Annotated in this window: 60 protein-coding genes (1 of these 60 cut by a window edge); 28 read left to right on the top strand and 32 right to left on the bottom strand. The window is 62.6% G+C overall.

Annotated features, from left to right (window positions below; genetic code table 11):
* Positions 1–142 precede the first annotated feature (142 nt).
* The 3 genes from AC1Q67_RS06905 to AC1Q67_RS06895 all read left to right on the top strand — a co-directional run bounded on the left by AC1Q67_RS06905 (position 143) and on the right by AC1Q67_RS06895 (position 2,292).
* Complete coding sequence (locus tag AC1Q67_RS06905) at positions 143–895, top strand: ribonuclease T2 family protein (protein ID WP_492234715.1); 753 nt, start codon at positions 143–145, stop codon at positions 893–895.
* 41 nt (positions 896–936) lie between these two features.
* Positions 937–1,797, top strand: coding sequence for a 23S rRNA (adenine(2030)-N(6))-methyltransferase RlmJ (locus AC1Q67_RS06900; protein ID WP_492234716.1), 861 nt, complete (start codon positions 937–939; stop codon positions 1,795–1,797).
* 279 nt (positions 1,798–2,076) lie between these two features.
* Positions 2,077–2,292 carry a cold-shock protein gene (locus tag AC1Q67_RS06895; RefSeq protein WP_024577715.1) on the top strand — a complete coding sequence of 72 codons (216 nt, stop codon included), beginning with the start codon at positions 2,077–2,079 and terminating at the stop codon, positions 2,290–2,292.
* A gap of 78 nt (positions 2,293–2,370) precedes the next feature.
* Here the strand turns inward: AC1Q67_RS06895 and AC1Q67_RS06890 are convergent, their stop codons facing one another.
* Entirely contained in the window at positions 2,371–3,000 is a 630-nt protein-coding gene (locus AC1Q67_RS06890; RefSeq protein WP_024577716.1) for an outer membrane protein, read from the bottom strand.
* Positions 3,001–3,271: 271 nt separating this feature from the next.
* On the opposite strand from AC1Q67_RS06890, the gene uvrC reads away from it, so the two are divergent.
* From uvrC to AC1Q67_RS06860, 6 genes are all read left to right on the top strand, one after another.
* On the top strand, positions 3,272–5,338 hold the full coding sequence (gene uvrC, locus AC1Q67_RS06885) for an excinuclease ABC subunit UvrC (RefSeq protein ID WP_492234717.1): 2,067 nt from the start codon (positions 3,272–3,274) through the stop codon (positions 5,336–5,338).
* 86 nt (positions 5,339–5,424) lie between these two features.
* Positions 5,425–6,039: a CDP-diacylglycerol--glycerol-3-phosphate 3-phosphatidyltransferase gene (gene pgsA / locus AC1Q67_RS06880; RefSeq protein WP_024577718.1), complete on the top strand. Its 615-nt coding sequence runs from the start codon at positions 5,425–5,427 to the stop codon at positions 6,037–6,039.
* Complete coding sequence (moaD, locus tag AC1Q67_RS06875) at positions 6,036–6,287, top strand: molybdopterin converting factor subunit 1 (RefSeq protein WP_492234718.1); 252 nt, start codon at positions 6,036–6,038, stop codon at positions 6,285–6,287. The genes pgsA and moaD overlap by 4 nt, the downstream gene beginning before the upstream one ends.
* 7 nt (positions 6,288–6,294) lie before the next feature.
* Complete coding sequence (locus AC1Q67_RS06870; protein WP_492234719.1) at positions 6,295–6,762, top strand: molybdenum cofactor biosynthesis protein MoaE; 468 nt, start codon at positions 6,295–6,297, stop codon at positions 6,760–6,762.
* A complete protein-coding gene (prmB, locus tag AC1Q67_RS06865) occupies positions 6,762–7,772 on the top strand; it encodes a 50S ribosomal protein L3 N(5)-glutamine methyltransferase (protein ID WP_492234720.1) in 1,011 nt (336 codons plus the stop codon). Before AC1Q67_RS06870 ends, prmB begins: the two co-directional genes overlap by 1 nt.
* 12 nt (positions 7,773–7,784) lie before the next feature.
* On the top strand, positions 7,785–8,249 hold the full coding sequence (locus AC1Q67_RS06860) for a nucleoside deaminase (RefSeq protein ID WP_492234721.1): 465 nt from the start codon (positions 7,785–7,787) through the stop codon (positions 8,247–8,249).
* 34 nt (positions 8,250–8,283) lie between these two features.
* Here AC1Q67_RS06860 and AC1Q67_RS06855 read toward each other — a convergent pair whose 3' ends face one another.
* A complete protein-coding gene (locus AC1Q67_RS06855; RefSeq protein ID WP_492234722.1) occupies positions 8,284–8,937 on the bottom strand; it encodes a hydrolase in 654 nt (217 codons plus the stop codon).
* Positions 8,938–9,086: 149 nt separating this feature from the next.
* Positions 9,087–9,956 carry a pirin family protein gene (locus AC1Q67_RS06850; RefSeq protein WP_492234723.1) on the bottom strand — a complete coding sequence of 290 codons (870 nt, stop codon included), beginning with the start codon at positions 9,954–9,956 and terminating at the stop codon, positions 9,087–9,089.
* Between the two features lie 114 nt (positions 9,957–10,070).
* Between AC1Q67_RS06850 and AC1Q67_RS06845 the strand changes: the two genes are divergently transcribed.
* On the top strand, positions 10,071–10,988 hold the full coding sequence (locus AC1Q67_RS06845; RefSeq protein WP_492234724.1) for a LysR family transcriptional regulator: 918 nt from the start codon (positions 10,071–10,073) through the stop codon (positions 10,986–10,988).
* Between the two features lie 14 nt (positions 10,989–11,002).
* Here AC1Q67_RS06845 and AC1Q67_RS06840 read toward each other — a convergent pair whose 3' ends face one another.
* On the bottom strand, positions 11,003–12,124 hold the full coding sequence (locus tag AC1Q67_RS06840) for a branched-chain amino acid aminotransferase (RefSeq protein ID WP_492234725.1): 1,122 nt from the start codon (positions 12,122–12,124) through the stop codon (positions 11,003–11,005).
* Between the two features lie 311 nt (positions 12,125–12,435).
* Between AC1Q67_RS06840 and AC1Q67_RS06835 the strand changes: the two genes are divergently transcribed.
* The 3 genes from AC1Q67_RS06835 to AC1Q67_RS06825 are packed head-to-tail and all read left to right on the top strand — an operon-like array spanning position 12,436 to position 15,102.
* Positions 12,436–12,972 carry a MarR family winged helix-turn-helix transcriptional regulator gene (locus AC1Q67_RS06835; RefSeq protein ID WP_051358583.1) on the top strand — a complete coding sequence of 179 codons (537 nt, stop codon included), beginning with the start codon at positions 12,436–12,438 and terminating at the stop codon, positions 12,970–12,972.
* Positions 12,969–13,694 carry a response regulator gene (locus AC1Q67_RS06830; protein ID WP_024577729.1) on the top strand — a complete coding sequence of 242 codons (726 nt, stop codon included), beginning with the start codon at positions 12,969–12,971 and terminating at the stop codon, positions 13,692–13,694. The genes AC1Q67_RS06835 and AC1Q67_RS06830 overlap by 4 nt, the downstream gene beginning before the upstream one ends.
* 19 nt (positions 13,695–13,713) lie before the next feature.
* Complete coding sequence (locus tag AC1Q67_RS06825; protein ID WP_492234726.1) at positions 13,714–15,102, top strand: ATP-binding protein; 1,389 nt, start codon at positions 13,714–13,716, stop codon at positions 15,100–15,102.
* A gap of 120 nt (positions 15,103–15,222) precedes the next feature.
* On the opposite strand, the gene proC is transcribed toward AC1Q67_RS06825, so the two are convergent.
* The 8 genes from proC to lgt form a co-directional block, all read right to left on the bottom strand.
* Positions 15,223–16,059, bottom strand: a complete 837-nt coding sequence (proC, locus tag AC1Q67_RS06820) for a pyrroline-5-carboxylate reductase (RefSeq protein WP_492234728.1) — start codon at positions 16,057–16,059, stop codon at positions 15,223–15,225.
* A gap of 170 nt (positions 16,060–16,229) precedes the next feature.
* The gene (locus tag AC1Q67_RS06815) at positions 16,230–16,730 is read right to left on the bottom strand and encodes a type III secretion system chaperone family protein (protein ID WP_492234730.1); all 501 of its coding nucleotides are present in this window, start codon (positions 16,728–16,730) and stop codon (positions 16,230–16,232) included.
* Between the two features lie 416 nt (positions 16,731–17,146).
* Positions 17,147–18,100 (bottom strand): ribose-phosphate pyrophosphokinase, encoded by a 954-nt coding sequence (locus tag AC1Q67_RS06810; protein ID WP_024577733.1) that lies wholly within the window; start codon positions 18,098–18,100, stop codon positions 17,147–17,149.
* Positions 18,101–18,273: 173 nt separating this feature from the next.
* The gene (locus tag AC1Q67_RS06805; protein WP_492234732.1) at positions 18,274–18,891 is read right to left on the bottom strand and encodes a hypothetical protein; all 618 of its coding nucleotides are present in this window, start codon (positions 18,889–18,891) and stop codon (positions 18,274–18,276) included.
* A 164-nt stretch (positions 18,892–19,055) separates the two neighbouring features.
* Positions 19,056–19,985, bottom strand: coding sequence for a MerR family transcriptional regulator (locus AC1Q67_RS06800; protein ID WP_492234733.1), 930 nt, complete (start codon positions 19,983–19,985; stop codon positions 19,056–19,058).
* A gap of 95 nt (positions 19,986–20,080) precedes the next feature.
* On the bottom strand, positions 20,081–20,848 hold the full coding sequence (pgeF, locus tag AC1Q67_RS06795; protein WP_492234734.1) for a peptidoglycan editing factor PgeF: 768 nt from the start codon (positions 20,846–20,848) through the stop codon (positions 20,081–20,083).
* Entirely contained in the window at positions 20,845–21,954 is a 1,110-nt protein-coding gene (locus tag AC1Q67_RS06790) for a class I SAM-dependent methyltransferase (protein ID WP_492234735.1), read from the bottom strand. Before AC1Q67_RS06790 ends, pgeF begins: the two co-directional genes overlap by 4 nt.
* Before the next feature lie 51 nt (positions 21,955–22,005).
* Positions 22,006–22,854, bottom strand: a complete 849-nt coding sequence (lgt, locus tag AC1Q67_RS06785) for a prolipoprotein diacylglyceryl transferase (protein WP_492234736.1) — start codon at positions 22,852–22,854, stop codon at positions 22,006–22,008.
* 181 nt (positions 22,855–23,035) lie between these two features.
* Between lgt and AC1Q67_RS06780 the strand changes: the two genes are divergently transcribed.
* A complete protein-coding gene (locus tag AC1Q67_RS06780; protein WP_024577739.1) occupies positions 23,036–23,299 on the top strand; it encodes an accessory factor UbiK family protein in 264 nt (87 codons plus the stop codon).
* 11 nt (positions 23,300–23,310) lie between these two features.
* Here AC1Q67_RS06780 and AC1Q67_RS06775 read toward each other — a convergent pair whose 3' ends face one another.
* Complete coding sequence (locus AC1Q67_RS06775) at positions 23,311–23,691, bottom strand: tautomerase family protein (RefSeq protein WP_492234737.1); 381 nt, start codon at positions 23,689–23,691, stop codon at positions 23,311–23,313.
* A gap of 49 nt (positions 23,692–23,740) precedes the next feature.
* On the bottom strand, positions 23,741–24,220 hold the full coding sequence (locus AC1Q67_RS06770; RefSeq protein ID WP_492234738.1) for a MarR family winged helix-turn-helix transcriptional regulator: 480 nt from the start codon (positions 24,218–24,220) through the stop codon (positions 23,741–23,743).
* 114 nt (positions 24,221–24,334) lie between these two features.
* On the opposite strand from AC1Q67_RS06770, the gene AC1Q67_RS06765 reads away from it, so the two are divergent.
* Both AC1Q67_RS06765 and AC1Q67_RS06760 read left to right on the top strand, forming a co-directional pair.
* Positions 24,335–24,784, top strand: a complete 450-nt coding sequence (locus tag AC1Q67_RS06765) for a tautomerase family protein (protein ID WP_492234739.1) — start codon at positions 24,335–24,337, stop codon at positions 24,782–24,784.
* A gap of 98 nt (positions 24,785–24,882) precedes the next feature.
* The gene (locus tag AC1Q67_RS06760; RefSeq protein ID WP_024577743.1) at positions 24,883–25,464 is read left to right on the top strand and encodes a TetR-like C-terminal domain-containing protein; all 582 of its coding nucleotides are present in this window, start codon (positions 24,883–24,885) and stop codon (positions 25,462–25,464) included.
* On the opposite strand, the gene AC1Q67_RS06755 is transcribed toward AC1Q67_RS06760, so the two are convergent.
* Together AC1Q67_RS06755 and AC1Q67_RS06750 are read right to left on the bottom strand one after the other, a co-directional pair.
* Positions 25,451–26,458, bottom strand: a complete 1,008-nt coding sequence (locus tag AC1Q67_RS06755) for a Bug family tripartite tricarboxylate transporter substrate binding protein (protein ID WP_492234740.1) — start codon at positions 26,456–26,458, stop codon at positions 25,451–25,453. The two genes, AC1Q67_RS06760 and AC1Q67_RS06755, sit on opposite strands and share 14 nt — an antisense overlap.
* A gap of 159 nt (positions 26,459–26,617) precedes the next feature.
* On the bottom strand, positions 26,618–27,712 hold the full coding sequence (locus tag AC1Q67_RS06750) for an HD-GYP domain-containing protein (protein ID WP_492234741.1): 1,095 nt from the start codon (positions 27,710–27,712) through the stop codon (positions 26,618–26,620).
* A gap of 194 nt (positions 27,713–27,906) precedes the next feature.
* Between AC1Q67_RS06750 and AC1Q67_RS06745 the strand changes: the two genes are divergently transcribed.
* Positions 27,907–28,962, top strand: a complete 1,056-nt coding sequence (locus tag AC1Q67_RS06745) for an acyltransferase family protein (protein ID WP_492234743.1) — start codon at positions 27,907–27,909, stop codon at positions 28,960–28,962.
* 6 nt (positions 28,963–28,968) lie between these two features.
* On the opposite strand, the gene zigA is transcribed toward AC1Q67_RS06745, so the two are convergent.
* Together zigA and AC1Q67_RS06735 are read right to left on the bottom strand one after the other, a co-directional pair.
* Positions 28,969–30,183 (bottom strand): zinc metallochaperone GTPase ZigA, encoded by a 1,215-nt coding sequence (zigA, locus tag AC1Q67_RS06740; RefSeq protein WP_492234744.1) that lies wholly within the window; start codon positions 30,181–30,183, stop codon positions 28,969–28,971.
* Between the two features lie 195 nt (positions 30,184–30,378).
* Entirely contained in the window at positions 30,379–30,624 is a 246-nt protein-coding gene (locus AC1Q67_RS06735; protein ID WP_024577748.1) for a hypothetical protein, read from the bottom strand.
* 218 nt (positions 30,625–30,842) lie between these two features.
* Between AC1Q67_RS06735 and AC1Q67_RS06730 the strand changes: the two genes are divergently transcribed.
* From AC1Q67_RS06730 to ychF, 4 genes are all read left to right on the top strand, one after another.
* On the top strand, positions 30,843–31,034 hold the full coding sequence (locus AC1Q67_RS06730) for a hypothetical protein (protein WP_024577749.1): 192 nt from the start codon (positions 30,843–30,845) through the stop codon (positions 31,032–31,034).
* Positions 31,035–31,219: 185 nt separating this feature from the next.
* Entirely contained in the window at positions 31,220–31,951 is a 732-nt protein-coding gene (locus AC1Q67_RS06725) for a 50S ribosomal protein L25/general stress protein Ctc (protein WP_024577750.1), read from the top strand.
* Between the two features lie 21 nt (positions 31,952–31,972).
* Complete coding sequence (pth, locus tag AC1Q67_RS06720; RefSeq protein WP_024577751.1) at positions 31,973–32,587, top strand: aminoacyl-tRNA hydrolase; 615 nt, start codon at positions 31,973–31,975, stop codon at positions 32,585–32,587.
* Between the two features lie 122 nt (positions 32,588–32,709).
* Positions 32,710–33,807, top strand: a complete 1,098-nt coding sequence (ychF, locus tag AC1Q67_RS06715; protein WP_492234745.1) for a redox-regulated ATPase YchF — start codon at positions 32,710–32,712, stop codon at positions 33,805–33,807.
* A 131-nt stretch (positions 33,808–33,938) separates the two neighbouring features.
* On the opposite strand, the gene AC1Q67_RS06710 is transcribed toward ychF, so the two are convergent.
* Positions 33,939–34,238: a DUF4282 domain-containing protein gene (locus AC1Q67_RS06710; protein ID WP_492234746.1), complete on the bottom strand. Its 300-nt coding sequence runs from the start codon at positions 34,236–34,238 to the stop codon at positions 33,939–33,941.
* 186 nt (positions 34,239–34,424) lie between these two features.
* Between AC1Q67_RS06710 and AC1Q67_RS06705 the strand changes: the two genes are divergently transcribed.
* Positions 34,425–34,883, top strand: a complete 459-nt coding sequence (locus tag AC1Q67_RS06705) for a MaoC family dehydratase (RefSeq protein WP_492234747.1) — start codon at positions 34,425–34,427, stop codon at positions 34,881–34,883.
* Positions 34,884–34,892: 9 nt separating this feature from the next.
* The gene (locus tag AC1Q67_RS06700) at positions 34,893–35,372 is read left to right on the top strand and encodes a MaoC family dehydratase (RefSeq protein WP_024577755.1); all 480 of its coding nucleotides are present in this window, start codon (positions 34,893–34,895) and stop codon (positions 35,370–35,372) included.
* 88 nt (positions 35,373–35,460) lie between these two features.
* On the opposite strand, the gene AC1Q67_RS06695 is transcribed toward AC1Q67_RS06700, so the two are convergent.
* The 4 genes from AC1Q67_RS06695 to AC1Q67_RS06680 all read right to left on the bottom strand — a co-directional run bounded on the left by AC1Q67_RS06695 (position 35,461) and on the right by AC1Q67_RS06680 (position 38,090).
* Positions 35,461–35,877 (bottom strand): hypothetical protein, encoded by a 417-nt coding sequence (locus tag AC1Q67_RS06695; protein WP_492234748.1) that lies wholly within the window; start codon positions 35,875–35,877, stop codon positions 35,461–35,463.
* Positions 35,878–36,050: 173 nt separating this feature from the next.
* On the bottom strand, positions 36,051–36,941 hold the full coding sequence (locus AC1Q67_RS06690; protein WP_492234749.1) for a hypothetical protein: 891 nt from the start codon (positions 36,939–36,941) through the stop codon (positions 36,051–36,053).
* Positions 36,942–37,171: 230 nt separating this feature from the next.
* Entirely contained in the window at positions 37,172–37,603 is a 432-nt protein-coding gene (locus AC1Q67_RS06685) for a nuclear transport factor 2 family protein (protein ID WP_024577758.1), read from the bottom strand.
* A 241-nt stretch (positions 37,604–37,844) separates the two neighbouring features.
* Positions 37,845–38,090, bottom strand: coding sequence for a hypothetical protein (locus AC1Q67_RS06680; protein WP_492235694.1), 246 nt, complete (start codon positions 38,088–38,090; stop codon positions 37,845–37,847).
* Positions 38,091–38,255: 165 nt separating this feature from the next.
* Here AC1Q67_RS06680 and AC1Q67_RS06675 point away from each other — a divergent pair, with 165 nt between their 5' ends.
* On the top strand, positions 38,256–39,527 hold the full coding sequence (locus AC1Q67_RS06675; RefSeq protein ID WP_492234750.1) for a serine hydrolase domain-containing protein: 1,272 nt from the start codon (positions 38,256–38,258) through the stop codon (positions 39,525–39,527).
* A 17-nt stretch (positions 39,528–39,544) separates the two neighbouring features.
* Here the strand turns inward: AC1Q67_RS06675 and AC1Q67_RS06670 are convergent, their stop codons facing one another.
* On the bottom strand, positions 39,545–40,000 hold the full coding sequence (locus tag AC1Q67_RS06670) for a nuclear transport factor 2 family protein (RefSeq protein WP_024577761.1): 456 nt from the start codon (positions 39,998–40,000) through the stop codon (positions 39,545–39,547).
* A 153-nt stretch (positions 40,001–40,153) separates the two neighbouring features.
* Positions 40,154–40,825 (bottom strand): hypothetical protein, encoded by a 672-nt coding sequence (locus AC1Q67_RS06665; protein WP_492234751.1) that lies wholly within the window; start codon positions 40,823–40,825, stop codon positions 40,154–40,156.
* A 295-nt stretch (positions 40,826–41,120) separates the two neighbouring features.
* Here AC1Q67_RS06665 and AC1Q67_RS06660 point away from each other — a divergent pair, with 295 nt between their 5' ends.
* Positions 41,121–42,092 (top strand): ATP-dependent 6-phosphofructokinase, encoded by a 972-nt coding sequence (locus AC1Q67_RS06660; RefSeq protein ID WP_024577763.1) that lies wholly within the window; start codon positions 41,121–41,123, stop codon positions 42,090–42,092.
* A 14-nt stretch (positions 42,093–42,106) separates the two neighbouring features.
* Here AC1Q67_RS06660 and AC1Q67_RS06655 read toward each other — a convergent pair whose 3' ends face one another.
* The 4 genes from AC1Q67_RS06655 to uvrB all read right to left on the bottom strand — a co-directional run bounded on the left by AC1Q67_RS06655 (position 42,107) and on the right by uvrB (position 47,309).
* Positions 42,107–42,466 carry a tRNA-binding protein gene (locus AC1Q67_RS06655; protein ID WP_024577764.1) on the bottom strand — a complete coding sequence of 120 codons (360 nt, stop codon included), beginning with the start codon at positions 42,464–42,466 and terminating at the stop codon, positions 42,107–42,109.
* 401 nt (positions 42,467–42,867) lie between these two features.
* Positions 42,868–43,224 (bottom strand): hypothetical protein, encoded by a 357-nt coding sequence (locus tag AC1Q67_RS06650; RefSeq protein WP_492234752.1) that lies wholly within the window; start codon positions 43,222–43,224, stop codon positions 42,868–42,870.
* 105 nt (positions 43,225–43,329) lie between these two features.
* The gene (locus AC1Q67_RS06645; RefSeq protein ID WP_492234753.1) at positions 43,330–44,310 is read right to left on the bottom strand and encodes an LLM class flavin-dependent oxidoreductase; all 981 of its coding nucleotides are present in this window, start codon (positions 44,308–44,310) and stop codon (positions 43,330–43,332) included.
* Positions 44,311–44,447: 137 nt separating this feature from the next.
* Entirely contained in the window at positions 44,448–47,309 is a 2,862-nt protein-coding gene (uvrB, locus tag AC1Q67_RS06640) for an excinuclease ABC subunit UvrB (RefSeq protein ID WP_492234754.1), read from the bottom strand.
* A 152-nt stretch (positions 47,310–47,461) separates the two neighbouring features.
* Here uvrB and AC1Q67_RS06635 point away from each other — a divergent pair, with 152 nt between their 5' ends.
* On the top strand, positions 47,462–49,444 hold the full coding sequence (locus AC1Q67_RS06635) for an alkyl/aryl-sulfatase (RefSeq protein WP_492234755.1): 1,983 nt from the start codon (positions 47,462–47,464) through the stop codon (positions 49,442–49,444).
* A gap of 92 nt (positions 49,445–49,536) precedes the next feature.
* Here AC1Q67_RS06635 and AC1Q67_RS06630 read toward each other — a convergent pair whose 3' ends face one another.
* The 3 genes from AC1Q67_RS06630 to AC1Q67_RS06620 form a co-directional block, all read right to left on the bottom strand.
* Positions 49,537–49,764 carry a hypothetical protein gene (locus AC1Q67_RS06630; protein ID WP_492234756.1) on the bottom strand — a complete coding sequence of 76 codons (228 nt, stop codon included), beginning with the start codon at positions 49,762–49,764 and terminating at the stop codon, positions 49,537–49,539.
* Between the two features lie 95 nt (positions 49,765–49,859).
* Positions 49,860–50,462, bottom strand: a complete 603-nt coding sequence (locus tag AC1Q67_RS06625; RefSeq protein WP_492235695.1) for an SCO family protein — start codon at positions 50,460–50,462, stop codon at positions 49,860–49,862.
* Positions 50,463–50,509: 47 nt separating this feature from the next.
* A complete protein-coding gene (locus tag AC1Q67_RS06620) occupies positions 50,510–51,622 on the bottom strand; it encodes an MBL fold metallo-hydrolase (protein WP_492234757.1) in 1,113 nt (370 codons plus the stop codon).
* Positions 51,623–51,863: 241 nt separating this feature from the next.
* Here AC1Q67_RS06620 and AC1Q67_RS06615 point away from each other — a divergent pair, with 241 nt between their 5' ends.
* Together AC1Q67_RS06615 and AC1Q67_RS06610 are read left to right on the top strand one after the other, a co-directional pair.
* On the top strand, positions 51,864–52,568 hold the full coding sequence (locus tag AC1Q67_RS06615; protein WP_492234758.1) for a glutathione binding-like protein: 705 nt from the start codon (positions 51,864–51,866) through the stop codon (positions 52,566–52,568).
* 4 nt (positions 52,569–52,572) lie between these two features.
* A protein-coding gene (locus tag AC1Q67_RS06610; RefSeq protein ID WP_492234759.1) for a glutathione S-transferase family protein crosses the window boundary here: on the top strand, positions 52,573–53,034 show its 5' portion. Its footprint extends 240 nt past the window's final position; only the first 462 of its 702 coding nucleotides appear in the window; the start codon lies at positions 52,573–52,575; the stop codon falls past the right edge of the window.

Here is a 53,034-nt window from a genome sequence, read left to right as displayed (position 1 = left end):
GAGCGCCTCGTCCGCGTCGCGGTGGACGAGGCGATTTTGTTCTTGAAATGTTCCTGTGGCCTGACTAGGCTTTGAGCAGGGTCATCCGCACGTAAAAATCCGGTGCTGGCCGGAGGATGCGGTGAGAGTAGGGGGCGTTGCCATGTCCGGTTTCAGGTCCGTTTCGTCGGCCACGGGTGTTTCATTAGGTTTTTTCCGCGCTGATTTCTTTCCTTCACTCCGCCGCCTGATCGCTCCGCTGCTCGGCCTTGCGATCGCCGGCGTGATCGCGGGCTCGGCGGCGGCGCAGGACAAGCGCCAGAACGCCCCCGGTGAATTCGATTTCTATGTGCTCTCGCTATCGTGGTCGCCGTCGTTCTGTCAGGCCGCGCATGAGCGCGGCAATTCCGGACGTGGCATCCAGGCCCAGTGCGCCGGACGGCCGTTTTCCTTTGTCGTGCACGGGCTGTGGCCGCAATATGATCGCGGCTTTCCGAATTACTGCCAGCGGCCGTCGCCGAGGCTCGATCGCAATGTCATGACCTCGATGCTCGATCTGATGCCGGCGCCGGGACTGATCTACAACGAATGGGACAAGCACGGCACCTGTTCGGGGCTGGGGGCGCGCGCCTATTTCGAGACCATCCGCAAGGCCCGCGCGGCGGTGAAGATTCCCGCCGACTATCTCGAATTGTCCGACACCAAACTGGTCAGCCCCGGCGACGTCGAAGACGCCTTCATCAAGGCCAATCCCGGCCTGTCGAGTTCGGCGATTGCCGTGCAATGCGACAGCAAGCGCCTCAACGAAGTGCGCATCTGCATGAGCAAGGATTTGCAGTTCCGCGCCTGCGAGGAAATCGACCGCCGGTCCTGCCGTCGCGACAAGGTGGTGATGCCGCCGGTGCGCGGGGGATAAGCACAGGTTACTTTCATCGCGCGATGTCGTAACTGTCGCGCATGAACTACCGTCACGCATTCCACGCCGGAAATTTCGCCGATGTCATCAAGCACATCGTGCTGGCGCGCATCCTCACCTATCTGCATGAAAAGCCCGCCGCATTTCGCGTGATCGACACCCATGCCGGCGCGGGGCTTTACGATCTGACAAGCACTGAGGCCGAGCGCGGCGGCGAGTGGCGCACCGGCATTGCGCGGCTGATGCAGGCGCGTCTGTCCGAACCGGTGATGACGCTGGTCGCGCCGTATCTCGACATCGTCCGCGCGTTCAATCCGCAGCGCGATCTCACCGCCTATCCGGGATCGCCGCTGATCGCGCGCGCGTTGCTGCGGCCGCAGGACAGTCTGGTCGCCTGCGAACTGGAGCCGAATGCACGCAAGCAATTGATCTCCGCATTGCGCCGCGACGAGCAGGCGCGCGTGGTCGATCTCGACGGCTGGACCGGATTGCCCGCGTTCGTGCCGCCGAAGGAGCGGCGCGGGTTGGTGCTGATCGATCCGCCGTTCGAGAGCCGCGACGAGTTCAAGCGGCTGGCGGACGGCTTCAGTGCGGCGTATGCCAAATGGCCGACCGGCATCTACATGCTCTGGTATCCGGTGAAAGAGCGCCGCGCGACCGACTCACTGGCGGAACATGTGGCGCGCGTGGCGAACACTGGCAGCAGCGACGCGCGATGTCTTCGTGTCGAATTCAGCGTCGCACCGCAGACGCCGGACTCGGGACTTGTGTCCGCCGGCCTGCTGATCGTCAATCCGCCATGGACTCTCGCCGCGGAGTTGAGGTCGATCCTGCACGAACTCGAGAAGCCGCTGGGCCTCGGCGGTGCGGGCCGCTTTCGGATCGAGACGATACGCGCCTGATGCACTGCACGCGCAGCGACTGTCAGATGCCGTGATTTCGTTCGCACGATTAACCCAAATGCGGCATGGCCAATTTGCCGGGAACCGTATTATGCTACGGGCGTGAAGGTCGGCTTTTACGTTCCGCGCCCGCGAATGGCCGCGGCGGAATGACGAGAGGCCCCGGGCGTTTCCGGTTTTTGGGAGGCGCTCTTCAAGGCCGCCGCTTTCCGGCAGTGAATGCCGGGCCTGACCGACGCGCGTTGCGCGCCGGAGGTGCAATGCGGGGAGGGGTTCCCGATGGCCATGATAGGTGTCGTCAAGTTCTTCAATGCTGAACGTGGATACGGTTTCATCAAACCGGACGACGGCGGACGCGATGTGTTCGTGCACATCACTGCGGTCGAGCGCGCGGGCTTGAAGGATCTGATCGAAGGACAGCGTATTACGTTTGAAGTCGAGCCCGACAAGAAGGGCAAGGGACCGAAGGCGGTCAATCTCGTGATTTCGCCCTGATATTGCAGGACGTCATGGCCGAAACAAAAATCCCGGGCGCAAGGCCCGGGATGATGGATCGCGGATACGCGGTTTCGATCAGAAGCGGTAGTTGACGCCGACACGGACCGTGCTGAACTGGTAACCGTTCGACACACCGGTCATCAGGAAGTTCTTCTCGCTCAGATCGACATAGAGATACTCGACCTTGGCGGACCAGTTCTGATTGATCGCGAATTCAGCGCCAGCGCCGACCGTCCAGCCCGCTGACGTGTTGGTTTCCGACAGGCCGCCCGGCAACTGTGCCTTCAGCGAGCCGAATGCGAGACCGCCTGTGCCGTAAAGCAGGATGCTGTTGAACGCGTAACCCACGCGGCCGCGCACGGTGCCGAACCAGGGGTTGGAGAATTTCCAGGCGGCGAATGTATCGTCCGACGAATTGAGCTGAATGTCGGCCTCGATGCCGGCCACCCACGCGCCGTTCTGCCAGTTGTAACCGGCCTGAAGTCCACCGAGCACGCCAGATGGCTTCGCGCCGCTGTTGGACACGTCGCCCCAGCCATAGCCGAGATTGCCGCCGATATAGGGGCCGATCCAGCTGTTGGCGAGCGGCTGCGCGACCGTATAGGGCTGTGCATACGGGCGGCGGCCGTACATGTCTGCTGCCTGCGCGGACGCACTCACGCATGTTGCGGCGGCGATGATCGCGCCAAAAATCTTCTTGCTCATCTTAACTCTCCTCACGCGCACGTCGGCGTGGCCGTTGTTAGTCCTTCGAGGCGCAGCGGCTCCGCGTGGTTACGGAAATCCGTCTTTTCTGCATAAAATTTATCGAGAGTTTTATGTTAAGCGGTCGTTAAGGTGGCCCGCCGCCCCATTCACATCCTTAAGAAAGTGTTACAAATCGGGCCGCGGCGCCCGCGTGCCGGAAGCCGGACCGGGTTCCTCCGCGCGGGGGCCCCTGCTGGATGAATGACCTCGCAGCCCTTAAGTTCTGGCCATGATTCACGACACCTCCGACCCGACGCAGCCACCGGATCAGCCGGTGCCGGACGCGCTTCCGCAGGAACCTTCCGCACGGAGCCTGCGCGGACAGGATCTCGACCCGGCCTCGATCCCGGCCGAGGAAGATGAGGAAGCACGTCTTCCGGAACCGGTCGATGATTCCGCCGAATTCACCGGGGAAGGCACGCTCGCCATCGGACGCGCGGCGATCGAGCGCGCGGTGAAACTCGCGCCGACCTCGCCCGGCGTCTATCGCATGCTCAACGCGGCCAACGACGTGCTCTATGTCGGCAAGGCCAAGAGCGTGAAGAAGCGGCTCGCGTCCTATGCGCGCCCGACAGGTCAGGTGGCGCGCATTGCGCGCATGATCGCGATGACCGCCAATGTGGAAATGGTCTCCACCGCGACCGAGACCGAAGCGCTGCTGCTGGAAGCCAACCTCATCAAGCAGCTTCGTCCGCGCTTCAACGTGCAGCTGCGCGACGACAAGTCGTTCCCCTACATTCTCATTACCGGCGATCACTGGGCGCCGCAGATCGTCAAGCATCGCGGCGCACAGACCCGGCCTGGCCGTTACTTCGGCCCGTTCGCGTCGGTCGGCGCCGTCAACCGCACCATCACGGCGCTGCAGCGCGCGTTTCTGGTGCGCTCGTGCACCGATTCATTCTTCGAGAGCCGTACGCGGCCGTGTCTGCTGTATCAGATCAAGCGCTGCTCCGGCCCCTGCACGGGCGAGATCGATTTTCCCGGCTACACCGAACTGGTGCGCGAGGCGAATGAGTTTCTTTCCGGCCGCTCGCGGCTGGTGAAACAGCAACTTGCGGGCGAGATGGAGAAGGCGTCGCACGAACTCGAATTCGAGCGCGCCGCGCTGTATCGCGACCGTCTTGCCGCACTCTCCGCGATCCAGTCGCAGCAGGGCATCAACCCGCGCACCGTGGAAGAAGCGGATGTGTTCGCGATCCATCAGGAAGGCGGCTATTCCTGCGTCGAGGTGTTCTTCTTCCGCACCGGCCAGAACTGGGGCAACCGCGCCTACTTCCCGCGCGCCGACAAATCGATCGATGCCGGCGAGGTGCTCGGCTCGTTCCTCGCGCAGTTCTACGACGACAAGCCGCCGCCGAAGTTAATCCTGCTGTCGCATCGTGTCGAGGATCAGGAACTGCTGGCAGAGGCGCTCAGCGTCAAGGCGGGGTCCAGGGTGGAGGTTTCAACGCCGCAGCGTGGCGAGAAAAAAGAACTTGTCGGGCACGCGCTGACCAATGCGCGCGAAGCGCTCGGCCGCAAGCTCGCCGATACTGCGACGCAGACGCGGCTGCTGGAAGGGCTGTCGACGGCGCTTGGTCTTCCGCGCGTGCCGAAGCGGATCGAGGTCTATGACAACAGCCACATCCAGGGCACCAATGCGGTCGGCGCGATGATCGTCGCGGGGCCGGAAGGTTTCCTGAAGAATCAGTACCGCAAGTTCAACATCAAGTCGGAAGGTCTCGCGCCGGGCGATGACTACGGCATGATGCGCGAAGTGCTGGAGCGGCGCTTCAAGCGGCTGATCGGCGGTGCATCCGACGGCAAGAAGCCGGACAAGGAAAGCGACGATGCCGTGCCGCAATGGCCCGACCTTGTGATCATCGACGGCGGACAGGGCCAACTCAATGCCGCGCGCGAGATTTTCACCGGACTGAACCTGACGGATGTGTCGCTGATCGCGGTGGCCAAGGGGCCGGACCGCGACGCCGGGCGCGAAACCCTGTTCATGCCGGACCGGCCGTCGATCAAGCTCGAGCCGCGCGATCCGGTGCTGTACTTCATCCAGCGGCTGCGCGATGAGGCGCATCGCTTTGTCATTGGCTCGCACCGCAAGCTGCGCAAGAAGGACATCCGCGAGGCCGGACTGCAGGAAATCCCAGGCATCGGCCCGTCACGCAAACGTGCCCTGCTGCATCATTTCGGGACCCTGAAGGAAATCGAGCGGGCCTCGGTGGCCGATCTCGGCAAGGTTCCGGGCGTGAGCGCTGAAAGTGCACGTAAAATCTTCGATTTCTTCCATCCCGGCAGCGGGTGACCGCGCACCCACGCCAGCAATTAGACTTACCCCAAATGCGCCCAACGGGCTGTTGACGCGGACACTTTCGCAGTATTGGTAACATCATGACCAGTGTCGCCGCCCCGAAGCCAGCAAAGCGCTCGCTGTCTTTGCCCAATATCCTGACTTACTCCCGGATTGCCGCGATTCCGGTGGTGATCGGCTGCATGTATGCGCAATCCATCATGGGCGCGCCGCTGTGGCTACGCTGGGTGGCGCTGTTCGTCTTCATCGCGGCGGGCGTCACCGATTTTCTCGATGGTTATTACGCCCGGATCTGGGACCAGCAATCGTCGCTGGGCAAGATGCTCGACCCGATCGCGGACAAGCTCCTGGTGGCGTCGTGCCTCTTGATGTTGGCGGCGGACGAAACCATTCGCGGCTGGTCGCTGTGGGCAGCCATTGTGATCCTGTGCCGCGAGATTCTGGTGTCGGGCCTGCGCGAGTACCTCGCGGCCATCCGCATCAGCGTACCGGTGTCGCAACTGGCGAAATGGAAGACGACCGTGCAGCTCGTGGCGATCGGCTTCCTGATTGCAGGCGAGGCGGGCGAAATGATCCTGCCGCCGACCGTCCTGATCGGCATCGTGCTGTTGTGGATTTCGGCGATTCTCACCATCTACACCGGATGGGATTACCTGCGCGCGGGAATCCATCATCTGACCGAGGAAGACCGGTGAAGGTTCTGTATTTCGCATGGGTGCGCGAACGCGTCGGCAAGGCCGAGGAAACGCTGGAGCCGCCGGCGAGCGTGCGCACCGTGTCCGACCTGATGCAGTGGCTCGTGGCGCGCGGCGAGGAATACGCCAGCGCCTTCGCTTCGCCGCGCACGATCCGAGCCGCCATCGACCATACCCATGTAAAGCCTGACACCGCGATCGCCGGTGCGCGCGAGATCGCGTTCTTCCCGCCGATGACCGGCGGCTGACCCTCCGATGACGACGCCCGTCACCATCCGGATCCAGTCCGCGGATTTCGACATCGCCGCGGAAATCGCGGCGCTGACCAAGGGCAACACCGACATCGGCGCCGTGGTGAGCTTCTCCGGCATCTGCCGGGGCGGCGAGGGCGACAAGGCGATCGCCGCAATGACGCTCGAGCACTATCCCGGCATGGCGGAGGCCGAGATTGGGCGGCATGTGTCCGAGGCGATCGCGCGCTGGCCGCTGACCGGGGTCACGGTGATCCATCGCTTTGGCCGCGTCGTGCCGGGCGACAACATCGTGCTGGTGCTGACCGCGTCGGTGCATCGCGAGGCGGCATTTCAGGCCGCGGAATTTCTGATGGATTATCTCAAGACCAATGCGCCGTTCTGGAAATCCGAGCAACGCACGGACGACAACACGGTCTGGGTCGATGCGCAGACCCATGACGACAACGCAGCAGCGCGGTGGAAGAAGTGATGGCGAAGAAAGCGAAATCCGTTGCGGCGAAAAAGAAGGCGTCTGCGAAACGCGCGGGCGCAAAGCCGAAGACGGTGTTGAAGGCCGCAAAGCCGCTCAAGGCCGCACCCGGTGAGTTGCTGACGCTGCTCGACCTGATGCGTTATGGCGTCAGCCGCTTTGTCGAAGCCGGCGTGGTGTTCGCCCACGGCACCACCGATCCGGTGGCGGAAGCGGCGTTTGTCGTCTGCGAGACGCTGCATCTGCATCCGGACCAGTTCGAGATGTTCGCCAATGCGCGGGTCACCTCGCAAGAGGCCGCGAAAATTCTTGCGCTGATCGACAAGCGCATCGCGACCCGGAAACCTTCGGCCTATCTCGTCAACAAGATCTACATGCGCGGCCTGCCGTTCTATGTCGACGAGCGCACCATTGTGCCGCGCTCCTTTATCGGCGAACTGCTGGATTCGCATTTCGGTGGTGACCTCGAAGAGGAAGGCGGGTCGCTGATCGACGATCCGGGCAACATCACACGCGTGCTCGATCTGTGCACCGGCTCGGGATGTCTGGCGATCCTCGCCTGTCAGAGTTTTCCCAATGCGACCGTCGACGCGGTGGACATTTCACCGGATGCGCTGGCGGTCGCCGCGCGCAATGTCGCCGATTACGGTCTTGAGGATCGGATTTCGCTCTTCGAAGGCGATCTGTTCGACGCCATCGGCGATGCGCGCTACGATCTCATCATCACCAATCCGCCCTATGTGGATGCGGAAGGCATGGCGGGCCTGCCGCGCGAATGCCTGCATGAACCCTCGATTGCTTTCGATGGCGGCGACGACGGCCTCGACCTCGTGCGCAGGATTCTGGACGAGGCGAAGGATCATCTGACGCCGGACGGCGGTCTGCTGTGTGAGATCGGCCGCGGCCGCGATGTGTTGGGGGATGCCTATCCGAACCTGCCGCTGCTGTGGCTCGACACCGAGGACTCTGACGGCGAGGTGTTCTGGATTCCGGCAGAGGCGCTGGCCTGAGGAGGGTGCGGCATGTCGGCTGAACGCTTTCTGTGCGAGGCGATCGATCTTGCGCGTGACAACGTCCATCGCGGCGGCCGGCCGTTTGGCGCCGTGCTGGTGAAGGACGGCAAAGTGATTGCAACCGGTGTGAATGAAATTGGAGCCACCGGCGATCCGACGACACACGCAGAATTGCAGGCGATCCGCGCAGCGAGCCGCGCACTCGGCTCACCACGCCTTGACGGCTGCGTCATTTATGCGAGCGGCCATCCGTGCCCGATGTGCCTCGCGGCGATGCATCTCACCGGCATCACCGAAGTGACTTACGCCTATTCCAACGAGGACGGCGAGCCCTACGGGCTGTCGACGGCGGCGATCTATGCGGAGATGGCGCGGCCGGTCATGCAGCATCATGCGCTCAAAGTGGCGTATGTGCCGGTGCGGCCGGAAGGCGCGGAAGACATTTATAAGATGTGGAAGGCGGCCGCTGGGTAGCGGCGCGCCTGTATTGCGATTCCGCTCCGGGCGCTTACTTCTTTGCGCGCTCGGCCTGGTCCCAGGCAAACTGGAGACCGGCGGTGCCGCCCAGTTCGATGTTGATATCGAGGAATGCGGGCACGGTGTCGGTGCGGCTCCAGTCGCGCTGAAGTTCGCAGAGCAGCTGCACGAGGGTAATCATCTTGCCGCCCGCCTGCTCGATCCGGCGCAGCGCCATCTCGTGCGAGAGGGCTGAGGTGCCGCCGACTGCATCGACCACGACATAGACTTCGTAGCCTTCCTTGAGTGCGTCGAGCGCTGGGAACGTCAGGCACGCTTCAGTCCACAGTGCCGTCATGATCAGCTTCTTGCGGCCGGTGGCCTTCACCGCCTTCAGGAATTCGACGTCTTCCCATGAATTGATCGTGGTGCGGTCGTAGGTGGGATAGTCCGCCAGCACCTTCGCAAGCTGAGGGATCGGCGGTTTGTTGAGGCCGGTCTTCACGTTGACCGTGGAGTGGACGACGGGAAGACCGTAGGCGATCGCGGTTTTCGCGGTGCCGACGATGTTCTTGACGAGAGCCGGGCGGTCCATCGAGGCGATCGAGTTCACCTGAACGGGCTGATAGTCGATAACGATGAATGCCGAGTTTTGCGGCGTGAGCAGATGATCCTTGGCCGGATCGCGGATGGCTTCGCTGGTCATGATAGTTTTTCCTTCCTTCTTTGAGATGCTCGCAGGGGTGCCGCGCGCAGGCCACGCCTCCGCCGGTCGGGCGGGGCGAGCGCTCCGCCGCTGATGGGATGTTTTCGAAAAAAAAGCTCCGGCCTGGTCAGTCAGGCCGGAGCATTGGTTTACGCGCGTGCGATCTCGCCGAAACGGCCCGAGTTGAAATCGTCAACGGCCTGACGGATTTCAGCCTCGCTGTTCATTACGAACGGGCCGTAGCCGACGATCGGCTCATCGATCGGTTCGCCTGTCAGCACCAGCACGATCGCATCGCTGCTTGCGTCGATGGTCGCACTGCTGCCGTTACGGTCGAGCATCACCATTTCGGCCTCGCCGGCGTCCTGCGTGCCGTTGACGGTGATCCGGCCGGCGACAACGACAAGCATGGTCGTGTGCCCCTCGGGAAGCTCGAGGGTGACGGCCGCGTCGCGGTTCACTCTCACGTCCCAGAGATTGATCGGCGTGAACGTCCGCGCCGGTCCCTTGCGGCCGTCGAAGGCCCCCGCAATCACCCGCACCCACCCCGCGTTGCCGGGCAGATCGACCACGGGGATGTCGCTATCCGTAATCGTCTGATAGCCCGGCTTGCTCATCTTGTCCTTTGCAGGGAGATTCACCCAGAGCTGGATCATGCGAAACGGCCCGCCGCTCCGCGTGAAACCCTTCGAGTGAAACTCCTCGTGCAGGATGCCGCCGGCCGCGGTCATCCACTGCACGTCGCCGGGGCCGATCACGCCGCCCTTGCCGGTGGAATCCCGGTGTTCAACCTCACCGTCGTAGACGACTGTCACGGTCTCGAAGCCGCGATGCGGGTGCTGACCGACGCCACGCGGTTTGAATGCGGGCCCGAAATTGTACGGTCCGGCCTGATCGAGCAGCAGGAACGGACTGACATGCTCTCCGAGGCTGTCATAGGAAAACAGCGAGCGGACCGGAAAACCGTCGCCGACCCAGTGCATGTTGGGATTGCTGTAAGTGCCAAGAACCTTCTTCATGATGGATCTCCTGGGCATCGGGGCGATCCCCGATTGCTGATGCACTGGTTGTATTATCGGAACAGTCACGCCAGAAGATTGCGAGAATGCACTCTGTGTCCTATAAATAGGATAATGCAGGATCTCAACGATCTCTACTATTTCGTCCAAGTGGTCGATCGCGGCGGCTTTGCCGCCGCGGGCCGGGCGCTGGGGATTCAGAAATCGAAGCTGAGCCGCAGGATCGCGCTGCTCGAAGAGCGGCTCGGCGTGCGGCTGATCCAGCGTTCCACGCGGCGATTCTCTGTGACCGAGATTGGACAGGAGTATTACGAGCGCTGCGTGGCCGTGCTGGTCGAGGCCGAAGCCGCGCAGTCGGTGATCGAACGCATCCGCTCGGAGCCGCGGGGCGTGATCCGGATGGCGTGTCCGACTGCGCTGATCAATTTTCAGTTCGGCGAGATGATCGCGCGATTCATGATCGCCAATCCGCACGTCGAGATTCATCTGGAGAGCACCAACCGGCGGGTCGATGTGATCGGCGAAGGATTCGATATTGCGATCAGGGTGCGGTTTCCGCCGCTTGAGCATACCGAACTGGTGATGCGCCGGCTTGACGAGAGCACCCAGTGTCTCGTCGCCAGCCCTTCGTTGTTAAAGGGGCGAAAGCAGCTGAAAAGTCCGGCCGACCTGCATGGCTTGCCCAGTCTCGATCTCGGGCCACCGCATCGCGAGCACAACTGGTCGCTCGACCATTCCGACGGAACAACGGCAACCGTTTCTCACGATCCGCGACTCGTGACGGACGATATGGCGGCGCTGCGCGAGGCCGCGATCAAGGGCGTCGGCATTGTGCAACTGCCGACCATGATGGTCTGGCAGGATGTCCAGGCGGGACGACTCGTTCACGTCCTGCCGCAATGGATTCCCAAGAGCGGGATCATTCACGCGGTGTTTCCGTCGCGACGCGGATTGCTGCCCTCGGTGCGCGCGCTGGTGGACTTCATGGTGAGTCAGTGTGATGCACGGCGGCACGCGGTCACAATGGGATAGCGTGCCGCCGCCGGTCACAGAACCTTTCTGATCCAGTTATGCTCATCGGCCGCGCGGCCGTACTGGATGTCGACCAGCTTCTTGCGCAGCCCCATTGCAACCGGGCCAGCAGCACCGCCGTTGATAATGAAATCGCCGCTCGCGGAACGCACCTTGCCGATCGGCGAGATGACCGCTGCCGTACCGCAGGCGAAGGCTTCCTTCAGCTTGCCGCTGGCCGCGTCCGCGCGCCATTGGTCGATCGTGTAGGTTTCCTCGCGTACGCGCGTGCCGGTTTCCTTCGCGAGCGCGATAATTGAGTCCCGCGTGATGCCGGGCAGGATGGTGCCGAGCGGCGGCGTCAGCAGCGAGCCGTCGTCGAATACGAAGAACACGTTCATGCCGCCGAGTTCTTCGATGTAGCGGCGCTCCACCGCATCCAGGAAGACCACCTGATCGCAGCCGTGATCGATGGCTTCCGCCTGGGCACGCAGACTTGCGGCGTAGTTGCCGCCGCACTTGACGGCGCCGGTGCCGCCAATCGCGGCGCGCGTGTAGTTCTCCGACACCCAGATCGACACCGGCGCAGGGCCGCCCTTGAAATAGGACCCGACCGGCGACGCGATCACCGCGAAGATGTATTCGGCGGACGGCTTCACCCCGAGGAAGACTTCGTTGGCGATCATGAAGGGGCGCAGGTAGAGGCTGCCTTCGCCGCCGGGAATCCAGTCGCGGTCGATGCGCACGAGCCGCTCGACCGCCTCGATGAACACAGGCTCGGGCAGCGGCGCCATCGCCATCCGCTCGGCTGAACTGCGGAAGCGTTTGGCATTGGCGTCGGGACGGAACAGGTTCACGCCGCCATCGTCGCGCCTGTACGCCTTGAGGCCTTCGAAAATTTCCTGAGCGTAGTGCAGGACGGCTGTTGCCGGATCGAGCGCGAAGTTCGCGCGGGATTCGACGCGCGCGCCATGCCAGCCCTTGCCCTGGCTGTAGCGGACCACAGCCATATGGTCGGTGAAAACCCGCCCGAAGCCGGGGTCAACGAGTTTCGCCGCGCGGTCCTTGTCGGATGTCGGATTCGACGCAGGCTGCGTTTCGAATTCCAGCAGGATCTCGCCGTCGATCTTGTCGAATGAAACTCCCGAAATTCCCATGGGGTCTTCTCCCGGCTCTTGATTGCAGTCCACGCGGCGGCGGGCTGGTTGGTTCAGGTCTTGGACCAGGCCCCGCCGGCCCGAGGGCCGGTTTCCGCTTTGGCGGAAGGCGCGAAGTCCAGTATGTTTGCCGAAATGCCGCTCGACAATCGCACGTTGAAAGAAATTGCGTCCTGGACCTGTCGCCACTGCAGGCGTCTCTGCGAACTTAAGGACCAAGGATGAGCGGCGAAACGAACTAATATTTCGTCGTCATCGCCGTTTTTGTAACATTGAGACCTATATACGTCAATATGGCTGACATAAAATTTATGAAGACAGGAGCTCATACCCCTGACGTCGCCGCCGGTTCCACCGTACCGGGGGGTGGTTCTTTGCGCTGGGACATCATCGAGCTGCTGTTTTTTGCCTACCGGGACTTCGTCGGCGATGCCGATCACGTGCTGGAAGAGTTCGGTTTCGGCCGCGCCCATCACCGGGTGGTGCATTTCGTGACCCGCTATCCGGGTTTGAAAGTCGCCGATCTGCTCGACGTGCTGCGGATCACCAAGCAGTCGCTCGGTCGCGTTCTGAAGCAGTTGCTCGACGAGGGCTATATCGTCCAGAAGGCCGGCGACAACGACCGGCGGCAGCGTCTTCTTTTCGCCACGGCGAAGGGCGAGGCCCTTGTGGCGAAGCTTGCGGGATTGCAGACCGCACGCATCACGCGGGCGCTTGAAGCGATCGGGCCGGAAAGCGCCGACACCGTGCGGCGGTTTTTGCTGGGCATGATCGACCACACCGATCCCGACAAGGTGCTGGAGGAAATTCTCCGAGGCAGCCGCCAGACGGCGAAGGATTCAAGGTGACAGCGATCTCGATACAGGAGCGAACCGGCCGCCAGCCGGCCGATGACGCGCCGCATCTGCTGCTGGTGGACGACGACCGCCGCATCCGCGATCTGCTGTCACGCTTTCTGGCCGGCGAGGGCTATCGCGTCACCACGGCCATGAGCGCCGCCGACGCGCGCGCCAAGCTGAGCGGGCTGCATTTCGATCTCCTGATCCTCGATGTGATGATGCCGGGCGAAACCGGTTTCGATCTCGCGCGCTCGATCCGCACCTCCTCGGCGGTGCCGATCATCATGCTCACTGCACGGCACGAGGCCGAGAGCCGCATCGAAGGTTTGCAGATCGGCGCCGACGACTATGTCGCCAAACCGTTCGAGCCGCGCGAACTGGTGCTGCGGATTGCCAACATTCTCAAGCGCGCCGCGCCGGCGGTTGCGCCTGCGATCGAGTCGGTCGCGTTCGGGCCCTACGTCTATCATCTCGAGCGGGGCGAATTGCGGGATGGCGACAAGGTCATCCATCTCACCGACCGCGAACGCGACATGCTGCGTATTCTCAGCGCGACGCCGGGCGAGACCGTGCCGCGCGGGGCGCTGACCGGTGGCGACGGTTCGGTCAACGAGCGCGCGGTGGACGTCCAGATCAACCGGCTGCGGCGCAAGATCGAGCGCGATCCGGCCAATCCGCTGTTCCTGCAGGCGGTGCGTGGCATCGGCTATCGTCTCGTGGCATCGCCGTGACCGGACCGGGCGCGTTGTTATGAGTACGCTCGACACAGGTCTCACGCTCATTCGTACCGCGTCGCGTCGCGTGTCACGCGCCAGCGAATGGCTGGGCCGCTGGTTCAAGGAGCTGATGCCGAAGGGGCTCTATGCCCGCGCGCTGCTGATCATCATCGTGCCGATGGTGATCCTGCAATCGGTGGTCGCCTTCGTATTCATGGAGCGGCACTGGAATACGGTGACGCGGCGTCTGTCCGCCGCCGTGGTGCAGGACATCTCCGCGCTGATCGACGTCTACCGGACCTATCCGCAGGACAAGGACCGCACGCAGATCAAGCGCATCGCGCAGCAGCGGCTTGGGCTGGTGGTGGATTTTCTTCCCGTCAATGACATGCCGGCGCCAGGACCGAAGCCGTTCTTCTCGCTGCTCGACCAGACGTTGTCGGTGCAGCTCAGCCGCCAGATCGCCCGCCCGTTCTGGATCGACACCGTCGGGCGTTCGTCGCTGGTGGAAATCCGCATCAAGCTCGACGACACGGTGATGCGGATCTTCGCGCAACGCAGCGCGGCCTATGCTTCGAATTCGGAAATCTTCATCTTCTGGATGCTGGGCACGTCCTCGATCCTGCTGATCGTGGCGGTGCTGTTCCTGCGCAACCAGATCAAGCCGATCCTGCGGCTGGCGGATGCCGCGGAAAGCTTCGGCAAGGGCCGCGAGGTGCCGGACTTCCGTCCGCGCGGCGCGCGCGAGGTTCGCCGGGCCGCTTATGCCTTCCTTGAGATGAAATCGCGCGTCGAGCGCAGTATCGAACAGCGCACCGCGATGCTGGCCGGCGTCAGCCACGATCTGCGCACCATCCTGACGCGTTTCAAGCTGGAAATGGCGCTGATCGGCGACAGCCCGGAAGTCGAGGGCATGCGCAAGGACGTCGACGAGATGAGCGGCATGCTGGAGGCGTATCTGTCCTTCGCGCGCGGCGACAGCGGTGAGCAGGCCCGGCCGACCGACATGGAGCAGGCGCTTGAGGAACTGCGTAGCGACGCCGAGCGCCACGGCCACGCCGCGACCGTCGTGTTCCACGGCATGCCGGTCGTGATCGTGAAGCCCGCTGCGTTCAAGCGCTGCGTCGCGAACCTGGTGTCGAATGCAGGCCGTCATGCCAACGCAATTGCGATCACCGGTCATCGCGATCATCGCTATCTGACGGTGACGGTGGATGATGACGGTCCGGGCATTCCGCCGGAGATGCGCGAGGAAGTGTTCAAGCCGTTCCTGCGGCTCGACGATGCGCGCAATCAGGATGAGGGCGGCACCGGTCTCGGCCTTGCCATTGCGCGCGATATCGCGCGCTCCCATGGCGGCGACATCACGCTCGGTGACAGCCCGATGGGCGGCCTGCGCGCGACGGTGCGTGTGCCGGTGTAGCGCGTCATTGCGAGCGAAGCGAAGCAATCCAGAGCAATGGAAAATGGATTGCTTCGTCGCCATAGCGCGTCGAAGACGCGCGTAAACGCGCTAATGGCTCCTCGCAATGACGAAGAGCGATTACTTCGCCAGTTCTCTTGACCGCTTCGTCGCGGCGGCAATCGCGCGGGTCAGCAGCGGCTGGAATCCGTCTGCGCCCATCAGCACTTCAAGTGCGGCTGCTGTGGTGCCGCCGGGCGAGGTGACATTCTTGCGCAACGTAGCGCTGTCGAGATCCGACAAGCGCAGCAGCTCGCCGGAGCCTGACACGGTTGCCCGCGCCAGTGTTGTCGCCAGCGCTTCGGGGAGTCCGGCCGCGACGCCGGCGCGCGCGAGTTCTTCCGCGAGCAGGAACACATAAGCCGGACCCGAGCCGGACACGGCGGTGACGGCATCCATCAGCGCTTCGTCCTCGACCCATTCGACGCCGCCGGTGGCGCGCAGCAGCGCATCCGCGACAGCGCGCTGACCCGGTGTGACACCGTTGGCCGGGACCGCGACGGTGATGCCGCGTCCGATCGCAGCGGGTGTGTTGGGCATTGCGCGGATCACCTTGCCGCCGCAAACCTCGGTAAGCCCTGCAATGGTGGTTCCCGCCATGATCGAGACCACGAGGGTGGATGTGCCGACCAGCGGCCGCAGCTGCGGTCCGGCATCGCGAAACATCTGCGGCTTCACCGCAAGCACCAGCACGTCGGCGGTACCGATGTCCTTTGTCTCGGGATTGAGCCGCACGCCACGGGCAACAAAGGCGCGGGTGTCGTCCGACGGATATGGCTCGATGATGGTCACGCGTTTGGCGTCGAGTCCTCCGTCGAGCCAGCCGGACAGCATCGCGCCGCCCATCTTGCCCGCGCCCGCGAGCACGAGTGAGCCTGTGAAGTTCTTCAGCGCGTCGGAGGAAGTTGATGTTGCCATGGCTCAATCCACTCGGGTCGTCCCCGCGAAAGCGGGGACCCATAACCACAGAGTTCTATTGAATGAGCGGGGGCGCAACAAGCTGTCGCAGCGTGCGCGGATCGAAAGATAGGTCCCCGCTTTCGCGGGGACGACATCTCGGGTGTTGCGCGCCCTGGATGAAGTGAAGCCTACGCCTCGCCTGCGGTATCGAACATGGCGGCGCTCATGGCCTCCGCGGCGGTCTTGCCGGCCCAGACCACGAATTGCAGCGCCGGATAGTAGCGCTCGCAGGCGTGCAGCGCGCCTTCGAGCATCAGTTCGCACTGCGCCGGCGTGGCGGTCATGCCGCCTGGCAGGATCAGCGCCTGCCGGTACATGATCGATCCGGTGGTGAGCCAGACGTCGAAATGACCGATCCACAATTGCTCGTTGATCGCGGCGATCAGGCGCTGCACTTCGCCGCGCCGTGCCTCCGGAATTTTCATGTCGAACGTGCAGGCCAGATGCAGCGCATCGATGTCGCCCATCCAGGTGAAGGAGAGCTGATAATCGGTCCACTGTCCCTGCGTGAGAATGGTGATCTCGTCGTGGCCCGAGCGTTCGAACGACCAGTCGTTGGAGGACGCGATCTCCTCGACGACCGAAAGCGGGCTGCTCTGCGAATCCGTTATGATGTCCAGATGGGACATGCTGCCTTCACCCTCTGCTTGGTGTGGGATGTGAAACGCCTGAACGAAACGCAAAGAACGAGCGAGAACTGTCGCTGCAAGTTCTCCGTTTACGATCATGACAACCCGGCTTTCGGATCGTGCGCCGCAACGGCAACCTTGTGACAAGATTGATCGGTGATTTGCGCAAAGCGCGCAACGTCACCGCGAATCCCGTCCACAGGCAAAGGGCTAATTTGCTGTCTCTTCAACAGGCAAGCGCGAGATGTGGCGATGAACTGCGCTTGCGCGCCAATTCATGAGTCAGCGCATGAGTTTACGTCCGAATGACTCGTGTTCGGGCGTGAGAACAAAACGGAATCGGATTCGCGCGGCGCGAGTCGCGCGGAGTCATTGCGCGTGCGGGGCGAGAAAAAATATTTTTGAGATTGAGCCGTTCAGTCGAACAGGCTCGACACCGACTCTTCCGACGCGGTGCGGCCGATGGCTTCGGCGATCAGGGTCGCGACCGAGAGCACGCGGATGTTCGGCGCCTTGCGCACCGCATCAGTCGGCTGGATCGAGTCGGTGATGACCAGTTCCTTGAGCCGCGATGAGGTGACGCGTGCGACCGCGCCGCCCGACAGAACGCCATGGGTGAGATAGGCCGAGACTTCCTTGGCGCCGTACTTGAGCAGCGCGTCGGCGGCATTCACCAGCGTGCCGCCGGAATCGACGATGTCGTCGATCAGGATGCAGTTGTAGCCGGCGACATCGCCGATCACGTTCATGACTTCGGATTCACCGGCGCGTTCGCGGCGCTTGTCGACGATGGCCAGCGGCGCGTTGATCCGCTTGGCGAGGCCGCGTGCGCGGGCCACGCCGCCGACGTCCGGCGACACCACCATCACATTGGCGAGGTCGAACTTCTCCTTGATGTCGCGCACCATCAGCGGCGAGGCATAAAGGTTGTCGGTCGGGATATCGAAGAAGCCCTGGATCTGCCCGGCATGAAGATCGAGCGTCATCACGCGGTCGGCGCCGGCATGGGTGATCATGTTGGCCACCAGCTTGGCCGAAATCGGGGTGCGTCCGCCGGCTTTGCGGTCCTGTCGCGCGTAGCCGAAATAGGGGATCACGGCGGTGATGCGGCGCGCGGAGGCGCGGCGCAGCGCATCGGTGATGATGAGCAATTCCATCAGGTGGTCGTTGGTCGGAAACGACGTCGACTGGATAATGAAGACGTCGGAGCCGCGGACGTTTTCCTGAATCTCGACGAAGATTTCCATGTCGGCGAAGCGACGCACGCTCGCCTTGGTCAGCGGGACGCCGAGCACCGAGGAAATCTCGGCGGCCAATTCCGGGTTCGAATTGCCGGCCACCAGCTTGATGGAGCCATTCTTCGCTGAAATCGCAGCATCTCCTTTTGACGTGGGGGAAACGCTTTTCAACATATCAGCCGCTGCCTATGGAACCTGGGTGATCCAGCATTTTGCAGGCGCGTGATAACAAGGACAGAACAAGGCTGGCAATATAGCCCTTGGTGTTTTCCTGCAAAAACCCGCGTGCGGACAGGCCCGTATCCCTAATGGGCGCTGAAGGCCAGCGTTTGCATTCGTCCCGGGGCCGATTCAGGCCGATTCCCGTCGATCTGTGCGATCGCGGGACCCGATGTCCGGGGCGCGGCCGGGGCAGGGGAGTCCTGCGCCGGGGCGGTCCCGCTGATCAGCCCGTTGAGGCCGTTCAGCCCGGCGAGCGCGATTCGGCGCATCAGCTGGTCATCGGCGGTGGCCCAGGCGTCGCGGCCGCCCTTGCCGGCGGGCTCCTCGCCGCTGAGGCGAACGGCGCGTTCCTGATCCCGGTCGTAGACATCCCAGACCCAGGCGATGGTGGTCTTGCCGTGCCGGACCTGCGCCGACAGATAGCTGCGGACCCGGTAGGAGGCCTGCGCCTCGCGGGAGACGATGGTGAAACTGCGGGCGGTGGACTCGGTTTCCAGCGCGCGGACCAGCCGGTCGAACACCTGCGGCGGCGGGCCGTCCACGGATTCAAAAGCGACCGTAGGGCCGAAGCTTGCGGAGGATGCAACCGGTCCGGACCCATTGGTGGTGCAGGCGGCGGTCAGGCTCAACAGGGCCATCAGCAGCGATGTCCGCACAACCTGCGGCATCGCCCAAGTGATTGTTCGCCCTCTGAAATTCATGCCCGCCCCGATTTCTCGCCGGCAGGGTTGTGCCCTGCACGGCGAGGTTCGGTCCAGCGATATCGTTAATAAGCGTTAACGTCTAGGGCGGGCTGTGGGCAGGGTTTGCAATCGGCGACCATAGCTGCCGGCATTTGAGCCAAATCCGAATGGCGTGCGGATTGTCAGGCCAGGTGATGCTTCATGGCGTCGATGATCCAGGTCCACTCCCGGTTCGGGCTGGTCTGCGGCGGCTGGCCTTTCATGATTGCCACAAGCTCCCAGTAACGCACCGCGCGGGCGTCATGCGCGGCGTATCGTGTGCGCAGCCACGCCTTGTAATCGTCATCCGGCGCGCGGCCCATCACACGTGCGGAGGTTTCCAGCCACTCCTGCGCAAGCTCGCGGGCTCTTTCCGATTCCGGTCCAAACCCCTGCGCGATGGCGGCCTTTGCTTTCGCCACGAACGGATCGCCCGCGGCCTGCCAGGCGGAGAGATCGAAGTCGTTCTTGTTCCAGACTTCCTTCGCATTGGCGCGCATGGTGGCGACGAATTCCGGATCATCGAGGATTGCGGACAGTTCGATCCAGGCGTCGCACTGCTCGGGCGTCGGATTGTCCGGCAGTTCAGGCGTGCTGGCCTCGATCATCTGGCGCATCCATTCGGGATCGATGCGGACGTCCTGCGACACCTGGCTGTAGAAACGTTCGATCACGTTGCGGCGTTCAAGGCGGGACAGATTGGTCATGGTCCAGAATCTCCTCAGGTCTGCTTCGGTGAGTTCGGGGGAGCGGAGTGCGGCGCGCAGCGCGGATGCCACGCGGCGCTGCGAGGCGATCTCGGCCTCGAGTGCGCGAAGCCGCAGCTTCAGCGCGTCGGTCAGCGACAGTTCGTGCGACAGCACCTCGCGAATGGCGTCGAGGCCGACGCCAGCGTCGCGCAGGCAGCGAATAAGATCGAGACGGACGAGTTCCTCGTCAGTGAAGACGCGATAGCCGCTTTCGGTCCGCCCGGCGGGCGGCAACAATCCCTTGTCGGAATAGAAGCGCAGCCGGCGGACCGAAACGCCGCTCAGGCGTGCGGCCTCGCCAATGGTGTAGGTGCGATGTGTCATGGAAGCGTTGTGAGGCTTCCACCGGGTGGAGAGTCAAGGCCGTTCGCTGAAACAAATCCCGGTCACGACGTTCGATAATGTCGCAGGGGTGCGCGCTAGCCGTCCAGCACGATGGCGTGGATGTTGCGGCCGTAGTCCGGTTCCTTGCGGTGCGTCGTGCGGCGGTAGCTGAAGAACCGTTCATCTGCGTAGGTATCGACCCCGACATCGTCGATCATCAGGATGCCCGCGCGTTCCAGCCGCTGGCGGATATAGCCGGCGAGATCGAACATCGCGTGGTCCGCGCGCGTCGAGGGAATGAAGAAACGCGCGTTGCCGGGCGCGCCATCCGAAAAGCGCGCGACGAATTCCGCGCCGACCTCGTAGCTCTGCTGCCGGATCAGCGGGCCGATCGCGGCGATGATGTTTGCGCGCGATGCGTCGAGGCCTTCCATCGCGGCAATCGTGTTCTCAAGCACGCCGCCGATGGCGCCTTTCCAGCCGGAATGCGCTGCGCCGATCACGCGCTTGTCCGGATCGACAAACAGGATAGGCCCGCAGTCGGCGGCGGTGACGCCGAGCGCCAGTCCCGGCACGTTCGTCACCATCGCATCGGCCTTCGGTCGCGATGCTGTGTCCCACGGCGTGGTGGCAACCGCGACATCGGGCGAGTGAATCTGGAATACGGTGAGGAATTGCGGCGGCGTCACACCGAGGTGCTCGGCCATGCGCCGGCGGTTTTCGATGACATGCGCCGGATCGTCATGCGAGCCGATGCCGCCGTTGAGGCTCTCATAGATGCCTGCCGAGACGCCGCCCTCGCGCGAAAAGAACGCGTGGCGCAGACCCGGCACAGCCGACAACAGCGACGATGTGAAGGTCATGATTTCGTGTCCTGTTCGGACAGCGCGGCCAGTGTCTCGATCGCGGAATGCGAAATGCCGAGCACCTTGAACAACGAGCCCATGCCTTCCGGGCTCGGGCCGGTGAGGCGGGCCAGTCCTGCGGTGATCAGCTTCTGGCCGTCTTCGGTCGCGTTTTTCATCAGCGCCTGCGCGCGGGTTTCGATCCCGAGGCTTTTGAGGAAGACGCCCTGCTCGACCGGACCGTGGGCGCGTGCGCCGACATCCTCTGCGGCGCGGGCCAGCGCCTGAAAGTCCACATGCGCAGTCAGATCGGCGAGACCCGCGTTGCGCAGCGGGTTGGTGTAGTTGTGCCGAGCGACCGCCTGGAAGGTATCCCCGGCATCGCTGCGCAGATGGCCATAGTCCATGATCAGCGCGGCGCCGCCCTGATCGCGGAGCCGGCGCGCGATGGTCATGATCTCGTTGTCGGGCCGCCACTCGAAGATCGCGCCATTGGGCGCGGCGCGCACCAGCGGCGGCAGCAGCACCTCGAATCGCGGGATCGGGTCCTTGGCGATGCCGTAGGCGAGAATGTCGTCATCGATCTCGATGACGCGCTCATGCCATCCGGTGTCCTGCTTGACCGCCTGATGGACCGGCAGCGCATCGAAAAACTCGTTGGCGAGAATGATTGCGGGGCCTTCCGGAACGTCCTCGATCCGGTCGTACCATTCCACATAGGCCGCATCGGCCAGCCTCTCGCGCTGCCTGTCGCGCAGCCGCTCGCTGGCCTCGACCAGATGCACGGTGATCGCATCATGGAACGCCGGCAGAATCCGCACCGCGCGCAGCGCGTCCGCCATCATGGTGCCGCGGCCCGGTCCGAGTTCGATGAACTTGACCTCCTGCGGCATGCCCATCGCATTCCACACCGACGCCGCCCACAGTCCGACCAGTTCGCCGAACATCTGGCTGACTTCGGGCGCGGTGATGAAGTCGCCGTCGCGGCCGAGCGGATCGCGCTTGAGGTAGTAGCCGTATTCCGGATGCGTCAGGCAGATCTGCATATACCGCGACACCGGCATCGGGCCGTTCGCGGTGATCTGCTTTCTGATCAGGGTTTCCAGCGGCGAATAATCGGACACGGCGAACTTTCAAAAATCGGGAATCGCTAATTTAAATATGATCGTACGTTATTAAGCCGCTTTGGCCGCGCCGTCACCCGCCGTGCGCGGTCCGCGCCGCCATGCCGCGCCGACAAAGGCCAGGCCGGCAATGATCATCGGGACCGACAGGATCATGCCCATGGTCAGCCCGCCCCAAAGGAAGCCGAGCTGCGGATCGGGTTCGCGGAAAAACTCGCTGATGATGCGGGCCACGCCATAGAGCGCGGCGAATGCGCCGATGATCAGGCCGGGGCGCTTGAGCGCGCCGCCGCGGATCAGCAGCGCCAGGATGATGAAAAGGGCGATGCCTTCGAGTCCCGCTTCATAAAGCTGGCTTGGATGCCGCGGCAGCGGCCCGCCGTTCGGGAATACCATCGCCCACGGCACGCTGGCATCGGCGTGACGGCCCCACAGTTCGCTGTTGATGAAGTTCGCCAGACGTCCGAGCAGCAGGCCGATCGGGCCGACCGCGCAGGTCACGTCGCCCAGCGACAGCACGGAAATATTCCGCTTCCATCCGAACAGCAGCACTGCGATCACGCAGCCCATGAACCCGCCGTGGAACGACATGCCGCCGGTCCAGAGCTTGAAGATCTCGGCGGGATGCTGCGCGAAGAAGCCGAGATTGTAGAACAGCACATAGCCGGTGCGTCCGCCGAGGATGATGCCGAGCGTCACCCACAGGATGAAATCGTCGAAATCCGTGACCGTGAACGGCGCCTTGCCGCCCCACAGCCGTTCGCTGCGGATGATCCTGCGGGCATAGAGCCAGCCCAGCACGATGCCGCCGATATAGGCCAGCGCGTACCAGCGGATCGCAATCGGCCCGATGGCGATGGCGATGGGGTCGAAGACGGGGAACGCGATGGTCAGAAACATGGGCAGGCGATGTCCGGCGGGGCGCGAATCCTGACGTTGATTCCGCGAAATTTAGCCCCGGTTTGCGACAAGAATGCGCGTTTAACAATTCACGTGTTTCTTACATCTTGCGTCCCGGCAAGGCCATCACCATTGTCTGGGCACGTCAACTGCGGTAACCGGGGCCCTTCGGAGTGTGATGATGACCCAGACCAGCAACCGTTTCTTCGACGAGATCGCGCGCCTGATGAATGACGCCGCCGGGGCCGCCTCGGGCGTGAAGCGCGAGATTGAAACCGTCGTGCGCAGCCAGGCCGAGCGCATCCTGCGCGATCTCGATCTCGTCAAGCGTGAGGAATTCGAGGCGGTGAAGGATATGGCGCGCCTCGCACGCGAGGAAAACGAGGCGCTGAAGACGCGCATCGCCGCGCTGGAGAAGAAGCTCGGTCCCGTCGCCGAGACCTGAGGCTGAACGCGTCACGCGTATTGCGCGACGCCGTTGCCGAACGACCAGTTTTCCTTCGCGACTTCCACCAGATTGATGAACACGTCCTCGCGGCGGATGTTCAGTTGCATGTGCAGGTCGTCGGCGATGCGCCTGTAGAACGCCTTCTTCATGTCCAGCGTGCGTCCCCCGTTCAGCGTGACCTGGATGAAGACAATGTCCTTGCTGTATTCGATGCCAAGATAGTTTATCGGAAAATTCAGGTCTTCCGGTGCATGTTCGGTGATGACCTGAAACTTGTCATCCGCGGGAACGTTGATGGTTTCGATCATCGCCGTATAGATGATTTCGCCGATGGCCTTGCGATGTTCGGCCGGCTTTCCCTTCGCAAGATCGATACGCACGAACGGCATGAGGCTTATTCCTTATCTTGAACGATGAATCCGTGCCCGACGGGTGGAGTCAGGCTTTCTTGCGCGTTTTGCGCTCGACAACCGGCCCTTCCGGATCGGTTGCGCCAGAGAGCGCCTGAAGCTTTTCAAGTGTGTCGATCAGCGGATCGCCCTTGCGGGCGGCGAAGATTTCCTTGGCGGACCCAAGGATCTGGTCCTGTGCGACCTGCCAGCTTGATGTCGCGGTATCGATCTTCCTGCCGCCGGCGCTGCTCAGGCGGATCTTTTTCTCGCGGCCGTCGTCGGTGTTTTGAAAGCTGACCCAGCCGTTGGCCGCGAGAACTTTCACGTTCCGGGAAATGGTGGTGGTGTCGAGGACGACCTCTTCGGCGAGTTCGCTGAATGTCGCCGCGCCACCGAGGCGGCGCAGTGCACGCAGCAGCGAAAACTGGGTGATGCGGATGCCGTGATCCTTGAGCGCGGCATCATAGAGGCGCGTCAAGGCCCGCGAGGAACGGCGAAACTGGGTGCAGTAGCAATCGGTGAACATCGGCACAGCCTACGCGACATTAGATGCATATACAATAAATAAAGCTTGCATATGCATCTATATATTGTCACTTTCCGCGGGCGGAATGGATACTAAATAAATCCGGAGGAACCGATGCCGACCTATACTGTGACGACGGCAAACCTGACGCTCTCAGCCGCCCAGAAAGGGCAGATCGCCGAGGCGATCACCGCGGCCCATCATGCCGCAACCGGTGCGCCGGCGTTCTTTGCACAGGTGATCTTCCGCGCCCTCGAGAACGGCGAACATTTCATCGGCGGCAAGCCTAACGCGCATCCGCACGTTTTCATCCACGGCATGATCCGTTCGGGGCGAGGAATCGATGTGAAACAGAAGCTGATGGACGAGGCTGCCGACAAGGTGCGGGCGGCCGCGGGCGTTGGCGCGGAGGATGTCTGGTTCTACATCCAGGACATCGACGCACCGCAGATGATCGAATTCGGCCGCTTCCTTCCCGAACCGGGCGCGGAAGACGCATGGCGAAAGGCCATCACGCCTGAGAAGCAGTCAAAGCTTGGGAAAGCAGGGGTCAGGGTCTTGTGACGGCCCATGCCGACCATTTGAATCGAAACGCTCCGGCTTTGCGCCAACGACGTTGACCAATCCGGTCCAGGATCGCGGTTTGGTTGCGAGGCTTAGCTGTGACTCCGTTCGATCGTACACATTTCTCCGAGGTTGAACGCGTCATCAAGGCGCCTTCACCTCGATGGGACAAGAAGATCGCCGCCGACCTTGTCACTGAAATGGAGGCCTTCTTCGGCAAGGTGGATACCATCCCGCAGATGAAGCAGGCGCTGGCGATCGCGGGCTATCAGGGACTTCAGCGGCAGATTGAACAGGCGGTCAAAGGCAAGACGCGCCTGGATGCGATCCGTGCGATGGCGCATGCGATGCGCAGTTTTTCGCTTGGAAGTCCCGGCCTGGCCATTGCGTCGTTTCGCGACCCGGATGTCGACAATCCCGAGTATCAGAAGGCGGCGGGGCAACTGGCTCTGGTCGTCCTCCGCGTTTTTGCCGACGCAGGCGTCAGCGGCGAGGCTGCCAGACACGCGATCCGCATTCTCAAGAGCCTGGTCCGCGGCTTCGTCATCAACGAAATGTCGGCGCCGGTCGCCCGCCCGATCGAATATCAAAAGAGCTACGTTTTCGCGGTCGAGATGTTCGTTCGCGGGTTGAGCGAGCTTCGGGACGCCAAGGAAGCCGACCGCGTCAGTCCAGTTTGATCCCCGCGGTCTTGATGACCTTCTCCCACTTCGTGGTTTCGGATGCGACATAGGCCGCCATCTCCTGCGGTGTGCTTTGCAACGGATCGATCCCGGCATCGATCAGCTTCTGCTTGATCGCGGGATCGTTGACCGCCTTGAGATAAGCCTCGCGCAGCTTGGCAATGATGTCGGGCGAGACTTTCGCCGGCGCGGCGAAGCCCTGCCACGCCCACGCCTCGAAGCCCGGCACCGTGGCGGCAACGGCCGGCACGCCCGGCAAGCCGTAGAACTCGCCCGGCGAGCACACGCCGATGGCCTTGATCGACTTCAGGTTGAGCTGCGAGCGCGCGGTGGCGAAATCGACGAACATCATGCCGATCTGCCCGCCGGCGAGATCCTGAAGGGCCGGGCCAGCGCCCTTGTAGGGCACATGATTGAGCTTGATGCCTGCTGACTGCGCGAACAGTTCAGCGGCAAGATGGAACGGCGAGCCCACGCCGGCGCTCGCATAGTCGATCGCGCCCGGCGCCTTCTTCGCGGCGTCGATCAGGGCCTGCACCGAATTGACGTTGAGCTTGTCGGTGTTGACCAGCAGCACGATGGCGAAGCGTCCGGTCAGGGAGATCGGCGCGAAGTCCTTTTGCGGATCGTAGGGCAGCTTCTGGTACAGGCTTTTGTTGGAGGCGTAGGTCGAGGTGTCGCCAAGCAGGAAGGTGTAGCCGTCGGGTTCGGCCTTGGCCGCGGCTTCGGCCCCGATCTGCGTTCCGGCGCCGGGGCGATTCTCCACCACGAGCTGCTGACCGAGGGTTGTGCTCATGGACGCCGCCACCAGCCGCGCAAAGAAATCCGTGCCGCCGCCGGCTGCATAGGGGACGATGAGGTGAACCGGCCGTGCTGGGTAGGAGGCCTGTGCCCAGGCCGGCGCAGCCAGACCAGAGGGCACAGCCAGACCCGCGCCGAAGGCCGCGGCGGTGGTCATGAATGAACGGCGGGTCAGCGTCTCGGTCGGCATGGGCGTCCTCCTGCGCGGCCGATGCGGTGCCGGCACGCGTCCTGAATTGGTTGCAGCTGCATCCAATCGCGAGAACGAGCCAAAAGCAACATTGCTGAGGCAAGCAAAAGCGTCGTCCCGGCGAAGGCGGGGATGACCCTGAAAGCTATTCGCGGTTTCTTAGGTCCCGAGCGCCACGGGGCGGAAGGCCTGGCGCAGTGCGCCATCGAGCTTGCCGCCCATCAATTCCATGATCCCGAATGCCTGCTCGGGTGTCATCGCGGATGTTTCGGCGTCGGGTTCGAGCAGCGAGGCGTAGGTGTCCACCAGCGTCATGATGCGGACGATGTCGCTGATCTGCTGTCCCTGAAGTCCTTCGGGATAACCGCTGCCGTCGAGCATCTCGTGATGATGAAGCACCACGTCGAGCACCTCGCCGGGAAATCCGCGCTGCTCTTTCAGCGCGTTGTAACCGAGTTGGGAGTGCTGCGCGAGAATAGCGTTCTCCTCGTCGGTCAGCCTGCCGATCTTTTCGAGAATCGGAACGGGAATGAACGCCTTGCCCACATCGTGGAGCAGAGCCGCGCGGGTCAGGCGGCGCTGGTCGTCTTCGCGCATGCCGAGATGATGGGCGAAGGCAACCGCATAACCGGTGACGTGCAGGGTGTGGCGATAGCTCTTGTTGTGATGCTTGTTGACCGCGATCAGCCACTGCCGCAGCGAGCAGCGTTTGAGCGCGCGCAGAATCTGCGTTTCTGCCTGCATCACATCGTCGAACGAAAGCGGAATGCCGGCGGGAAGCCGCCGGAAAATCTTCGACATCACGACCAGCGCGGCGGTGACGCCGGTGCTCAGGATGCGCGCGTCGGTGGTGTGTTCGTCTTCCGGTGTTTCCGGAAACACCTGGCGAATCCGGTGCAGGATGCTTTCCGGATGAAACGGCCGCTGGATGGTATCGGTCGCGCCGAGCGCCCAGGCCTGCGCCGAGCCGTGATGAAGCGCATCAGCGAGCACGAACAGCCGGGGCAGCGGCTGATAGTCCTTGCCGGTGAGCTTGCTGCGCACGCGCTGCACGGCCGCGGCCGAGGTGAGGTCGATATCGATGACGACGCCGGCGAAGTCGCTGGCCGGGTGATCGGGCAGATCGAAAATGGAGATCGTTTCCACGCTGCCTGCATTCCTCAGAATGCGGGCGAGGTCTTCGCTTTGGTCCTCACAATCCGATGCGAGAAGCAGACGTCGCGACGTCTGCGGAAGTTCTGCCAAAGCGGCCATGTCCGTCCTCTGCGGGGCGTTCGGTAGGTATCAACTCCACAGATGTAGCGAAAAACAGGTTCCCAACTCTTAACAGTTATCCTTAACGGCGGTTACCGGCTCTCGTCACGCGACCGTGCCTTCCGCCGGCTGCATCTTTAATCAAAGCTGAATCGCAATAGTAACGATTGGGTAAAAGAGCGCAGCCGCCGGCCATGCCGAAGATTCTGTCGATCCAGTACCTGCGCGCCGCCGCCGCCCTGATGGTGGTGTTTTTCCATGCCGACGGCATGGCGCAGGAATACTTCCATTTTCAACGGCTGCCGTTCGGCGCGGCCGGCGTCGATATCTTCTTCGTCATCAGCGGATTCATCATGTGGATCACCACGGCGTCGGAGCGGACCACGCCGGCATCCTTCGCGGTGAACAGGATCATCCGTATCGTGCCGCTCTACTGGGCGATGACACTGCTGCTTTACGGCGGCTGGCTGATCTTTCGCGATCCGGCGACAGTGCCCTCGCTGTGGAATCTCATCCGGTCCCTGCTGTTCATCCCGTTCGTTTCGCCGCGAACGGGAGAAATCCAGCCGCTGCTGATCGCCGGATGGACACTGAATTTCGAGATGTTCTTCTATGCGGTGTTCGCCCTTGCGCTTCTGATTGCGAGACGGCACCGGGCGGTGTTCGTTTGCACTGTCCTGAGCGCGCTGGTCGTATCCACGTTATTTGTTCCACCGTCGGGGCCGGTCGCGCTCACCTACACCAGCCCGCTGCTGATCGAGTTCATGATCGGATGTCTGCTGGGTGTCATGTATGAGCGCAAGGCGTTGCCGCGCCCGGCTGTCGCCGTGTTCCTGCTCGCCACCGGATGTGGCCTGCTGCTGACGTCAGGCGTGCTGTCGGCAGCCAACATTTCTGCTTCGCGCTTTTTTCATTGGGGGCTTCCAGCATTCCTGATCGTCACCGGCGCGCTCGCGCTCGAACCGAAGTTGAAGGATTGGCGCCTGCCGATGTTGCTGGGCGACGCATCCTATTCGATTTATCTCACCCACGGCGTCGTACTCTCTGCCGTGAAGAACGCGGTCGTCTTCTCGGGCAACGGTGCGCCGTCACTGCTGGCCGGCGGGTTCATTCTCGTTGGGTGCCTGGCGAGCGTCGTGGGCGGCGTTCTGGTCTACCGGATGATCGAAATGCCATTGGTTGCGATCTGCAAGAATCTGGCCGCGGTGGTTCGGCGGCCGGCCGCGGTCGCCGCGCACCGGCCGACCTGACACCCCTCACGCTGCCTCATCGGCGCGGCGCCAGACCGGAAAAGGATCGCGGAGTTTCGCCCACGCTGCGGTGTTCATCGCGTCCTTGCCGGTGATCGCCACAAGGCACGCATCGAGCCGTCGCGTCAGTTCGGCGGTGTCCATGCCGGTGCCGATGAAGACGATTTCCTGCCGGCGATCGCCCCACACCTCCGACCAGCTTTTCGCGATGGCCGCGCGCCATTCGGGATGATCGGGCCACCGCTCCTCCGGGATTGCCGCCCACCAGAATCCCATCGCCTCGTTGCGCACGATCGCGCCAGCCTGGCTGAGTTCGCCGACCCATTGCGGCCGCGTCGCCAGCCAGAAGTGCCCCTTGGCGCGGATCACGCCTGGCCAGCTTGACGTGATGAAGGCGTGAAACTTCTGCGGATCGAACGGCCGGCGCGCGCGATAGACGAAATTCGTCACGCCGTATTCCTCCGTCTCCGGAACATGGTCGGCGAAGCCGTACAGTTCCTTGAACCAGACCGGATGCTGCTGTGCTTTTTCAAAATCGAAGCGCCCGGTGTTGAGAATTTTTTCCAGCGGCACCTTGGAAAAGCTGGTCTCGATGATCTCCGCTTCGGGATTGAGCGCGATCAAGATGCGTCGTGCGGCTTCGCACTGGGCGGGTGAGGCGTCGCCGACCTTGTTGAGCACGATGACGTCGGCGAACTCGATCTGGTCGACCAGGAGATCGACCAGCGTGCGCTTGTCGTCGTCGCCGAGCGATTCGCCGCGGTCGCGCAGGAAATCGTGCGAGGCGTAATCCCGCAGCAGGTTCACCGCGTCCACAACGGTCACCATGGTGTCGAGCTTCGCCACGTCGCCGAGACTCACGCCGTCCTCGTCGCGGAAATCGAAGGTGGCCGCGACCGGCAGGGGCTCGGAGATGCCGGTGGATTCGATCAGCAGGTAATCGAAACGTCCGTCGTGAGCGAGTCTGCTGACTTCCTTGAGCAGGTCGTCGCGCAGCGTGCAGCAGATGCAGCCGTTGGTCATCTCGACCAGGGTTTCATTCGTCCGCGACAGGTCCGCACCGCCATTGCGAATGAGGTCGGCGTCGATGTTCACTTCGCTCATGTCGTTCACGATCACGGCAACCCGCAGACCCTGCCGGTTGTTCAGCACATGGTTCATCAGGGTCGTCTTCCCAGAGCCGAGGAAGCCGGAGAGCACGGTGACGGGCAGTTTTTTCATGGGAATCGAACAGCCTTTTCAATGCGATGCGGGAGAGGCGGCGGGGCGGCATGAAGCGCTCGCTATGATTGTTATGTTATAACATAACAAATGCATCCAAGATCCGGCAAGGCAAGACCGATCGCGGAGATGAAATTTTTGGGAGAGGGACGGACGCCCGTTCAAAGTGCCGGGAGCGATAAATGTAGGTGGGCGCTATTCGGCGCCGTCGCCCTTATCGTCGGCATTGCGTCCATTTGGACTGCGGCCGAGGACGCCATAATTGGCGGATTTCAGGCCCGTGCCGGTCACGATCTCGGCAGACGCCAGACCTAGCTTGAGAAGTTCCCGCACCGCGGCGGCCCGGGTCGGCATCCGGTGCTTGAAGCGGAAATCGTCGATCGCGGATAATTCCTCAGGCGAAAGCATGATCTGCAGGCGTTCGCCGCGCAAATCGCTCATTTTAGCCTCCTGTGGGGGCGTTTGCTGCCAAGGTCTTTGCCAGACGATGGGTTAGTAAATTACTCAATTCACTCACGTGAACAAAGTTCCCCACTCCGCTACGGAATCCCAAAATTAGTAAAAAACTCCTTATAATTCAATAAGTTATGTCTTGCGACATGGTTCGTTCGGTGCGATATTGGCTCAGGAGGGGCGCTCACTTCTGATTGGATATTTCGATGCTCAACAATAATTCCGCCGAACTGCGCGAATGGGCAGCTCGCTGTGAGAAGATGGCTGCATCGGCGACCAGCGAAAACGAGCGCGCGGACCTGATCCGCAAGCGCGATGCGCTGCGTGCCTTGGCAGACTCTGAAGACTGGCTGGCAGGGCTGTCGCCGGGTGGAACGCCGGCAATTTCCTCAATCTGAGGGCTGATGGCCTGGTCCCGGCGTCGGAAAAAGCCGCTCTAAAATCCGCTCATTTCCTTGTATTTCTGGCCCTTTGGGGCTAAGAACCCGCCACGTCAGCGGCCCCCGCACCCCTGGAGGCTTGCCGCGATGTAAAACCGGGCCGCTTTGCGGCCCTTCACTTTTAAATCTTGAGGAACTGAACAATGGCGACCGTCAAGGAATTGAAGGCGACCGCTCGTCCGAAGGCCGGCAAGGGGGCCGCCCGGGCTGAACGTCGCGCTGGCCGTATCCCGGCAGTGATCTATGGCAACAACCAGCCCCCGCTGACCATCTCGCTCGACGATGCTGAACTGCGCCTGCGCATTCAGGCCGGGCGTTTTCTGACCACGATTCACGACATCGAACTCGACGGCAAAAAGCACCGCGTGATTCCGCGCGACTTCAGCCTCGATCCGGTGCGCGACTTCCCGCTGCACGTGGACTTCCTGCGTCTCGGCGAAGGCTCCAAGATCCGCGTCAGCGTTCCGCTGCACGTCCTGAATTCGGAAACCTCGCCAGGCGTGAAGCGCGGCGGCACGGTCAACATCGTGACCCACAACATCGACCTCGAAGTGCCGGCGGACAACATCCCGCAGTATCTCGAAGCTGACGTGGGCAAGCTCGACATCGGTAGCTCGCTGCACATCACCGACATCAAGCTGCCGAACGGCGTGAAGCTGTTCACCCGCGAAGACGCGACGCTGGTCACCATCGTTCCGCCGTCGGGCTACAACGAAGAACTGAAGGCTGCTGCGGCGGCTGCTGCCGGTGGTGCTGCGCCTGCGGCCGGTGCTGCTCCTGCGGCCGGTGCTGCGGCGGCTGCTCCTGCGGCTGGTGCTGCGAAGGCTCCCGCGGCTGCCGCCGCCAAGGCGCCTGCTGCCGACAAGAAGAAGTAAGCGGCCGGGAGAGCCCGTGCCATGCGCCTGTTCGTCGGACTGGGGAATCCCGGCGCGAAGTATCAGGGCAACCGGCACAACATCGGGTTCATGGCTGTCGACGAGATCGCACGGCGTCACGGATTTGGTCCGTGGCGCCGTCGCTTTCAGGGGGAGACCTCCGAAGGCAATCTCGGCAATGGGCGCGTCATTCTGCTGAAGCCCACGACTTATATGAACGAGTCGGGCAACGCGGTCGGCGAAGCGACGAAGTTCTTCAAGATGAGCGTCGGCGACATCACGGTGTTTCACGACGAGATCGAACTGCCGCCCGCGAAACTGCGCGTCAAGATCGGCGGCGGCATTGCGGGACACAACGGACTTCGCTCGATCTCCGCGCATGTCGGCAACGATTATCGCCGCGTGAGGCTCGGAGTCGGGCATCCCGGCGTCAAGGATCTGGTGCATCAGCACGTTCTGTCCGATTTCGCCAAAAGCGAAATGCCCTGGGTCACCGCGCTGTGCGAGGCGATTGCCGACAACGCGGCGTTTATCGTCACCGGGCAGGACGCGTCGTTTGCAAACAAGGTGCATCTTGCGATGGATGCAAAGGGATTCACATCGAAGGACGACAGCGAACCGTCGCCCAAAAAATGATTGTCATCGCCGGACTTGATCCGGCGATCCATCTTTCCAAAGAAGATGGATACGCGGGTCAAGCCCGCGTATGACGAAATGAAATCGAAGCGGTCACCGTACGTCAAAGTCGAAAGAAGATTATGGGTTTCAAATGCGGCATCGTCGGACTGCCCAACGTCGGCAAGTCCACACTGTTCAACGCGCTGACGGAAACGGCGGCAGCGCAGGCGGCGAACTATCCGTTCTGCACCATCGAGCCGAATGTCGGCGCGGTGGCGGTGCCCGATCCGCGGCTCGACAAGCTGTCGGCGATCGCGAAGTCGCAGCAGATCATCCCGACGCAACTGACGTTCGTGGACATCGCGGGTCTGGTCAAGGGCGCGTCGAAGGGCGAAGGCCTCGGTAACCAGTTTCTCGCGACCATTCGCGAAGTCGATGCGGTGGCGCATGTGGTCCGCTGTTTTGAGGATTCCGACATCACCCATGTCGAAGGCAAGATCGCGCCGCTGGCCGACATCGAGACCATCGAGACCGAGCTGATGCTCGCCGATCTCGACAGCCTCGAGAAACGCGTCGACAATCTGACCAAGAAGGCCAAGGGCGGCGACAAGGATTCCAAGGAGCAGCTCGAACTGGTCGATCGCGCCCTGAAGCTGCTGCGCGATGGCAAGCCGGCGCGTTTCCTCGAGCGCAAGGCCGAGGAAGAACGCGCATTCCGCATGCTCGGTCTGCTGACGTCCAAGCCTGTTCTCTATGTCTGCAATGTCGAGGAAGGCGCTGCCGCCACCGGCAACTCGTTTTCGCAGCAGGTGTTCGAGCACGCCAAAAAGGAAGGCGCGGTCGCGGTGGCGATTTCCGCCAAGATCGAATCCGAGATCGCGACGCTGTCACGCGAGGAGCGTGCCGACTTCCTCGACACGCTGGGACTCGAAGAAGCGGGTCTCGACCGCCTGATCCGCGCCGGTTACGAACTGCTGCATCTCATCACGTATTTCACCGTTGGCCCGAAGGAAGCCCGTGCCTGGACCATCACCAAGGGCACCAAGGCGCCCGCGGCGGCCGGCGTGATCCATACCGATTTCGAGAAGGGCTTCATCCGCGCCGAGACCATCGCCTATGACGACTACATCGCGAATGGTGGCGAGTCCGGCGCGCGCGATACCGGCAAGCTGCGGCTGGAAGGCAAGGAATACGTCGTCGCCGACGGCGACGTGATGCATTTCAGGTTCAATACCTGAGGCACCGACGGTTCACATTCGTCATTGCCGGGCTTTGACCCGGCAATCCATCTTTTGAGAATTGCTTTCTTAAGCTGGATGCGCCGGTCAAGCCCGCGCATGACGTATCTCATGGAGGGCGTTGCGTGTCCTTACATCTGACGGTCGCGGCCCTGGTCGCGGATCGCACCGAGATGCTCGTTGATCCGGAAGACGATCAGGATCAGTTCGGCGCTGATGCGTGAGAAGATAATCCCGACCACTACGCCGGCCAGCGCCGACAGCAACTGGATGAACCCGCCGAACGGGCTGATCGCCATCAGGGTCAGGGCCGAGAATATGCCTGCGATCCCGAACAGGATGATCAGCGCGATCACCAGCCAGTAGAAGGCCTTGATGATGGTGGGTGTGATGAACCTGTCCCACTGGAAGAGATCCTGGAAATGAAACATGGGCTTTCTCCAGATGAGCCGAAAAAGACAGAAGACGGTGGGCGAATCAGCGACGGACCGAACCGCTCCGGATGGCCAGGGTTGTCGCATATCGCCGGAAAGGACGGAAGGCGGCCACGCAACGCACCGCTTGAGGTGTCCTGAAATAACGGCCAAACTGCGCCTATCCACAACGCGATTGAAACGATGAAACTCACTTTCGAAGACTTCAAGCTCGGCCATTTCGGCACGTTCGGGCCGCACCATGTTTCCCGCGACGACATTATCGCCTTCGCCTCCGAGTTCGATCCGCAGCCGATGCATCTGGACGAGGAGGCGGCCAGCCGCACCATCCTCAAGGGTCTGTCGGGCTCGGGCTGGCACATGTGCTCGCTGCTGATGCGGATCTGCTGGGATGGATTCATCCACAACATCGCCTCGGCAGGTTCGCCAGGCGTCGACGAGGTGCGGTGGGTCTCGCCATTGCGGCCCGGCGACGATCTCACGATATCCGTCGACGTGGTCTCGACGCGTGAATCCAAGAGCCGTTCCGATGTCGGGTTCGTTTACATCAAGAACGACATGCGCAACGCATCGGGGCAGACGCTGATGCTGGCGACGTTGCCTCTGATGGTGTTGCGCCGCGCCGCGGCCGGCGCGGGGTAGGGACAAGCCATGCCATATTTCGAAGACATCAAGATCGGCGATCGCCGCGAGCTGGGCTCGTTTACGTTCCTTGCGGAGGACATCAAGAAGTTCGCCGCGAAGTTCGATCCGCAGCCGTTTCACCTCGACGAGGAAGCCGGGCGCAATTCCGTGTTCGGCGGTCTCGCCGCTTCGGGCTGGCATGTGGCGGCGACGTACATGCGGCTCACGGTGGCGAGCTTCCAGCGTGAAGCCGCTGAACAGGCGGCGCGGGGCGAGAAGCCGATCGTGTCGGGACCGTCGCCGGGATTTCGCGAACTGAAATGGCTCAAGCCCGTGCTGGCGGGCGATACGCTGACTTACGTCTCCGAGATCACGTCGAAGCGCCCGCTGGAGTCGCGTCCGCAATTCGGCTTCGTCGGCTTCTACAACACCGGCGTCAATCAGCGCGGCGAACTGGCGTTCTCATTCTTGGGTTCGGTGTTCGCGCCGCGCCGTCCCGCCACCTGACAGAAAAATGCCGCCCGCTCTGTCAAGGGGCGGCAAGTCTCAGGGAGGTGACCGCGGCACGGTCTGGATGCCGCGGTCAGAGGATCGTTCAGTCCTGACGCGGCTCGGGCGCGGTGCGCTTCCACTGCGCCAGATTGTCGGCGATCATCCGCGTCGACTTCATCGCGGTCTGTCCGAGCTGGGCGTAGCCGGCCAGTTCACGCTGAATGCGCTGACCTTCGTTGTGCATCAGCGTGCGCAGACCTTCGAGCTCCGCAATCAGCGTCTCGATTTCGCTGAGCGAAGCACCTGCTACGCGATTGATCAGGTTGTTGACGCTGCCGACAGCGGCATCAGCGGATGCATCCGCAGCAGGCGCGTCAGTGCCCGGAGCTGCCGGAGCGCGCCGAAGATAGGCGACATCCTTGCGGACGAAATCGCGAATGCCGGCTTCGACGTCGTTGACGGCGGCGAGGTTCTTGTCTTCTTCGGTCATTTCGGATTTTTCTGCTGGCATAGCGTTCATCGGCTGTTCCTTGTTTCGCAGGTTGAGCGAGCGCGGAGTCCCCCGCACGACGAGTACGGGTACATGAGTGCAGCCGATCGTGACCGAAACGCGGCGAGGATGCGGCGAGGTCGGATTCATACAGTGGACAAAACGGGAAAGGCCGGAATGGTAGCTATCCGGTTAAGCGGAACCTACCAGCGCGTCTTGAAGCCGGCGGTCAGGCTGCCGTTGGCGATCCCGCTTGGGGTCTCGCTGACCGATCCGGTGACGGTGACGCCGCCGAACAGCTTCTGCTCCGCGCCGATCCGGCGCAGCCATTTGTCGTCGGCGCTGGAATGCGTCTGGCCCGCGATGAAACTGGTGCCGGTTTCCGCGATACCGAGCTTCGCGGACTGATCGATTTCGTAAATGCGCGACGATGCACCGAGCCCGAACACTGGCACCAGCGTTTGCTGCGTGACATTGTATCCGTGCTGCAAGGTCAGCGCGTATTGATCGCCGCCGAACGGCAGCGACTTGCTCAGCGACGTTCCGAACCTGCTTTGCTCCTGCGCCGGATCGGTGCGCGCTTCGACGGCGGTCTTGTCCCAGATCGAGCCGAGGCCCGGCGCGGTCATCGCGGCCCACGCGCTGCCCGACGATTGCGAGATTTGATTGTTGTGCGCCATTTTTTCCGCGAGGACTTCCGACGAGGTGGTCGGCATCTTCGTCGTGACGTTGAGATCGGCGCCGACGCGGGTGTCCCAGAAGGGCGTGATCGGCTGCTTGATCGCGACGGCGGATGATCCGTCCGGCTTGTCGGAGCGGGTCCAGGACCACGGATCTTCGATCGGCTTTACGATTGACGCGTGTGCGACCGCAGAGGGCGCCTCATAAAGCGATCTTGGATCGCTGTTGAGTATGCTCCAGTCGATATCCGCCGGTTCGACAAACTCCGGTGCGGTGGTCTCGCCGGTTTCCGCAGGTGTGCCGTCTTCCGCCTGTGCATGACCCGCAGCGGCGGCCCAGAGGCCGCAGGCCATCGCCAGTGCCGTTACAATCCGGTTTGGGGAGTTCGCAAGCTGCGGCATTCTCGGCGTCATTGCATCGCGTCCGGCATTCGCAAGTCGATCACGGCCGATCAGGCGCTATGCAGGTTAATATCGTCTTTCGACGCAGCAGTCGCGGCTTCCGGCGATCATCTTTCAAGTGTGTTTGTCGCAATTGTGTTGCGCGGGTTCAAGCCGCCGTGATCGACGCGCATGCCCAAATAAAAAGCCCCGCGCAAGCGGGGCTTCGGGCAGCGGCATGTCACCGTGCGGTCATAGGCCGGTTACGCGATCTTCGGCAGATGAATCTGGCGGCCAAGGGTCTGTTCGACGAGGTCGAAGGTGTCGATGACGGCGCGGAGACTGGTCAGGCGTCCCGCCTTGAACTGGACGAAGAGAGCGACGCGGACGCTGATCGGGTTACCGGACGCTTCCGGCATCAGCGAATACCGCATCATCGAAGCCGCCGAGTCCTCTCCGAGCATAATAGATTCACGGTCGGAGCGGTGGAGTGTCACGATGCTGGAAATCTCGCGGACGACGTCGATCACCGCCCGCTTGCCGCGCCGGGGGCCGAAAAAGGCAAACATGTCGATCGGCCCGTAAATCGCCCAGTCCACGTTGTCATCGAGGACGGATTCAAGCTGATCGGTCTGACGTTCGCTCAGCGCGCGGTGAAATGCGCGCGATACACGCCAGAGACTGTGCTCTGTCATTTTGAAGTCCTGAAATGTCGCTTAGCCAAACAGCAAAGGGCTCCGAGGCGTCGTCGATGACGCTCTCGCCAAAATGCTGGAATTCTCATCTGATGGTACGGGACATAGTGGATTTCGGCCGTTTGACAACTTGCGATATTGCAATGCACAAATGCCGAAAACGCGGGTTCAGCTCAAATTTCAATCACCGCGTGTAGGAAGCACAAAACGTCATCAGGATCTCGAGGACGCAAATCCGGCCTCAGGTGTCATTTTCCATCCGAAGGCGGGTGCGGGACGCGGCATAAGCGGCCCATATCGCACCGGTCAGTCCGCCGAGCAGGGCGCCAGCCGGGGCAAAGGTAAAGAACACCAGCATCCCGCTGTAGCCCTCAAAGTCGCTGGTCTTGAAGATGCTGACCCAGGCGACACCGGCCAGAATACCTGCGGCGACGCCCAGAACGAGGCCGACGACCGTCCCCAAAGCCGCGAGAATAATTGTCTTCATCATGTCCCCCGTGATCCGGGGCCAGGTCCCGGATATCGGTTCGTCGCTCGCAAGGGCTGGCGGGTTCATCCGCAACGCCGGATCACCGGCTTGAACGCCGGACCGTCCCGCGCCATCCTCGGCGCATAAGCACCAAGGACTTTTCAGCAAACCTTCGGAAGACCGATGAGATTTTCATCTGCCCTGGATCGGCTGCGTGCGGCCGCATGTGTGTGTGCGCTGCTGGTTATTGGCGCGGCAGGGTCGGCGAAGGCCGCCTGCGAGCCGTCGTTCTCCCGTTCGGGCCCGGATGCCGAAGCCTATGGCGCCGCCGAGAACTATCCCCTCGGCACCATCGCCGACCGCCGGCGGCAGGACCGCATGGTCGCGACCTTCAGCAATTTCGACAAACTGCTCCCGGCTCACGCGGTCTTGCCGCCCGCGACGCCTTCGCCACTGGCGCGCGATTGCGATCGCGCTTCGTGGTCCTATGACTTCGACGGCGAGCGCCGCACCATCGATCAGTACCTTGCGCGGCATCCCACAACGGGGCTGCTGATCGCGCGGGATTCGACCATCCTGTTGGAGCGCTATCAGTACGGACGGCGCGACACCGATCGGCTGCTGTCGAACTCGATGGTGAAAACCATGGTGGCGATGCTGGTGGGGATCGCCATCAAGGAGGGCAAGATCCGCTCCATCGAAGACAAGGCGCAGGACTATGTGCCGGCGATGAAGGGCAGCGCCTACGGCCAGACCACACTGCGCGCGCTTCTGACCATGAGTGCGGGCGTCGAGTTTTCGGAACGATACGACGGCACCGACGATGCCTTCGCTTTCAGCCGCGACCTGCGCCGGTCCGACCTGCCGGACGCCGCCAACCTGCTGCGCCGTTACAACACCCGCGCTGCGCCGCCTGAAACGAAATTCGCCTATGCCGGATCGCAAACCGAAACCCTCGGCCTCGTGCTGATGGCGGCAACCGGCAAGCGCCTGTCCGATTATCTGTCCGAGAAAATCTGGAAGCCGATGGGCGCGGAGGACGAGGCAAGCTGGACGGTCGACGGCCACAATCAGGAGCAGGCCTATTGCTGTCTTGCCGCGCGGCTGCGCGACTATGCGCGCTTCGGCCTTCTGCTCGCCAGGGACGGCGGCGGTGTCATTCCGGAAGCATGGGTGATTGAAGCGACCACTGCGCCTGAAGGTTCGTTTCGTGCGCCGCGCGTGGCGACGCCATTCTATGGTTATGGCTACCAGACCTGGATCATGCCGGCCAAGCGCCGGATGTTCGCGATGCTCGGAACCAACGGTCAGGCGATCTTCGTCGATCCGGCGTCGAAGCTCGTGCTGGTGCACACCGCCGTCCGGTTGAAGCCGAACAAGGACCCTGCGGCGCGCGAACTGACCGCGCTGTGGTTCGGGCTGGTGCGGGAGCTCGGCGTCTCGGCGGCGCGGTGAGCCCGCGCGGCGGCCGACTATTGCCGCATCGCGTTTTTGACCCGGACGGCGAACTCGCCGGTCAGATCGTCGCCGATCAACTGCTGCACCAGGTCGAAGGAATCGAACAGCGAGTGATATTCGACGATGCGGCCTTCGCGGAGCTTGAAGAACTCGCCGACGTTGAGCCGCACGATGCGCTGATCGCTGCGTTTGGTAAGCGTCGCCTGCACGAAGGCAGCGCCGTGCGTTTCATTCGCGACGACAAAATCGATGATGTGGCGCCTGCTGGAATAGCGCTCGTGCTGGATCTGGATGGCCTTCGCGATCCACGCCTTGCCCTGCTTGAGGCCGAGATGCGGAAAAACCTCGACCGGCGCGTGGGTGAGGGATGTAAACGCGTCGTCGCAGCATTGCTCCATACGTGCCGCGTCACCGGCATAGAAGGCGTCGATAAAAGTCCGCACACATTGTTCGGACTGTTGACTGTTCATTGCGTTTCTCTCCCCCAAGCTGGCGGGTTCCGTAAGAGGGAACCCGATGAGGATCAAGCCGCATGCGATGCGAGGTTTAACGAAGTCTCTCCAATGTGCCGACGATTTTCGCAACGGTATCCGCGGCGTGCTGACGGCCGCGGCATCAGGAATTTACCGGTAGTTCACGCTCCACTGCGAAATCTGCGGACGCACCCGGCGCAGGATCAGATTTTTCGAGACAATGAGCTGGTCGCCCGTCACCGACGCGAAGCGCGGCGGCAGCGGACGGGCAATGCCGGGCTCGAAACGGATCGTGAGCGTGCAGTCTCCCGGCAGGTTGACGAACGGACCGCCGAGTTTCGATGCTTCGCCGCCGCCGATACCGCCAAAGCCGGTCACGCTGAAGGCATCGCCGTTGAGCTTCTCGAGGTCTTTCAACGACAGGCCATTGCGTATGCCACCCGGACCGGTCCACGTCGAGGGTGCTTCGACAACGATGGACGCGGGTCTGGAGCGGGTCTTGTCGTCCTTCCAGTAGATCACCAGGCGCCGGGTTGGATCATCGTCGAAAATGACGGTTGCCTTGGTCAGGACACCGCTCGTGACCTCGACGTCCTTGAATGCGACGTGCTTCGTGCCGAACTCGGTGACCAGCTTCGCATGCGTCGCGTCCTTCGCGAACGATCCTTCGCAGGCCAGCGACGGGGCGGCCGGTGCATCCTTCACATTGTTGAGCGAGGTATCCTGCGCCACCGGCTCCGCCGGTTTGGCGGGCTTGTCGGCCTTCTTTGCGGCGTTGGCGCTGGTAACGGCCAGAGCGCAGATCAGCAGAACGCCGGACATGAATCTCATGAGTGTCATTGTTCGGACCGTGATGTGTCGTCTGGGCGGTCTGACCTTACTACGGAACTGGAAAATCAGGAACGGTTGCCCGCAACGTGCATTGTCCTCCTAAAGGAGGATCGCATGACCGATGCCATTCCGCCTGTTCCGAAGGGCGATCACGCAAACAAGAACGCCAGCAGGCGCAGGCCGGCATGAGGGCAGGGACATCCAGCCTCACGTCCATGGCCGCATGGATGGACGTTCCGCCGATGGCATCATAAGTTCGCGTGATCCGGTTCACGGGGCACATTTCATGAAAGCAATTGCGATCCTGACCAGCGGCGGCGACGCCCCCGGCATGAATGCGGCGATCCGTGCGGTGACGCGCAGCGCGCTCAATCGCGACATCGCGGTCTACGGTGTGCGTGAAGGCTGGCAGGGCCTGATCGACGATCGCATGACCCGGCTCAGCGCGCGCGATGTCGGCGGCATCATCCAGATCGGCGGGACATTTCTCGGCAGTGCCCGTTCGAAGGAATTCCGCGAGGAAGGCGGCCGTTCGAAAGCGCTGCGCAATCTGGCGACGCGCGGCATCGATGCGCTGGTGGTGATTGGCGGCAACGGCTCCCAGACCGGCTCCGCCGCGCTGCATGGCCTCGGCTTTCCCGTGGTCGGCATCGCCTCGACCATCGACAATGATCTTTACGGCACCGATGTCACCATCGGCTGCGACACCGCGATCAACGTCACGGTGGGCGCGATCGACAATCTGCGCACCACGGGCTCGTCGCACACCCGCGCGTTTCTGGTCGAGACCATGGGGCGCAACTGCGGCTATCTCGCCATGATGGCGGGCCTCGCCGGCGGCGCGGAGGTGATCTCGACACCGGAATTCGAAGTGTCGTCGTTCGAGATCGCGGAACGGCTGCGGGCGGCTTATGAACGCGGCAAGACCCATGCGATCGTGGTGATCGCCGAAGGCGTCAAGGAAAATGCCGCGCATATCCTGACGTACTTCGAAAGCAACCGGGGCATGGCCGGATTCGAACTGCGCGCCACCGTGCTCGGCCATGTGGTGCGTGGCGCGCCGCCCACGGCGTTCGACCGGCTGCTGGCGACGCGGCTTGGCGTCGCGGCTCTGACGTCGCTGGCGGAAGGCGTGTCGGGCGTGCTGATCGGCGAGCAGCGCGGGGAGATCGCGCGCACGCCGCTGGCCGAGATTGCCGGACGCACCAAGCCGATCTCAACCAATCTGATCGAACTCGCGCGCGTGCTGGCGAAGTAGGCGCGCCATGCGCGTCAGTACACCTTCGCGCCGGGCGAGACGATGCCGTGGCCGGAGTCGTCCCTGCGCGGCGACAGCAGGATGATCTTGCCGCCGGCATCCGGTGCGCCGAGGATCAGCACCTCGGACATGAAGCCCGCAATGTTGCGCGGAGGAAAGTTGCAGACGCAAACCACCAGCGAACCGGTCAACTGCTCCGCCGTGTAATTTGTGATCTGCGCGCTCGACCATTTCTCGCCAAGCTCACCGAGATCGACGCGTACCTTCCACGACGGATTGCGCGCCTTTGGAAACGGCTGAACCTCAAGAACACGCCCGACGCGGAGATCGACCTTGGCGAAGTCGTCATAAGTAATGGAGGAAATCACATTCATCGATTTGTGTTCGTGCTTTGGCGGAAATGATGCGTCGCGTCTTCAGCGCGGCAGAGGGAACACGCAGCGCCGCTGCGACATCCTGTTGTCTAGATGAGACAATTCAGGTCAGCAAGGTTGTCGCTGCCTGCGGGGAGCGCATCGACGTTCGGGATAGACAGAATTGCGTCCGGTGCTAGTATTATTCCAGCTCCCGACGGGACGAAGGGACCGCTGTCCTTAACCAGAGACAGCATGATCGCTTCAAGACGTCCAGTCCGGCGCACCGAGATTTCTCGGAGAGCCCGCGATGACGCGGTGCGAACTGAAGACGTAACAAAAAAGCGTGGCGACGAAAAAGTCGGCGGCGTAATTTGTGATGTCTGGCGCAGGTGCTGAGGCCGGGGATTTCCCCGGCTCTTTCATTTCGCGGATGGTTTCTTTGCCGTCTTCTTCGAAGATTTCTTTGGCTTGTCTGCCTTCGCCTCTTTTGCCGCTTTCGCAGCGACAGCCTTGGCCGCTTCGGTGGCCTGGCGGATCGACCGCGCGTGGCTGTAGGCGGCGTTGTCCGCCGACATCTGCAGCCGCTTCACGGTCGCCGTGCCGATCTCCAGCGCGTCCTTCGCAAGCTGCCTGTTGAGCTGCTTCGCCGTCCCGTCCTTCGCCTTGGCGGCGAGGGCGGCGTAACGGTCCCGCTGCTTCTTGACGGCGGCGGTCAGAGTCTTTTGCTGCTGCTTCGCAAGCTGCCGGATGATCGCATCCAGATCGGCGTCGGCCATTTGGTCAGTCCCCCAGGTCTTCCTCAGATAGGTCACATGCAGAAAATCTGGATGATGACCTAGCAGGCGCTGAGGGGGGATTGCAAATCTGCGATCGGATGGGCGTTAACGGGTTGCTTCGGCGATCATCTCAAACGACCTCAGGCGTGTTGGATGGTCATAGATGTCGGAGACGACGATCAGCTCGTCGGCGGCGGTTTCTTTCACCAGCGCATCGATCCCGCTGCGGACCGTCGCAGGTGATCCGACGATCGAGCGCGCCAGCATCCGCATGGCCTGCGCCTTTTCAGGCGGCGACCAATAGGTCTCGATGTCGTCGATGGGCGGCTGGCTGAGGCTGCGGGTGCCGCGCAGGAGATTGGTGAAGGACATCTGCTGTGTCGTGGCGAGCCGCCGTGCTTCACCGTCACTCTCGGCTGCGATCACGTTGACACCGACCATGGCGTACGGCCGGTCGAGCTGTTCAGACGGCTTGAAGCGGCTGCGGTAAATCTCCAGCGCGGGGAGCAATTCGCCGGGCGCGAAATGGGACGCGAACGCATAAGGCAGCCCGAGTTCGGCGGCGAGCATCGCGCCGAAATGGCTCGACCCGAGAATCCACAGCGGCACGTTCGTGCCGGCTGCGGGCACCGCCTGGATGCGCTGGCCCGGACCGGCCGGCGCCAGGAAGGCCTGCACTTCAAGCACGTCCTGCGGGAAATTATCGGCGGCTTCGGGCGAACGCCGCAAGGCGCGCAGCGTCAACTGATCGGTGCCCGGCGCGCGCCCCAATCCGAGATCGATGCGGCCGGGAAACAGCCGCGCCAGCGTGCCGAACTGCTCGGCAACCACATACGGCGCGTGGTTCGGCAGCATGATGCCGCCCGCGCCGACGCGGATGGTCTTTGTTCCGGCGGCGATATGCGCCAGCACGACGGACGTTGCCGCGCTCGCGATCCCCGCCATGTTGTGATGTTCGGCGACCCAGATGCGGCGGTAGCCCCAGCCTTCGGCATGAGAGGCAAGATCGCGGGCATTATCGAGTGCGCCGCGCGCGTCGGTTTCTTCGGTGACGCGCACAAGGTCGAGGATGGACAGAGGTGTCATTGGGACTCTCGGACTGGAAGCGGGCAGTCGGGAAGGATGCGCCGGAGCAGCGTCCAGCGCGACAGGCAGGCGGGATGGTGCCGCTTATATGGAGATGGAATCCGCAACCGCCATGCCGCCGCAGTGCGCGAAGTTCACTACCGCTTCTTCCATCCGCCGCGCTTGCCCGGCGCGCCGCCGGTGGAGCGGCCTGAGAATTCGGGCCCGGACTGGCGTGAGTTGGTGGGCTGGAAAATCTTGCTTTCCATCCCCGGACCCATCTCGTCCAGCGTCGGCTTTCGCGCGCGCGATTTCATTTTCGCCGCCGCCTTGTCAAGTTGCGCCGGCAAATTCGCGGCGTCGCCGTACTTTTTCTTGCCGGCGTAGGCGCCGGCTTTCGCCGCGACGCCGCGCTGCTTGATGGTCGGATCGTCCACCACGGCCAGCTCAGTGGCGCGCAGGCGCTTGACCTCGTCGCGCAGCCGCGCGGCTTCCTCGAAGTTGAGGTCGGCGGCCGCTTCGCGCATCCTTGTTTCGAGATCGGCCAGCACCGCCTCGAAGTTGTGGCCGATGGCGACCGCGTCGTCGGCCATGCCGCCGTCGCCGATTTCCACCAGTACATGGTCGCGCTCATAGACGCTGCCGAGAATATCGCCGATGTCGCGCTTGATGCTTTCCGGCGTGATGCCGTGGGCGGTGTTGTACTCGACCTGCTTCTCGCGGCGGCGGTCGGTCTCGGCGATGGCGCGCTCCATCGAGCCGGTGATCTGGTCGGCGTAGAGAATGACCTTTCCATCGACGTTACGCGCGGCGCGGCCGATGGTCTGGATCAGCGATGTTTCCGAACGAAGGAAGCCTTCCTTGTCGGCATCGAGGATCGCGACCAGCGCGCATTCGGGAATGTCGAGACCTTCGCGCAGCAGATTGATGCCGACCAGCGCGTCGAACGCGCCCAAGCGAAGATCGCGGATGATCTCGATGCGCTCGATGGTGTCGATATCCGAGTGCATGTAGCGGACACGGATGCCCTGCTCGTGCAGGTATTCGGTGAGGTCCTCCGCCATGCGTTTGGTCAGCACCGTGATCAGCGAACGATAGCCGTTGCGCGCGGTCTCGCGCACCTCGCCGACCAGATCGTCCACCTGCGTGCGGGCGGGGCGGATATTGACCGGCGGGTCAATGAGTCCGGTCGGGCGGATCACCTGCTCGACGAACACGCCGCCGCTCTCGTTCAATTCCCAGCCGCCCGGCGTCGCCGACACCGCGATCGATTGTGGGCGCATCATGTCCCACTCTTCAAAGCGCAGCGGGCGGTTGTCCATGCAGGAGGGCAGGCGGAAGCCGTATTCGGCCAGCGTCGCCTTGCGGCGGAAGTCGCCTTTGAACATCGCGCCGATCTGCGGCACGCTGACATGGCTTTCATCGGCGAACACCAGCGCGTTGTCCGGCACATATTCGAACAGCGTCGGCGGCGGCTCGCCCGGCTTGCGGCCGGTGAGATAGCGCGAATAATTCTCGATGCCGGCGCAGCTTCCGGTCGCTTCCATCATTTCCAGATCGAAGGTGGTGCGCTGTTCGAGGCGCTGCGCTTCGAGCAGGCGGCCCTGCGCGTTCAACTGGTCCAGCCGCCACTTCAGTTCGCTCTTGATGCCTTTGATGGCCTGGATCAGCGTCGGCCGCGGCGTGACATAGTGCGAGTTAGCGTAGATCTTGATGAATTCAAGCTCGTCCTGCTTGTGGCCGGTGAGCGGATCGAACTCCTCGATGCTTTCGATCGTGTCGCCGAACATGTTCACGCGCCAGGCGCGGTCTTCATAGTGCGCCGGGAAAATGTCGAGCGTGTCGCCGCGCACGCGGAAGGTGCCGCGGCTGAAATCCGCCGAGGTGCGCTTGTATTGCAGGGCGACGAGGTCGGCGATGAGCTGGCGCTGATCGACGCGCTCGCCGCGCTTCATCGCAAACGTCATCGCGGTGTAGGTCTCGACCGAACCGATACCGTAGATGCACGACACCGAGGCGACGATGATGACGTCGTCGCGCTCCAGCAGCGCGCGCGTCGCCGAGTGGCGCATCCGGTCGATCTGCTCGTTGATCGAGGAATCTTTCTCGATATAGGTGTCGGTGCGGGGGACGTAAGCTTCGGGCTGATAGTAGTCGTAGTACGAGACGAAATATTCCACCGCGTTGTCGGGAAAAAAGTTCTTGAACTCGCCGTAGAGCTGGGCCGCGAGCGTCTTGTTGGGCGCAAGGATGATCGCGGGGCGCTGCGTGGCCTCGATCACCTTCGCCATGGTGTAGGTCTTGCCCGAGCCAGTGACGCCGAGCAGCACCTGCGTGCGGTCGTTGCGCTGGATGCCTTCGACCAGTTCCTTGATCGCGGTCGGCTGGTCGCCCTTCGGCTCATAGGCGGACTTGAGTTCAAAGCGCACGCCGCCTTCGGATTTCTCCGGGCGGGGCGGGCGATGCGGTGTCCAGACCTTCAGCGAGCCGTCATTCTTGCGAAATTCGGGGCGGCCGTCGCGGATCAGGTTTTCCAGCGCATCGGCGGTCGCCTGCACACCCAGCGATTCCATCTTGTTGCGCGCGGGGCGGAACGAGTCGTCATCATCGACATCATAGCCGAGCTGCTTCGCCAGTTCAGGATCGAGGGTCGGGATCGGCGCGCTGGTGCCGTAATTGGCCTGCGGGGCTTCCTCAAAGCCTGCCGGCTTTTGAACTCTTGCAGCGGGCGGCTGCGGAGCGGGCTGGAGCGGGGTCGGGCGGGGCTCACCCTCGACGAAATCCTTCGGCGTCGATTTGCGCGCGCGATGGATCGCGGCCTCGCCGCCGGAGCGGCGGTCCTTGGAATTGTCCGGCGGCGGCTGCAAGCCGGTGCCCGATCCCATGCCCGCATCGCCGCGATTGATCGCCGGGTTCAAAAGCTCCGCCAGCGCAGGCCCGATCGGCTGCACATCGGGACGATGGGCTTTCGACTTCGGGGTTTTGGGGGGCTTCTTCGCGGAATCGGGGTTCTTCGCCATGGGCGGAATATGGGGCGCGGAGTGCGGAGAGAAAAGGGTATTTTCTTCGGCGCATGGGATGAAGTTTGCGATGAAACTTACGCATGTCCCCTGATAGGCTGGAACTTACGCGCGGGCAGTGCCGAGAACCGCGTGACAGTCCGGGAGGTCACATGCCGTATAAATGCACCGCCAGCCTGCTGGCTGCCGCGTTGTTCGCCATTGCGCCGACTTCGCCGTCGCTCGCTCAGTCCAAGGATGCCGAACCCGCCAGCCGCGCCGTCAACGACACCTTCCACAAGACGCTGCCCTTCAATGACCGCGCGGATTTTGAGGATGCGAAGCGCGGTTTCATCGCGACACTGCCGGATGGCATCGTCCCCGGCCTCGGCGACAAGCCGGCGTTCAACACAAAACAATACGATTTCCTGAAAAGCGATGAGGTCCCGGCCACGGTCAATCCCAGCCTGTGGCGGCAGGCGCAGCTCAACGCCATCAACGGCCTCTTCAAGGTCACCGAGCGTGTCTATCAGGTGCGCGGGCTCGACATCGCCAATATGACCATCATCGAGGGCGATAGCGGCCTGATCCTGATCGATCCGCTGCTGTCCAACGAGACCGCGAAGGCGGCGCTCGATCTGTATCTGAAGAACCGGCCGGCGAAGCCGGTCGCGGCGGTGATCTACACCCACAGCCACGCTGATCACTTCGGCGGAGCCAAGGGCGTCATCACGGAGGACGATGCGAAGTCCGGCAAGGTCAAGGTGATCGCGCCGGACGGCTTCATGGAGCATGCGGTGGCGGAGAATGTCATCGCCGGCAACGCCATGTCACGCCGCGCGCAGTATCAGTTCGGCAGCGCGTTGCCGGTCGGCGACCGGGCGCAGATCGACACGGGCCTCGGCAAGGCGCTGGCGCGGGGCTCGATTTCGCTGATCCCGCCGAACGATGTGATCAAGCAGGCCTATGAGACGCGCCAGGTCGATGGCGTCGAGATCGAGTTTCATCTGGTGCCGGGCTCGGAAGCCCCGTCCGAGATGATCATGTACTTCCCGCAGTTCAAATTGCTGAACATGGCGGAAGACGCCACCCACAACATGCACAATCTCTACACCATCCGCGGCGCGGAGATTCGCGACGGCCGGCTGTGGTCGCGCTATATCAACGATGCCATCGACCGCTATGGCGACAAGACCGATGCGGTGATCGCGCAGCATCACTGGCCGATGTGGGGGAACGAGCGCATCGTCGCGTTCCTGAAAAAGCAGCGCGATCTCTACAAGTTCATCCACGACCAGACCGTGCGTCTGCTCAACCACGGCCTGACGCCGACCGAGATCGCCGAGCAGTTGAAGTTGCCGCCGTCACTGGCCAATGACTGGGCCGCGCGCGGCTACTACGGCACGCTGAGCCACAACGCCAAGGCGGTCTATCAGTTCTATCTCGGCTGGTACGACGCCAATCCTGCCGATCTCAATCCGTTGCCGCGTGCGGAAGAAGCCAGGAAGCAGGTGGAGTATATGGGTGGCGCGGAGGCGACCATCAAACGTGCGCGCGAGGACTACAAGGCCGGCCAGTATCGATGGGTCGCCAGCGTCATGAGCAAGGTGGTGTTCGCCGATCCCGCCAACAGGGACGCGCGCGAACTCGGCGCCGATGCGCTCGAACAGCTCGGCTATCAGAGCGAGGCGGCGACCTGGCGTAACGCCTATCTGCTGGGCGCGCTGGAACTGCGCGGCGGTGTCGGCCCGCAGCCGCCCGCGCTGGTGAATGCCGAACTGCTGAAAGGCATTTCCATCGATCTGGCGTTCGATTTCCTGGGGGTGCGGCTCAATGCAGCCAAGGCCGAGGGCAAGACCATCGTGATCAACTGGACCTTCACCGATCTCGACCAGACCTATGTGATGAATCTGGAGAACTCCGCGCTGACGCACACAGCGGGCAAGCTCTCCGACAAGGCCGATGCCAGCGTGACCCTGACCCGCGCCGCGCTCGACGCCATCACGCTCAAACAACGGACCTTCCTCGGCAGCATTTTGACGGGAGATGTGTCGGTCGGCGGCAATCCGCTCAAGCTTCGCGAGTTGTTTGGCCTGCTCGATGAATTCTCGACCGGCTTTGAAGTCGTGGAGCCGAAGAAGGCGGCGGTGGAGTAGGCGTCACAACTCGGCGCGGCACTTGGTGATCGCAGCGCGCGCGTTCGTTCGAGGACAAGGAAGGGGACACATGTCCCCTTCCTTGTGTGCGATCAGTTCGAGCAGACCTTGATGGTTTTCATTCCCGCCTCTGCCTCGGTGCGGGTCGTGAACACCTTGCCATCGCCAACGACGACCGTCGTTGTGGTTGTCGGCTTCTTGTCCACAATGGTGCATTTCTTTGTGGACGTGTCCTGAACGACATAGAATTCCGCCGCCTGCGCGTAGGTTGCGCTGGCCAGCATCGCTACAGCACCAAACAAAACAACAAATTTCCTCATGATGGTTCCTCCGGTTGGTACGTGTCCCCGGCATTGAACCTTCGAGAAAGCCAGTTGTTCCTATGGGAAGGAGAGGCGAGCTTCCCGGAACCGCGTTATCGCACGGGCTTTCCGGCCAGATGCGGGCGGATCATCCCGGCCATCTTCGCGGCGTCCGTGCCGGGCGGAAAGAACCCGAGATATTTTCCGTCGCGGCCGATCAGATAGATGAACGCGGAATGGTCGACGGTGTAGTCGTCCGGCTTCGGTCCCGTTGAGACGCGCGTGTAGTAGACCCTGTAGGCGTCGGCGGCCTGCGACACGTCCTTGACCCTTCCGGTGAGTCCGAGCAGGCGCGGATGAAACAGCGGAACATATTGCGCGAGATGCTCGACCGTGTCGCGTTCGGGATCGAGCGTGATGAACAGCGGCTGCACGCTTTTTGCATCGTCGCCGAGTTGCTCCATGGCGAGCCCGATCTGCTGGAGGTCTGTCGGACAGATGTCAGGGCAGTAGGTGAAGCCGAAATAGACCAGCATGAGCTGGCCGCGAAAATCGGCGTCGGTGCGGATCTTGCCGGTTTGGTCCTTGAGCGCAAACGCGCCGCCGATCGGCTCGCGATTCCACATCACCGCGTCCATCAGCTCGGCGGCGGAGCGTGTTGAGCCTTGCGCCGATGCGGGAGACGCAGCCCAAAAACCGCACAGCAGCGCGGCCATGATGGCCGCGCCGGTCCTGCGCCATGTCGCTGGGAGGCTGCGCGCGCTCACGCGCTGAAGATCAGGCGGCTGCCGGTCGAGACGTTGATCACGCTGTCCGGCATCTGCGCGCGCGCTTCGAGCAGGAAGTTCAGCCCGCTGCAATGCATCGGGATCACGACATCCGGCTGGAGCGCCTTGATCTCGCCGACAATCTGCTTGAGGTAGTCCGCAGGGGCCGGCCCCAGATGGAAGCCGCCGACCACGGCATGAACCTTCTGCACGCCCGAGATTTCCTGCGCCTGCCGCACCGAATTGACGATGCCGACATGGCCGCAGGATGAGATCACCACAAGGCCGTTGCCGCGGATGTTGAAGCAGGTCGCGTGTTCGTGGACATGTTCGTCCGGAACGAAGTTGCCCTGCAGTTCGGCGGCGGTGTAGTGGCCGTAATCGCAGCCAGCGCTCTCCGGCTTGTAGTCGACAAAGGTGTTCGGCAGGATTTTCTCGACGCTGCTCCGCTTGATCTTGCCGGTGGTGAAGGCGTGGCCTTCGATCACGGTCGGGGTTTCGCAGAGCACGGTCTGGACTTTCTGCGCCGTGATCTGCTTGCGGTCCAGCACGCCGCCTTCGCCGAACTGGCCGGTGGATGCGCGGCTGACGCGGTGACAGAAATTGTCCTCGCCGCCGGCATAGAGCTTCACGTCGGCGGGCAGCACGCTGCGATATTTCTCGAGAAAGCCGATCAGGCCGCCATAGTGATCGATATGGCCGTGGCTGACGATCAGTGCGTTGATTTTCGCGGGATCGACCTTGAGCAGGCCGATATTGTTGATGATCGCGGGTGAGGTGTAGCCGAAGTCCAGCAGGATGTTGCGCTGTTCCTGTTCGCGCTGCGATTCCAGAAACAGCGACAGGCCCCATTCGTTGTGCAGGACGTTGCGGGCATCGGCACTGCGGCCGCCGCCTGGACCCTCGTGCACGACGCCGTTCACGGTTGAGCCTTTCAGGAACTGGTCGTGCTGCTGGTCGACAAGCACGCGGATCGACAGCTTGTCGATGGTCGGCACCTGGATCGGCGCCGCGCTCGCAATGCCCATGCATGAGAAGCCGCCTGTCGCGGCGAGACCCATTGCGGTGGAAAGTTTCAGGAAATCACGCCGTGCGAATTCTTTCGTCATTTTCGACCTTTCTTGATCCCGAGTCGGGATTTTCCCGGAACTCTATCGTCAGGGACGTGAGAGGGACTGTTTCTTGTTTGGAGTGAAGCGATGAAAATCTTTCACGAGCCTCGGCTCCGGGCAATGAAATTTACTTGATATCCGCGGCGCGGCATTGACTTCGCAGGCGCGAAGCGCAAGGTTCATGCAATCGCATTGACTTTGCGAGACTGCCTCACGCCGCCATTTCAAGGATAGCAAGATGATCGATCTCTATTACTGGCCGACGCCGAATGGCCACAAGATCACGATGTTTCTCGAGGAAACGGGCCTCGCCTACAAGATCCACCCGATCAACATCGGCACCGGTGACCAGTTCAAGCCGGAGTTTCTTGCATTCTCGCCGAACAACCGCATGCCTGCGATCATCGACCAGGAGCCCGCCGACGGCGGCGCGCCGGTGAAGATCTTCGAATCCGGTGCGATCCTGATCTATCTGGCGGAGAAGACCGGCAAGTTCCTGCCCTCCGATCTGCGCAAGCGCTTCGATGTGATCCAGTGGTTGATGTGGCAGATGGGCGGTCTCGGCCCGATGCTCGGCCAGAACCATCATTTCAGCAACTATGCGCCGGAGAAAATTCCTTACGCCATCGATCGCTATGTCAACGAAACCAACAGGCTCTACGGCGTGCTCAACAAGCGGCTTGCGGATCGCGAGTTTGTCGCGGGCGATTATTCCATCGCGGACATGGCGGCCTATCCCTGGATCGTGCCGTATGAGCGGCAGGGCCAGAAGCTGGAAGACTTCCCGCATCTCAAGCGCTGGTTCGAGACCATCCGTGCCCGGCCTGCGACGGTTCGCGCCTACGCGGTGGGCCCGACGGTGAACCCCAGCCTTGGCAAGACCTTCACCGACGAGCAGAAGAAGGTGCTGTTCGGGCAGACAGCGTCTGTCGTGAAGGGCTGAGGCGATGGCTGTTGCGCGAAAGCTCTTCGAACTCTGCGGCACGGAAACCGAGCGTGTGTTCAGCCCGTTCTGCTGGCGCACGCGCATGGCGCTGGCGCACAAGGACATCAAGGCCGAAACGATTCCGTGGCGGTTCAGCGAAAAAGACGCCATCGCGCCGCATCAGTCCGACAAGGTGCCGGTGTTCATCGACGGCGAGACCTCCGTCGCCGACTCATGGGCGATCGCGAATTATCTCGAGGACACCTATCCCGATCGTCCGTCGCTGTTCGGCGGCGAGGGGGGCCGCGCCATGGGCCGGATGCTGAACTGGTGGGGCGATACGGTTGTCCTTGGCGGCATTTTTCCGATGATCGCCGTCGACATTCATGCCCATCTGCGGCCGGCCGATCAGGCGTATTTCCGCAAGACCCGTGAGGCGCGTCTCGGCAAGACGTTGGAAGACGCGGCATCCAACCGCGATCAG

This window comes from Afipia sp. GW823-FHT06G09 (genome assembly GCF_058794875.1).
Note: the sequence above shows the minus strand (reverse complement) of the source record. Positions and strands in the feature narration are given on the sequence as shown.

What these genes read in the sequence shown, in the direction of transcription:
- AC1Q67_RS06620 (WP_492234757.1), bottom strand. Translation starts at nt 51,622, where the DNA reads ATGACGAAAGAATTCGCACGGCGTGATTTCCTGAAACTTTCCACCGCA.
- AC1Q67_RS06735 (WP_024577748.1), bottom strand. Translation starts at nt 30,624, where the DNA reads ATGAGCGATTTGCGCGGCGAACGCCTGCAGATCATGCTTTCGCCTGAG.
- AC1Q67_RS06630 (WP_492234756.1), bottom strand. Translation starts at nt 49,764, where the DNA reads ATGAGGAAATTTGTTGTTTTGTTTGGTGCTGTAGCGATGCTGGCCAGC.
- AC1Q67_RS06755 (WP_492234740.1), bottom strand. Translation starts at nt 26,458, where the DNA reads ATGCCGACCGAGACGCTGACCCGCCGTTCATTCATGACCACCGCCGCG.
- AC1Q67_RS06860 (WP_492234721.1), top strand. Translation starts at nt 7,785, where the DNA reads ATGTCGGCTGAACGCTTTCTGTGCGAGGCGATCGATCTTGCGCGTGAC.
- AC1Q67_RS06705 (WP_492234747.1), top strand. Translation starts at nt 34,425, where the DNA reads ATGAAACTCACTTTCGAAGACTTCAAGCTCGGCCATTTCGGCACGTTC.
- AC1Q67_RS06645 (WP_492234753.1), bottom strand. Translation starts at nt 44,310, where the DNA reads ATGACACCTCTGTCCATCCTCGACCTTGTGCGCGTCACCGAAGAAACC.
- AC1Q67_RS06670 (WP_024577761.1), bottom strand. Translation starts at nt 40,000, where the DNA reads ATGAACAGTCAACAGTCCGAACAATGTGTGCGGACTTTTATCGACGCC.
- AC1Q67_RS06660 (WP_024577763.1), top strand. Translation starts at nt 41,121, where the DNA reads ATGAAAGCAATTGCGATCCTGACCAGCGGCGGCGACGCCCCCGGCATG.
- prmB (WP_492234720.1), top strand. Translation starts at nt 6,762, where the DNA reads ATGGCGAAGAAAGCGAAATCCGTTGCGGCGAAAAAGAAGGCGTCTGCG.
- AC1Q67_RS06680 (WP_492235694.1), bottom strand. Translation starts at nt 38,090, where the DNA reads ATGAAGACAATTATTCTCGCGGCTTTGGGGACGGTCGTCGGCCTCGTT.
- AC1Q67_RS06805 (WP_492234732.1), bottom strand. Translation starts at nt 18,891, where the DNA reads ATGAATTTCAGAGGGCGAACAATCACTTGGGCGATGCCGCAGGTTGTG.
- AC1Q67_RS06685 (WP_024577758.1), bottom strand. Translation starts at nt 37,603, where the DNA reads ATGACAGAGCACAGTCTCTGGCGTGTATCGCGCGCATTTCACCGCGCG.
- AC1Q67_RS06870 (WP_492234719.1), top strand. Translation starts at nt 6,295, where the DNA reads ATGACGACGCCCGTCACCATCCGGATCCAGTCCGCGGATTTCGACATC.
- AC1Q67_RS06770 (WP_492234738.1), bottom strand. Translation starts at nt 24,220, where the DNA reads ATGTTCACCGATTGCTACTGCACCCAGTTTCGCCGTTCCTCGCGGGCC.
- AC1Q67_RS06900 (WP_492234716.1), top strand. Translation starts at nt 937, where the DNA reads ATGAACTACCGTCACGCATTCCACGCCGGAAATTTCGCCGATGTCATC.
- AC1Q67_RS06730 (WP_024577749.1), top strand. Translation starts at nt 30,843, where the DNA reads ATGCTCAACAATAATTCCGCCGAACTGCGCGAATGGGCAGCTCGCTGT.
- AC1Q67_RS06905 (WP_492234715.1), top strand. Translation starts at nt 143, where the DNA reads ATGTCCGGTTTCAGGTCCGTTTCGTCGGCCACGGGTGTTTCATTAGGT.
- AC1Q67_RS06895 (WP_024577715.1), top strand. Translation starts at nt 2,077, where the DNA reads ATGGCCATGATAGGTGTCGTCAAGTTCTTCAATGCTGAACGTGGATAC.
- pgsA (WP_024577718.1), top strand. Translation starts at nt 5,425, where the DNA reads ATGACCAGTGTCGCCGCCCCGAAGCCAGCAAAGCGCTCGCTGTCTTTG.
- AC1Q67_RS06690 (WP_492234749.1), bottom strand. Translation starts at nt 36,941, where the DNA reads ATGACGCCGAGAATGCCGCAGCTTGCGAACTCCCCAAACCGGATTGTA.
- AC1Q67_RS06850 (WP_492234723.1), bottom strand. Translation starts at nt 9,956, where the DNA reads ATGAAGAAGGTTCTTGGCACTTACAGCAATCCCAACATGCACTGGGTC.
- lgt (WP_492234736.1), bottom strand. Translation starts at nt 22,854, where the DNA reads ATGTTTCTGACCATCGCGTTCCCCGTCTTCGACCCCATCGCCATCGCC.
- uvrC (WP_492234717.1), top strand. Translation starts at nt 3,272, where the DNA reads ATGATTCACGACACCTCCGACCCGACGCAGCCACCGGATCAGCCGGTG.
- AC1Q67_RS06800 (WP_492234733.1), bottom strand. Translation starts at nt 19,985, where the DNA reads ATGACACATCGCACCTACACCATTGGCGAGGCCGCACGCCTGAGCGGC.
- AC1Q67_RS06625 (WP_492235695.1), bottom strand. Translation starts at nt 50,462, where the DNA reads ATGGCCGCGCTGCTGTGCGGTTTTTGGGCTGCGTCTCCCGCATCGGCG.
- AC1Q67_RS06855 (WP_492234722.1), bottom strand. Translation starts at nt 8,937, where the DNA reads ATGACCAGCGAAGCCATCCGCGATCCGGCCAAGGATCATCTGCTCACG.
- AC1Q67_RS06700 (WP_024577755.1), top strand. Translation starts at nt 34,893, where the DNA reads ATGCCATATTTCGAAGACATCAAGATCGGCGATCGCCGCGAGCTGGGC.
- AC1Q67_RS06710 (WP_492234746.1), bottom strand. Translation starts at nt 34,238, where the DNA reads ATGTTTCATTTCCAGGATCTCTTCCAGTGGGACAGGTTCATCACACCC.
- ychF (WP_492234745.1), top strand. Translation starts at nt 32,710, where the DNA reads ATGGGTTTCAAATGCGGCATCGTCGGACTGCCCAACGTCGGCAAGTCC.
- AC1Q67_RS06615 (WP_492234758.1), top strand. Translation starts at nt 51,864, where the DNA reads ATGATCGATCTCTATTACTGGCCGACGCCGAATGGCCACAAGATCACG.
- AC1Q67_RS06890 (WP_024577716.1), bottom strand. Translation starts at nt 3,000, where the DNA reads ATGAGCAAGAAGATTTTTGGCGCGATCATCGCCGCCGCAACATGCGTG.
- AC1Q67_RS06725 (WP_024577750.1), top strand. Translation starts at nt 31,220, where the DNA reads ATGGCGACCGTCAAGGAATTGAAGGCGACCGCTCGTCCGAAGGCCGGC.
- AC1Q67_RS06745 (WP_492234743.1), top strand. Translation starts at nt 27,907, where the DNA reads ATGCCGAAGATTCTGTCGATCCAGTACCTGCGCGCCGCCGCCGCCCTG.
- AC1Q67_RS06655 (WP_024577764.1), bottom strand. Translation starts at nt 42,466, where the DNA reads ATGAATGTGATTTCCTCCATTACTTATGACGACTTCGCCAAGGTCGAT.
- pgeF (WP_492234734.1), bottom strand. Translation starts at nt 20,848, where the DNA reads ATGACCTTCACATCGTCGCTGTTGTCGGCTGTGCCGGGTCTGCGCCAC.
- AC1Q67_RS06780 (WP_024577739.1), top strand. Translation starts at nt 23,036, where the DNA reads ATGACCCAGACCAGCAACCGTTTCTTCGACGAGATCGCGCGCCTGATG.
- AC1Q67_RS06635 (WP_492234755.1), top strand. Translation starts at nt 47,462, where the DNA reads ATGCCGTATAAATGCACCGCCAGCCTGCTGGCTGCCGCGTTGTTCGCC.
- AC1Q67_RS06650 (WP_492234752.1), bottom strand. Translation starts at nt 43,224, where the DNA reads ATGGCCGACGCCGATCTGGATGCGATCATCCGGCAGCTTGCGAAGCAG.
- AC1Q67_RS06750 (WP_492234741.1), bottom strand. Translation starts at nt 27,712, where the DNA reads ATGGCCGCTTTGGCAGAACTTCCGCAGACGTCGCGACGTCTGCTTCTC.
- AC1Q67_RS06835 (WP_051358583.1), top strand. Translation starts at nt 12,436, where the DNA reads ATGAAGACAGGAGCTCATACCCCTGACGTCGCCGCCGGTTCCACCGTA.
- proC (WP_492234728.1), bottom strand. Translation starts at nt 16,059, where the DNA reads ATGGCAACATCAACTTCCTCCGACGCGCTGAAGAACTTCACAGGCTCA.
- AC1Q67_RS06845 (WP_492234724.1), top strand. Translation starts at nt 10,071, where the DNA reads ATGCAGGATCTCAACGATCTCTACTATTTCGTCCAAGTGGTCGATCGC.
- AC1Q67_RS06825 (WP_492234726.1), top strand. Translation starts at nt 13,714, where the DNA reads ATGAGTACGCTCGACACAGGTCTCACGCTCATTCGTACCGCGTCGCGT.
- AC1Q67_RS06775 (WP_492234737.1), bottom strand. Translation starts at nt 23,691, where the DNA reads ATGCCGTTCGTGCGTATCGATCTTGCGAAGGGAAAGCCGGCCGAACAT.
- AC1Q67_RS06765 (WP_492234739.1), top strand. Translation starts at nt 24,335, where the DNA reads ATGCCGACCTATACTGTGACGACGGCAAACCTGACGCTCTCAGCCGCC.
- AC1Q67_RS06675 (WP_492234750.1), top strand. Translation starts at nt 38,256, where the DNA reads ATGAGATTTTCATCTGCCCTGGATCGGCTGCGTGCGGCCGCATGTGTG.
- zigA (WP_492234744.1), bottom strand. Translation starts at nt 30,183, where the DNA reads ATGAAAAAACTGCCCGTCACCGTGCTCTCCGGCTTCCTCGGCTCTGGG.
- AC1Q67_RS06665 (WP_492234751.1), bottom strand. Translation starts at nt 40,825, where the DNA reads ATGTCCGGCGTTCTGCTGATCTGCGCTCTGGCCGTTACCAGCGCCAAC.
- pth (WP_024577751.1), top strand. Translation starts at nt 31,973, where the DNA reads ATGCGCCTGTTCGTCGGACTGGGGAATCCCGGCGCGAAGTATCAGGGC.
- AC1Q67_RS06695 (WP_492234748.1), bottom strand. Translation starts at nt 35,877, where the DNA reads ATGAACGCTATGCCAGCAGAAAAATCCGAAATGACCGAAGAAGACAAG.
- AC1Q67_RS06840 (WP_492234725.1), bottom strand. Translation starts at nt 12,124, where the DNA reads ATGGGAATTTCGGGAGTTTCATTCGACAAGATCGACGGCGAGATCCTG.
- AC1Q67_RS06815 (WP_492234730.1), bottom strand. Translation starts at nt 16,730, where the DNA reads ATGTCCCATCTGGACATCATAACGGATTCGCAGAGCAGCCCGCTTTCG.
- uvrB (WP_492234754.1), bottom strand. Translation starts at nt 47,309, where the DNA reads ATGGCGAAGAACCCCGATTCCGCGAAGAAGCCCCCCAAAACCCCGAAG.